We start from the raw sequence: 57671 nt of genomic DNA, 5'->3' as shown, positions 1-57671 counted from the left end.
TCTTAATATACTAGATTGCTTCGTAATTCTTCCTCGCAATGACAAAGTAATCTAAAAAAATGGCTATGAAAAAGATTTAATAACATTAAAAATAATAATTAAGGAAAATAAAAATGAAAAAAAAGATACTACTCTCACTGCTTGCTTCAAGCATATTAGTTGCCGAGGATATTGAGCTAGGACAAATTACGGTAACAAGTGCCGCAAAAACTTCACAATCAATAGAGGATGTAACAGCAAACTTAAATGTTATAACTGCAAAAGAGATAGAACAAAAACACTATACAACTGTAGCTGAGGCATTAAATAGCATACCGGGCATAAACTTTACCTCAAACGGCGGTATAGGAAAAACCATATCCGTATATCTAAGAGGTGCTGATTCTAAAAAAACATTAGTGCTTATTGACGGTATCAGATACAACGATGCAACAGGATTAACAGGTGCTTCTTTTGGTGACCTTATGATAAGCGATATAGAGCAGATAGAGGTTATCAAGGGTGCTCAGTCGGGTATATGGGGTGCAGACGCAAGTGCCGGAGTTATAAACATCATAACAAAAAGTGCAAAAAAAGGGACTCACTTCTTTGTAAACAGTGAATATGGTAGCTTTAACACTAAAAAATATGGTGCTTTGGCTTCATATAAAACGGATAGATACTATGTAAAAGCAGATGCCAAAAAGATAGATACAAACGGTTTTAGCTCAAAAGCCCCAAACGGTGATGATATTAACATGTATGAAGATGACGGTTATAAAAATACAACCGCCAACCTAAAGTTTGGTTTTAACTTTGATGAGAGTAACAAGATTGATATTTCCCATACTATTATAGATGCTAAAGATGAGTATGACAGCTTTAGTCCTGACGATATAAAGAGTTCTAGCACAAAAGAGAGCTTTAGCAAAATAGCGCTTAGCCATACAAACTCTTTTACGCAGATAGATATGTATGCTAACAGATCAGTTTTTGAGAGAGACTATCCTACCGACTGGACAAAAGAGTTTGACGGAGAAGTTATGGAGTATGGTATAAAAACGAACACTCCTTATAATGATGAGGACTTTGTGGTAGTAGGAGCAGACTATAAGAGCTTTGAGCATAAGAATGATTTAAAACAGAAGTATAACAACAAAGCTATCTTTATAACAAACTCGAATGAGCTTAATCTTTTAGCCGGAAGAACTATCATTACCGAATCAGCAAGGTTTGATGATTATGACCGGTTTGAAGATAAGAGTACTTTTAAACTTGGCGTAAAACAGTTTTTTAAAGACATAGACGGTTTAAGCGTTAGTGCAAATATAGGTACTTCATACAATGTACCCACACCATACAATCTTTTTGATCCGACATACGGAAGCCAAAATCTAAAACCGGAGAATACAACAAGTTATGATATTACTTTAGGTTATAAGGGTGCTAAAATTACATATTTTGAGACAAAAACAGAGGATATGATAGATTTTAACACTCTAACTTGGAAGTACTATAACGAAAGTGGCAATAGCAAAATAAAAGGGGTGGAGATAGAATATAGCTCAAAAGTAAGTGATGCTATCTTGCTAAATACGAGCTATACATACCTAGATACTAAAGACAGCAACGGTAAAAAACTTCAAAGAAGACCGCAAAATAACCTAAAAATAGGGGTAGATTACTACGGTATCAAAGATTTACATGTAGGCATTAACGGTGAATATATAGGTAAAAGAGTTGAATACAACTATGGAACTTACGATGTTAAAGCACAGAGCGGAAAATATAGTGTTGTAAATCTTGTAAGCAATTACACAATTGATAAAAACTTTTCTATATATGCTAAAATAGAGAATCTTTTTGATAAATATTACCAAACGGTAAACGGTTATGCAACTGCTCCGTTAAGTGCTTATGCAGGAATCAAGGTTCAGTTTTAATGAAAATCGTATTTTTAATGCTCTTTACACTTCTCAATCTTTTTGCAAATGAGAGGATTATTGCTCTCTCTCCATCGGTGAATGAGATAATCTTTGCTCTTGGAGAGGGGAGCAAAATAGTAGGCAATACTACTTTTTGCACCTACCCCAAAGAGTCCGAAAAAATTACAAAAGTCGGAGGCTATTTTAACCCCTCTCTTGAAAAGATTTTAGCATTAAATCCAACCCTAGTAATAATGCAGCAAAATAGTTACGACCTTGCAAAAAAACTCCGACAACTTGGTGTTAAGACCGAAATTGTGCAAATAGACACTCTCTCAAACATCAAAGCCTCTATTTTGGATATAGGTAAGATTTTAGATAAAAAAGAGCGCGCACTTGCTATCATCGGCAACATCGACACAGAGCTTGAAAAACTCAAAAACATAACACAGCGGAAGAAAATCTTAGTTGTTATGGGACACAACACATCTCTGGTTTCAAGGATTTTTGTTGCAGGGCAAAACCTGTACTTTGACGATATCATCAACGAAAGCGGCAACATAAATGCCATGCAAAGCACGAGAAAAGGGCAACCTATTCTAAATATGGAAAATATTATCGCATGTAACCCCGACATAGTTATACTTCTCGCCCATTCCATGCATGAGATGAATTTAAGCGAAAATGATTTGATAAATCCTTGGTTAAAACTTCCTATAATTGCGGCTAAAACAAACTCTATCTACATAATCGACAAGATGTATTCCGGCATACCGAGTGATAGACTTGTCTATTTTTTACAAGATTTTAGAGCAATTTTAAATGACTACAAAGAGAAAAACTAGATGCTACATGTAGATAACTTTAGCAATAACATACTAACTAACATTAGTTTTGATTTGCAAACAGATGAAAATCTTATTATCTTAGGTTCAAACGGTGCAGGAAAATCAACTCTGGCTAAAGTGTTGTGCGGCATCACACACTCGGAATCTGTCTCGCTCTTTGAAAAAAAGCTTCATTTATTGGACGCGAGCAAGAGAGCCGAAGTCGTAAATTATGTACCGCCGAAACTGGATATTTTTGACGAGTATATCTCTTTGAGAGAGTATCTTGAGCTTAGCAGACTTCACTCAAAACTGACAATTGACGAGGTTTTGGAACTTCTGGAATTGAAAGAGTTAAAAAACAAAGCGTGCATAACCCTAAGCAGCGGGGAGCAGCAGCTGACCCTGCTCGCCTCTTCTTTGCTTCACAATGCGAAACTGACAATCTTTGACGAACCTACTGCAAATCTGGATCCGAAAAAGATGCTAAAAGTCGCAAAAATACTCTCGGGCGAAAAAATTCAAAATAGAATCATCATTACTCACGATTTAAATCTTGCACATAAACTAGGCTATAAAATCCTCTACATGTTAGACGGGAAAATAGAGTTTTTTGATGAAAACAAAAAGTTTTTTCAAGATAGCAACATGAATAAATTTTTCGGAACAAGCATAAAGCGCTTAGATAATTATTTTGTGGCAAACCTATGAAATATCTATTTATACTTCTATCACTTTTGCTATTGCTTGTAGCACCGTTTTTCGGTCAGATTGATATTGACATGTCAAAAATAAATCTCCTTTCATCCATGGAGCAGAAACTCTTTTGGGATTTGAGAGTCCCGAGAGTTATTCTCGCTTTTTTTACAGGGGCTCTTCTGGCTCTTAGCGGTCTAATATTTCAATCTCTCTTTAGAAATCCTATGAGTACCCCTTTTACTTTAGGCGTGGCGAGCGGTGCGACCTTGGGAACTGCTTTTGCCATCGTATTTGGAGCCGTTTACTTCATGCCGTTGTTTGGCTTTGTAGGTGCATTAGCTACCATCGTCATACTTTTTGGCATCACTTCCAGACTCAAAGCTTTTGAGACATCGACGCTTCTTTTGGTCGGTATCGCCCTTTCGTTCTTTTACAGCGCCGCTTTGATGATTCTTTTTTACATTAGCAATGAGACACAAAGCTACGAGATAGTCCGTTTTACGATGGGAAGCCTAGATGTAGTCGGGATAGCGGGCACCATGCCTGTTGTTGCCGTAAGCATCCTTCTTCTTGGGCTTAGTCTAAGCTACAAAAGAGAGATAAAACTGCTCCTAACCTCTTACGATAATGCCTTTTTAAAGGGGATTGAGGTAAAAAGAACAAATATGGTTCTGCTTATCTTCGTATCAATAGCAATCGGTGTAGCAGTAAGCATCACCGGTCCCATCGGTTTTGTAGGGCTGATAGTGCCTCACATGTTAAAGATTATCTTTAAAAGAAGTGCCGATAAACTTCTGATACCTACATTTTTTTACGGTGGAGTATTTTTGGTATTTTGCGATTTAGTCTCAAGAAACCTTACTCTAACATCTGATGTACCCATAGGTGTTATAACATCTTTTATCGGCGCTCCCTTTTTCGTATATCTTCTCGTTAGAAGAAAGAGTGTATGATTAACAAAAAAATTATTATAAAAGGAAACAGATGGAATTTAAGAAAAATGATATTGAAACACTTATAAACATAATAACAAGCAGACGCGATGTAAGAGGAAATAACTTTTTAAACAAAGATATTGAGGCGGATAAAATAGAGCTTATATTAAAAGCCGCCATCTCCGCTCCATCTGTCGGTTACTCTCAACCTTGGGAGTTTATAGTTATTAAAGATGAGAAGATTAAAGATGAAATATCTAAAAATTTTGAGATAGAAAATGCAAAAGCAAAAGAGATTTTTAAAGATAGAGAGATTTACAAAAGCTTAAAACTAGAGGGTATAAAAGAGGCTCCTGTAAATATTGCTGTTTTATATAAACACCCAAATGAGCCGACTATAGGTATGACAAGTATAAAAGAGATGGGTGAGTACAGCGTTGTTTGTGCTATACAAAACATGTGGCTTATGGCAAGAGTATTAAATATAGGTGTCGGTTGGATAAGCATACTAAATGAGCAAAAAGCTTTAAAAACAATAGACGCTCCAAAAGAGAGCAAACTTATAGCCTACCTTGCACTTGGCTATGTAGATAAGTTTTATGATGAGCCTGAACTAAAAACCGTAAAATGGAAGAGTGAAAAAAGTTTTAGTGAATGCGTGAGCTTTAGATGAATATTTTATCAAAAACCGCCTCGCTTGAAGATTCAATTGTAAAGATGAAAGCCGTTTTGGCAGATGTCGGCTGCAAAACAACTTTTTCACAGGAGAAACACCCGCTACAAAACTGCTACTCTCTAAACCTTTGCTCGGTTGAAGCGCCCTCTCACATCTACTCAAACGGCAAGGGAGTTCTCTCGGACGCATCCATCGCAAGCGCACTCGGCGAGTATATAGAGAGGCTTCAGACAAACAACTTCTTTAGCGATTTTTATCTCCCAAAGCGCAAACAGTTCCCTGATGAAGCGGTTTTTGATTTTGGCGGAGATTATTTGGACGGCGAGCTATTTAGCATTTACGACCCGCACGGTGAACTTAGCGATGAAGATTTGGTGGACTATAACAGCGACAACATAGATAAAATAGTCTCACTTCCTTTTAAAAGATTTTCCGATGGTAAAAGCGTCTATTTTCCTCAAAACATCTTAAGCAACCTCTACGTAAGCAACGGTTTGGCGGCCGGCAATACGCCAAAAGAGGCGCAAGTTCAAGCTCTTAGCGAGATTTACGAACGTTATGCAAAAATCCAAATCATCAAAAATGGCTATGCACTGCCGCAGTTTCCCACCGAAATTCTTACCTCGTTTGAAAAAGTTTCTTCCGATGTCGTTGCATTAAGAGAGAGGGGCTACATCGTAGAGGTGCTTGATGCCTCACTGGGCGGGAGATTTCCCGTGACTGCTATCTCGCTTATAAATCCTAAAAATTCAACGCTCTTTGTCTCTTTCGGAGCGCATCCTATTTTGGAAGTCTCCTTAGAGAGAACCATGACGGAGCTTATGCAGGGACGTGATTTAGATAATCTTGATAGCTTTGAAGTTCCAACATTTGATATGAGTATAGTAGCCGATAGCTTCAACCTAGAGTCCCACTTTGTTGACTCCAACGGAAAACTGGGCTTTGGCTTTTTAAGCTCAAAAAAAAGCTTTGAGTTTGCTCCTTGGAGATATGGGGGAAGCGGCATTGATGATGAGTTTGATTTTTTGACAAATATTGCAAAAGAGATGGACAAAGAGATATACATGAGAGAGTATGACTATCTCGGTTTCTACTCATGTCAAATACTTATTCCGTCTGTTTCGGAAGTCTATCCGATAGAAGATTTGACGTATAACAACAAAAACAGCGGTAAGCTCATCCGTGAAATGGTCTTAAACTTTAGCGACTTTGATATGGAAGATATTTTAGACGAAGTTGCATCACTTGATAACTCTTTGAGCATGGATAAATATATAGGTGTTATATTTCAAAACAACTTTACGATGGCGGAGTTTAAAGCACAGCTCTATCTTCTTTTGGATGACACAGATGAGGCAGTCGAGCTTTTGGAGTTTGGCGAGAACAAGCTTGGACATGTAGTTGCAGAACTCATACACATGGATAAGGCGGAGCTTGATTTTGAGGAGTACAGAGACGCCCTTTACGCTATTTTTACTAAAGAGAGAGTTGATAAAGCCGTGCGAATCCTTAAAAAAGAAGAGTTTTTTGTAGATATAACTCTGCATAACAACTACTATAACATGTTAGCGATGTACGATAGACTTGAGAGCAAAAAAAGAGAGTACAAGAATCTGCAAGAGTGTTATTTGTAAATGGGCGTTAAAACTATCATCACTCTGAGCGAACTGAGCAGACTCTTTGCATCTTATGAGTTTACAGAGCTTACCCCGACAACTTCAGGGATTATCGATACGACCTACGTAGTATCTACATGTAAAAGCCAATATATCCTAAAAAGGTACGAGAGAGCGATTTTAAAAAAGATAGATGAGGAGATAAAAGTTTTAAGCGAATTGAAATCAATAGGCTTAAATGTTCCTCTATGCATCGCCAAAAGCTCTGAGTGGTACCTCTATGAAAAGATCCAAGGCACTCAGCCAAAGAGTATAAAAAGCTTCCATATTCAGGCTTTAGCCAGATTTTTGTCCAGATTTCACAGACATACTTACAAGAAGAGCTGTTCGTCAAACCTCATAGAGAAAAATGAGATAACTTCACTTCTAAACTACGTAAAGTCAAACTATTTCGGCTACTACAAAAAACTAGAGTTATTAAAAAATTATGCGCCTAAAAATGATGGGCTTATACACGGAGACATCTTTAAAGACAACACGGTATTTGATGGTCAAAAGATTGGTGTTTTTGATTTCATAGACTCTACATGCGGAAGCTTTGCTTTTGATGTTGCAGTGACTCTTGTTGGATTTGAGTCGCCAAAACACACGCCATATTTTTTAAATCTTTTTTTAAACACATACAACCGACATGCCCCTAAAAAATTAAACAAAAAAGATGTCGCATCAGAGCTTAAGATAGCCTCTTCATTTTATGCGCTCAAGAGAATAAACAACTATAAAAACACGAAAAAAGCAAAAGAGCTACTCAGATGAAACACGGTGCAAACATATACAAATACGCAAAAATGCTCTCATGTGCCGATAATGAGATTATAGACTTCTCATCAAACATAAACAGCTATCACCCTAAAATAGAGTTAAAACCCACTAACGATATGTTGGTGAAATATGCCGACAGCAGTTATGTGGATTTGAAGAGAACAATCGCCAAAAAATATCAGATAAAAAAGAGCCGCATTGCACTCTATAACGGTGCAACTTCTGCCATTTTTGAGCTATTTAAAACCCTAAAAGAGAAGAGAGTCTATCTCTATGCGCCTCTTTATGGCGAGTATGAAAAAGCGGTGCCCAAAGAGAAAAAAATCATTAAAATAAACCGTTTTAAAAACTTACATGTAAAACCGAAAAAAGACTCTATTGTTGTCTTTGTAAACCCCTCTACTCCGGACGCAAAATATTACGATTTGGATAAACTTTTTAAACTCTGGAAGAGTCAAAACTGCACAATTATCCTAGATGAATCATTCATAGAGTTTGAAAATCTTAAATCTTTTAGAAACCAGATAGAGAGTTACGATAAGCTCTACATAATACAATCTTTTTCCAAATTTTACAGTTGCGCCGGTGTCAGGATAGGCGCTGTTTTCTCCGATAAAAAGAACATAAAAAAGCTGCAAACCCCTATGTGGAACCTCTCCTCATTTGATGTAGAATTTTTAACCAAAAGGCTTAGAGAGAGTGATTTTGAGCAAACGAGCAAAAAGCTACATGTAGAGTACAAAAATGAACTTTTTGAGATACTAAAAGGGTTTAAACTTTTTACTAAAATATACAAGAGCAACTCTAATTTCTTTTTGGTAAAATCCAAAAAAGCAGATAAAGTTTTCAAGCACCTTTTAAAACATAAAATACTTCTAAGAACCTGCGGAAGTTTTGACTTTTTGGATGATAACTATCTTCGTTTCGCAGTAAAAGATTCACACTCACACGACATGCTAAGAGAGGCGCTAAATAGATATGAGTAATTTATCGGTTGCCCTTCTTGCCTACATCATAGACAAACTATTTGGTGAGTTCAGGTTTATAAAACATCCGATTATCTGCATCGGTGAACTTATAACTATCTTTGAGAGCAGATTTTACAAGGATAGTATTATGCGCGGTTTGTTACTTGTTATGTTTGTTTTACTAACCGTTACTGCAAGTTCACTTCTGATAAGCTCTTTTTTTGGATTGTTCAACACAGCTCTCAACATCATCCTAACCTCTTTTGTAGCTTCTATGTTTTTAGCGCATAAAATGCTTTTTGACTCAGTAAAAAACACTCTTACATGTAAAAATAAAAAAGAGGCGATTGCTATGCTTGTCAGTCGTGATACAGAGCATATGAACCAGAGCGACATCTATAAAGCTTCCATCGAAACTTATGCCGAAAACCTCAGTGACGGAGTCATTGCGCCTCTTTTTTATCTTGTTCTTTTCGGACTTCCGGGAATTATCATCTACAAAGCCATAAATACCATGGACTCAATGGTCGGATACAGAAATGAGAAGTACGAAAACTACGGAAAAGTTGCAGCATATTTGGATGATATTGTAAACTTCATTCCTTCAAGGATAACCGCTCTTTTGATTATGCTTCTTGGCGGAGTAAAAAATAGTTTTTCTTTCTACAAAGACGGTAAAAAACACGACTCTCCAAATGCCGGACACCCGATAACTGCGATGGCTCTGTTTTTACATGTAAAACTAGGCGGTCCTACGAGCTATTTTGGCAAAATAAAAGAAAAGCCATATTTCGGAGTCGGTGCAGTTGATATAAAAGCTGACGATTTACAAAAAGCTCTCTCTCTAAAACCAAAAATAGATTTTACGATTATTATCACTTTGGCTTTACTTTATTTTTTTATAGGGTAAAATTTGAGCTTGAAGAGTATGAAGAGGAATTAGCGTATGAGTTATATAGAGTGGTTTGAACAACACGGAGCAAAACATAAAGAAATCGTAGATAAACTTGTGGCAAAAGGCTTTAGTGAAGATGAGATAATAGATTATTTCGATTTTGATAACATGGTAAAAGAGGAAAATGACTTTTGTCCGCTTTATAAAGAGCCAAAAAAGTGTCATGACATGAAGAAACTAAACTGCTACCTTTGTGGATGTCCTCACTTTAGGTTTAACGATGATGGACTTGGGGAGTACAATGAGTTTAAGATTTTGAGCAAATGCGATATAAACAACGGCGAAAAATTTGCAGGTAAAAATGTCATACATCAAAACTGTTCAAAATGTAGCGTACCTCATCACAAAGCTTTTGTAAAAAAGAATTTTGACCTGAGTTGGAGCAAAATTATGAGCGGCTGTAAGGCGTAAATATTTAAAAAATATGGATTATTTGGAAAGCCAAATATATTTGGATATATATTGTTAAAATCAAATCATTATTTTAGATTTATAGCATTTTAACAGTTTTAATTTATAGCATATTTTCACGATATGGCAGTAAAAACAATATAAAGACACTATTTTAGTTAAAATATCTACTAGGAAGTTTTAGAGAAATAATTTTTTAGGAAATGATATGGAACTAGTTTATTTATGGGTAGAAAAATATAAGAATATAGAGAAGCAAGGGTTTAATTTTTTGCCTAGGTTTAAGTATAAATTACTCACATTAAGGTAAAATATGCTAAAAATAACAACAGTTTATTAATAAGAAGTGACATAATGCCAAATTTAAATCTAAAAAACTTTGCCAAGATAAAAGATAGTAATTTTGATATAAAAGATATAACTGTTTTTGCTGGTAAACCAGGTACTGGTAAAAGTTATATTATGAAAATGTTATATGCTATAAATGAGTCTGAGTATTTAAGTGTGAATACTTATACAGACAACTTAGAAAAAATAAGAAAAATTCAAGCTCAGAATACTATCGCTATAGCGGAACTAAAAGAACAACTAAATCAACAAAGCAATAAACATAATTTAGATTATATATTTGACAGCAAACTTGAAGAAATAAATAACAGTATTGATACTGCAAACAATCTCCTAAAGCAAGACATTAGTTTTAATTTTGATAATAATATAAAAAATTTACTGATTTCTATTTTCAGTAATTACAAACAAATCTCTAATAAATTCACTATAAATTATATGCAATATAATATTTCATTAAAAACCAATAATTTAAAAGTTAATTCGTTTAAAAATAAAGATTCCAATAATATTGGAGAAGTTATATTTGTAGAAACTCCTTTAATCTTAGAGTTTAAAAAATTTATGAATAGAGAAGAAGGCAAAACGCCTTATCATCTAGAATCTCTTTTAAAAATACTTGACAAAGACTACTCATTTACAAATGAAGAACAAGATGAATTTATAAAATCTTTCATAGAAAAATCAAAAAAGATTATAAAAGGAAGTATTGAAGATAGCGGTGATAGTTTTATCTTTAAGACAAATGATGAGAAAAATTATGAAATAGTTAATGCTTCATCAGGTATAAAAAGTATAGGGTTACTTCAGTATTTAGTTACAAATAAAGCTCTTAAAAAAGGTTCTGTTCTATTTTGGGAAGAGCCAGAGGTTCATCTTCACCCAACTTGGCAACTTAAAATGATTGATTTGTTTGTAGAACTTATGAATGCTGGTGTTAAGATAGTGTTTTCTACGCATAGCCCTTTTATGGCTGATTATCTTAATGCAAAAGCACAAAGAGAAAAATTCAGCGATAGAATCTCTTTTAATCTTCTAAGCGAAGAAAACAATATTGTTTCTAATACTATTTTAAATGATGATAACTGGAATTTATTACAAAGTGAGTTGCTAGACCCTTTAGAGGAAATAATGTGGGAATATCTTTAAACACATTAGCCGAAGGTTGCTGTGATAGTTTAAATAAATTGACAACAATCGATTTAGATGACTATAAGAGTAATAAAAGCAGTTCTTCTATTGATAAACTTTTAGAGTGTAATGATAAGTATATTTTAATAGAAGAGAAAAGTTTTTTGCTTGACTATTTTCGTCTTGCGGCACAAGAAGCAAGAGTTAAGTTTGAACCACAAAATGGAAACATAGAAGATATTTTTTTAGAAACTATTAAAGAATTACCAAAAAATATAAAAGAAAAAATTATGTATAAATCTTTTTCTGAAAAAACATTATCATCTGCCGACAAAATTAAAGACACAATTATCATGCTATGCCAAGATGAAAAATTTTGTAATGAAAAAATTCAAAAATCTGAAATAATTTATTTATACTGTAATAGTAATAATTTGCATGTTGATAAACTTCTAAATATTATGTTTAACTCAAAAAAAGCAAAACAAAAAATTGTTGAATGTTCTAAACTTAATAGGTATCTAGAACTTAAACAATGCTCATAAATTGAATTCACTTAGTATATTCGGTACAAGCTCTGACGCTGGAAAATCAACGCTAAGTTTTGCCATAACCTACCTTTTGCATCATCGCGGTATCAGCGTTGCACCTTTTAAAGCGCAAAATATCTCTAATCCTCACACCCAGCTATGAAGATGATAGTGTTTATGCTCTAGTTCTTCGTGATTGTGCTTATGTTTATGAACAAGCTGAGCTTTTATGAGTGTCGGCATATCTTCTAGTAATGCTTGAACTCCCCCGTCGTATATTATTTCGTGATTTGCTCCTATAACTATGGCTCTCTTTGCTAACTCTTTTCCAAGGCTGATGTTGTGGGTTGATATTATGGCTGTAACGTTTAGTGAGTCTAAAAACTCAACAAGCCATCCTGTAGTTGGCGGGTCAAGATGCGCTGTCGGTTCATCAAGCAGTAAGACTTCTGGCTCAACGCAAAGCAGAGATGCTAAAAGCACTTTTTGTTTTTGTCCGCCGCTAAGTGAGAGAGGACTTGATTTTAAAATGCTCTGTATCTCAAACTTTTTTGCGTAGTGATGCACTCTCTCATCTATGTCATCAAACCCAAAATGTTTAAGTCCAAAAGCTATCTCATCATAGACGCTTGGATTAAAAAGCATGGAAGATGGATCTTGCATCCCGAGTGAGACACTTTTTCTAAACTCTTTTGAGTTTGCTTTTAAATAGCTTTTATTTACAAGCTCATTTTTAAAGTAATACTCTCCATTTTTTGCAAATAAGAGACCGTTTAGAAGTTTAAGAAGCGTAGATTTACCAGAACCATTTATGCCAAGCAAAAGCACTTTTTCATCTTTGTCTATTTTAAAACTAATATCTTTTAAAACCTCAATCTCATTTAGTTGAAAGTCTTGATAGCTATAAGAGAGATGTTTACACTCAATCATCTATTAGTCCTCTTGAGCGTAATCCCATGCTTTGCTCATTTGATTTATGAAGCATTGTACCAAAAAGAGTTATTAAAAGTGGCTGTAGTTGTTTTTTTGTTATAGCTGAGCCAAGGGTTGCTCCACGACTTTTAAGCCCGTCATAGTAGCCATAAAGCATGCTCTTTAGTAAAATTATCTGTGCATAAGTAAATCCATACAAAATAGCCAATACTCTGCTAAATTCGAGTGCTTTATGCAGGTTTATTCGTCTGACTAGAGTAAAGGTAAGAAGAGTAATCGCTAAGGCTCTAAGGTTTATAAGAACAAGAGCAAAAATATCTACTGGCATAAAAAATCCGTAAATTACATAAGAGATGGAGATAGTAGCGTTAAATAGAGCGATAACAAGCACTGTTTTAAAGAAAATCTTCCATCTGGCTTTACCGCCAAGAGCAAGTGTTACGATGATACTAAGAAGCATAATCCACTCATTGTGAACTACCCCAAGAATCATCACTGCACTCAAGTAAAGCACAAACCAGATTCTATCATTCATGAAAAACACTCCTAAACTTAGTTCGTAAAAATTTAACACCGCTTAGTGTAACCAAACCTTCCGCTACTGCTAAAAATATATGTGGGATAATTACTGATGGGAGTGTTACACTAAGTCCAAACGGAAAATAGAGTGGTGTAGAATTAACTGATGCTATAATAGGTTGGATGCCAAGAACAAAAGCAACAACTACAGAAGGAAAAAATATACTTGCCCAACCAGCTACAAATATGGCACTATTTTTTGAAAAAGAGGAGAAAAATTTATATGAGTAATAAGCGCTAAAACTGCCGACAAAAGCGATAGCGATAATATTTATAGGATACGATGTAACTCCTCCTTCTCCAAATAAAAGTGCTTGAATAAGCAAAACCAAAGAGATAGAACTAAAAGCTATCCAAGGTCCAAAAAGCAAAGAGACAATAGCTACTCCGCCAAGATGCATAGTAGTCCCGCCTGGAAACGGTATGGTTATAAGCATCATCACAAAAGATATAGCACTTACTCCTGCGATAAGAGGAATTTTTTCTGCGTCAAGATCTATTTTTTTGTATGCCACAGCTAGAAGTACAGCACCTATAGCTATGGCTGGCATATATGTTTGCGGTGATATAAATCCGTCTGGTATGTGCACTCTTAAGCCTTAAAATAGTGTTGAAAAAGTAAAAAGAAGTCTATAGTTTTCTTTACCCTCAGAACCTTGTTGCAAATCTTCTTCATTTAGGTTTGTCCACGTAGGAAGTTTAACACCCACGGCTATAGAAGTAGTTTTGTAGTAAGCTCTTACTCCTGGAGTCAGATATACCATTTCGCCACCCGTTGCTTCTGCTGCAATCCCATTTTCTACATCACGCCCAAGGTATAGGTAGTTTGCTTCCATATTGAAATCAAGACGAAACTTACTTGATGGCTTTGAGTACAGCATATACGAAAGAGCACCGTTTGCACGGACTTCATCTCCAAAATGCATCTTAGAGCCATCTTTATAGGTATTTTCTAAAAATGTATTGTAAGAGAGTTCTCCCACTAGTGTCCACTCATTTCCAAACCACTTTGTAGCACTCACTCCCAACATAAAAGAGGGTTCTCCAAAACCTGTTTGCATACCTGGGTCTATAAGTGAACCATCAGGCATTTTCTTGTTAGAGTTTCCACTAGGCAGTGAAAAACTAAATGATGTTGTAAAATGCCAATCTTGCATATCATCCAAACTCTCACTTTTTGGTGTAAGCATCAAGCCATCATCATATTTCATACCTAAAACTACTTGAAACGACAAATCATGAAAATCAGATGTATTAAAAGCATCATCATTCGTTTTCGTGTAATAAGGAACAAACATATAAGCACTTAGATAAGGTCTGATACCATAACCCAAACCGTACATAAAATAATTACTGCTCTTGCTCTCTCCATCACGAGCTGAAGTATATGTTTTATAATCCGCATGATCAAGTTTCATGTATGCAAGAAAAGAACCCTCTGGAAGTGTTGCTGATGAGCTTGTCTCAAGTGGTGCTCCAGGACCCTCAACTCCTGCTATACTAATCGATGGAACTCCATGGTGTGCAAAAGCACTTGTACATAATGCTAAAAGCAAACTATATTTTTTTATACTAGATTTTTTCATTTTTCTTATCCTTTTTTATATAAAGTAAACCAAAAATTCCAAAAAGAGCCATAATTCCTATTAATATTTTTAGAAGTGTATTACTGCTGTTTGTCTCTATTTTAGTCTGCATATTTTCATTAATTTCTATATCGATAATCTTTCCGTGACCATCTTCAGAGAAAACCTTCACTTTCCACGTACCATTTGTATTTGGCAAAAAAGATACCCTAGAGAGTGCATCTGTTCTGCCAACTGCAAACGGTATCTCACTTTTTGGCGCATAAACTTCATAGCTTTGAAATGAAAAATCATCTTCTTTGGCAAAATAGAAAGATACAACTACACTCCCCTCTTTTGATACAGAGTGTTGCAGATTATGAGAAAACAAAAGTGTCGCATAAAATATTAATAAGAAAAAATATTTCATTTTAAAACCTTTATATTTAGTGTAGTTGTATAAATAACTTCATCGCATTTAACTCCATCGCCCTTTAGTGTGTAAGATGCTTTTATGTTTTGAAGCCCTGTTTTTCTTATGCGTACATTTATATGACCATTTTCATCACTAACACCTATAACATTTTCATCATAAGCTACAACTACACCAGCTTGCGCTTTAGCGTTAAAACTAACTAAGAGTCTTGCTTTATCGTCAACGCTTATCTCTGAGAGTTTGTTTGTGAGTGTCAATTCCAATCCACTTTTAAAAAGCTCTGTTGCATTGTCGTTATAAACCCTTTTGACTGACTCTATGCTTTGAAAACTTTTGATTGACATCTTTACTTCATCTTTTGCTTGTTTGAGAGTTCCATATGGCGTTTTAGTATAGTACGCCTTATTTAACTCAACAAAGAGTGCATCACATCCGCTTTTGTCGTTTTTATTTTTCATCTCAAAAATATTTGAGTCCCTTAAACAAAAAACTTCCAAAATATCCTCTTGTTTTATCTCTTTTTCTTCGCCATGTGAATTACTTTTATTTATATGTCCATAATGAACTATAAAAGAATCATCAATCCATATATCGTGAGCAAAAAGTGAGTAAGCAAGTGCTTGTATTATTATAATTTTTTTAATCATGGCGAGATTATGTAATGTTTATGTTAAAATCATTCTAAAAAAAGTGGTTTCTTATCTAAAAATGGAACAAAGAATTTGTATTTATTGTAATAAAAAAGTGTATAAGCTTACAAATGGAATGGTTAAATGCTCTTCTTGTGCGAAAAAATACAGTCCTTTAAAATTACAGCGAGATTTTGATGTACTAGATGCATTTATCGAGTCACTCACTGCAAGAGAGTGTGCAATAAAACTAAACTTGAGCTATCAGATAGTTTTTAACAGATATGAGCATTTACGAAAACTAATTGCTAGGCACTCACATGACTATTATGAGGATAAAAGAGATAACCTTGATGAGTTTGAAGAGTATGTGTATATATGCAAAAGTAAGAAAAAAGATTATAAAAACATTATTGATTCTCAAAACTTCATAACCTTTGCTTACAAAGATAAGGTTTATAATTTTTTGCTTCCATCTTTAAAAAAATATCAAACTAAGCCAGATGAAGGTAAATCAGAAATAGTACATGTAAATGAGTTTAAAAAATTTATGATAACCAACCATATCTCGAAACTCAAAAATATTGAAAATATAATTACAAAATTCTGGAGATTCTTTGAAGATTTTATAACTCCATATAAAGGCGTAAAAAGTGAATATTTTTTAGGTTACTTAAAAGAAGCAGAGTTTAAATTTAACTACACAAAACAAGAACAAAAAGAAATATTAATGAGGTTATGGAAAAATGAGTACAATATCAAATAAATTACCATTGCTAAAAGAAAACAAACTAAAATGAACTCACTAAGCATATTCGGCACAAGCTCTGACGCGGGAAAGTCAATTCTCTCTTTTGCCATAACCTACCTTTTGCATCATCGCGGCATAAGTGTCGCTCCGTTTAAAGCGCAGAACGTCTCAAACAATTCACATGTAACGGATGAGATGTGCGGAGAGATAGCCATCCCACAGCATTTTGCGGCAGAGGCTATAGGCTTAAAAACCACTCCTTACATGAATCCTGTTTTGCTCAAATCAGGCGGAGCGTCAAAAGCCCACATGATACTAAACGGCAAAAGCGTGGCAAACAAAGATGTTTGGGAGTATTACCGCGATATCGACACACTAAAACCAGTTGTAAAAGAGGCGTTTTTAAAACTAAAAGAGAAGTATGACGTCATAGTAGCCGAAGGTGCTGGAAGCCCTGTCGAGCTAAATCTTATGGATAAGGACCTCTCAAACATATACATTGCCGATGAGTTTAACACAAAGATAATTTTGGTTGCAGACATCCAGCGAGGCGGTGTTTTCGCCTCAATCTACGGCGTTTATAACCTGCTTCCAAAAAAACTGCAAAAGAATGTTATAGGCGTTATTGTAAACAAGTTTCAAGGCGACATGTCACTCTTTGATGAGGGCAGAGTTATCATAGAAAAAGAGTTCGGCATAAAAGTTTTGGGCGTTGTTCCATTTAAACCTTTTAACTTAGGATTTGAAGATAGCGAGTCTATTATGAATTACGTTCAAGACACCTCAAAAGCGATTATAAAAGTAGGAGTGATAAAACTTCCCCATATTAGCAACTTTACGGACTTTGAGCCTCTTGTGGCAGACAAAGAGATAGAACTCACATTTGTCTCAAATGCCAAAGATTTATCTACATGTGATGTTATAGTTTTGCCGGGAAGCAAAAGAGTCGTGGATGATTTGGCTTGGCTGAGAGAGCGCGGATTTGAGAAGATTCTAAAATCTAAAAAACAAAAAATCGTGGCAATCTGCGGCGGTTACGAGATGATGTTTGAGAGGATTTTAGACCCTGAAATGGTTGAGTCAGAGCTTCAAGAAGTTTTTGGTTTTGGGCGGATAAAAGGCGATGTAATTTTTGCAAAAGAAAAAATCGTAAAAAAAGGATGCTATCATCTTTTTGGCGAGATGATATGCGGCTATGAGATACACAACGGGGTCGCAAAGAAAAGGTGTAAAAGCAAAAAGAATCTTTATGCGACTTTTGTTCACGGGATTTTTGAGAGCGACGAATTTCGCCATAAACTCTTTAGCGAGATAAATCCAAACTACAAAGGATATAACTTTAAAGAGCACAAAGCAGAGGCTATAAAAGAGTTTGCGGGGCATATAGAGTTACATGTAGATATGGATTTTATAGAAAATGAGTTATCTTTTAGGTAGAATTAATAAAAATATTTTTAAAGGTTAAATATTGTCTCTACTTCAAGCCTCTATTCTCAAGACATATAAACAAGATGAAGCATTAATCGCCAAAAGATGGGCAAAGTTTCAAGAGTTTTTATCAAAAGTTGAGTATATCAAAACTCAAAAAGAAGAAAAATACCAAGATGGCTTTTTAAGAGATATTTTTGAAGCGTGTCTGGGTTACACTCTCGACATAACAAATCCAAATGACTTTAACCTTGAGCGGGAAAAGAAAAACGAAACAGACTCTAAAAAAGCCGACGGTGTCATCTATGTAAACGGCGATATTGTCGGGGTGGTGGAGCTAAAAGACCAAAAAACAAAAAATCTCGATACGGTAGAATCTCAAGCGTTTAACTACCATGCTTCACACTCCAACTCAAAATACATCATCATCTCAAATTTTGATGAACTTCGATTTTACATTGACAAAAAAACAGCCTATGAAAAATTCTCACTTTTTACTCTTAACTACGAGGAGTTTAAAAAGCTTCACTTGCTTTTGTCGTACGAGAGCATAAAGAGCGATATACCGCTAAAACTAAAAGAGAAGTCAGCTTCGTTTGAGCAAAACATATCAAAAGAACTCTACAAAGATTTTTCACTTTTTAGAACGCATCTTTTTGAAAATATTGTGAAAAACAATGATTTAGATAAATCTTTACTGCTTCGTCTCACCCAAAAACTCTGCGACCGCATCATCTTCATACTCTTTGCAGAAGATAGAGGGCTTTTAACGCCAAACACCATCAAAGAGATAAGAGAAAGACACAAAAATGACGGTTTTGGCGATAGAGGCATGTATGACTATTACAAGCTTTATTTTAATGCCATAAACACAGGAAATCAAAAATTAAACATTCCAAAGTACAACGGCGGACTTTTTGCAAAAGATGAAATGCTTGACAGCCTCATCATAGATGACATGTACCTTGATATGGAAGCTCAAAAACTAAGCGATTATGACTTTGAGAGCGACATCGGTGTGAACATTTTGGGGCATATATTTGAACAGAGTTTGACAGACCTCGAAGAGATAAATGCCAATATTGACAACATCGAGTTTGACAGCAAAAAATCCAAACGCAAAAAAGACGGAGTGTTTTACACGCCTGAGTACATCACAAAGTACATAGTGGACAACACGCTAGGAAAACTTTGCAGTGACAAAAGGCAAGAGTTAAAACTAACAGACATCACACCACCAAAGAGCCCTAAAAAACCGACAAAACAAGAACAAACCCAAAAAGAAAATCTTGAAGAGTACCGAAACTGGCTTTTAAATCTCAAAATCCTAGACCCTGCATGTGGAAGCGGAGCGTTTCTAAACCAAGCCCTTGATTTTCTCATAAAAGAGCATGAGAGCCTACAAAAAGATTTGGTAGTTATGGGCGACATCACCGCCTACTACGAGATAGAAAAATCTATCTTAGAGCATAATATCTATGGCGTAGATATAAATGAAGATGCGGTAGAGATAGCAAAACTCTCACTCTGGCTAAGAACGGCGAGCAAAGGAAGAGAGCTTACGAGTTTGGCTGGGAAAATCAAGTGCGGAAATTCACTCATAGACGATAATACTGTAGCTGAAAACGCTTTTGTCTGGGAAGATGAATTTCCAGAAGTATTTGCACAAGGTGGCTTTGATGTTGTGATTGGGAATCCACCATGGGGAGCAAGTTTACCAATCAATCAAATTAAACATCTTCAAATAAAATATCCAGATGTTACATCTAAAAGTAATGATAGTTATTTATTTTTTACTTTATTGTCTTTAGGTATTTTAAATAAAAATGGAATATTTGGATTTATTATTCCTAATACTTGGATGTTAATAAATACGGCAAAAGATATTCGTGAAAAACTTTTAGCATATGAGATATTAAATATAGTAGATTACGGTGATGGTGTTTTTGAAAATGTTACAGCTGAAAGTTCTACTATTATTATCAAAAATAATATTCAAAATGATAGTAATGTAAAAGTTGAAAAGTTTAAAAATAATAATCAAATTTTAGAAAATTTTATAAATAAAAAGAATTGGCGTGCTGATGCATATAAAAGAATCATTTTAGAAAAGAGCAATGAGATTTATAATTTTATTTTTAAAATTACAGATAAGACTACAGTATTTTCAAACTTAGCAGAAATTATCTGGGGAATTAAACCATATCAGGTTGGACATGGAACCCCAATACAAACAAGAGATATGCTAAATGATAGAATATATCATTCAGATATAAAAATTGATGATACCTATAAACCACTACTAATAGGTTCAAATATAAATAGATATAGCTTGTATTTCAATGATAATTTGTTTATAAAATATGGAAATAATTTGATGTATCCTTCAAATGAGCAAAAAATGATAAGTCCAAAATTACTTATGAGACAAACAAGTGATATTTTAAGAGTAGTTTACGATCAAAATTCTTTTTATTGTCAAAATTCAATTTTTATAGTTACGTCTGATAAAATAAATTTAAAATATTTGAATACTCTTCTAAACTCAAAATTATTGAACTTTTTATATTCGATGGAAAACCCTCAATCTGGAAAGACTTTTGCCGAAATAAAGCCTAGTGTTATTAAAGATTTACCTATTAAAGAAATCTCAGACTCACAACAAAAACCATTTATCCAAAAAGCGGACAAAATGCTCTCACTCAACAAAGAGCTTCATGAGACAAAACAAAACTTCTATGACATGTTAAACCAAGACAAGCTCACAAAAAAACTCCAAAACTTTGAAGAGCTGGAGTTTGAAGAGTTTGTAAAAGAGTACGCGAAAGCGAAAAAACTAAAATTTGCCGACAAACTGCAAGAACGCAACTTCAAACAAGAGTGGCAGAGCCTTTTTGAGAACGACAAAGCCCTTACATGTAAACTAAAAGAGGAAATCTCCACAACCGACAAAGAGATAGATAAAATGGTCTATGAACTTTATGAACTGAGCGATGATGAGATTAAGATTGTGGAGGGGAAAGCAAATGCAATGTAATCTTGAATTATTTCGGAATCTGATTAAAAATTGTTATCCTGATAGTGCAGAAAAAGTTATAAAAATATTAAATAGTTTGGATGAGAGGCTTCAATACGCTTGCTATTATCATGATGCTTATAAACAATCAAAAAAAGAAGATTGGTATATTGGTTCACGAGCAAATATTGTTGCTTTTATGCAAAATTTGCATTCAATGCACGATACATTGGGACATCTAATTTATTATATAATGGATTTTAAATTAAATGAAAGGGAAATTAATTTATATAATGTTTTAAATAAAATCGATAAAAACCAACATGAAACACTTAAAAATCTACTGACAACTTTAAGAGAACATAGTGACTTTAAGTATTTAAATGATTATGTCAATTATTCAAAACATCGACACATAGTCGTTCCTATTTTTAATTTTGGTATTCCCAATAAGCAGGAATTTGGATTTCATTTTGATGCATTTTGCAAAGACAACACGGATTATCCAAGAAAAAAAGTAGATGATTTTCTATCAGATGAATTTAATCGTGAATTTGAACTTGTCAAACAGATAGAAAATGAACTTATTGCTATATTAGAAAAAAGACTCTCGTCAATTCAAAAAAATAAATCAACTATTGGATATTGAATTATGAACATACAAAAATACGAAAACAGCACCATCGAATACAAAAGCCTCAAAAAAGCAGTTGGGAAAAGTGCAGATTTAAAAGATTTAGCGAAAACTTGTGTTTGTTTGGCAAATACTCAAGGTGGCTATCTTTTTATAGGAATCGAGGATAAGGACAAGTTACCGCCATCTGAGCAAAAAATAGATCCAGAAGAGATGAATGAGATAATCAAAAAATTGCGAAGTCTTACGGATAGTGTTGGACTTGTAAATCCTGAGATCAAAACTCATGAAAATGGTGGAGAGTTTTTTATTATCCAAATCTATCCATCCATGAAAACAATTGCAATCACAAGTGATGGAAGAGTTTTTATAAGGATAGGTGATGAGTGTGTGGCTATAAAAGGAGAAGAACTCACACGACTTGCTCATGAAAAAGGGGCTTTTCAATGGGAACTTGTGGTTACAAAAACTCATATATCACAAATAGAACCTGAAAATATCATGAAATTCATACACGAGATAAGAAGTTCAGATAGAGTAAGCGATTTTATAAAAAATCAGATTGATTCAGATATATTGGAATTTTACAAACTTACGGACGATAATTATCTTACAAATTTGGGTATCTTGTGGCTGGGTGATTTTAAACAACGCTCCAAACTTAATTATCCCATTACTGTGCAATACATCGTTTATGATAAAGATGAAAAGAAGATAAGAAAAGTGGATTGGAATCTCAATCAATTTAACCCAAAAGAACTTTTACTTGAAATAGAAAAAGAAGCTATCGAGTTAAATTATAGTTTTGAATTACCAGATGGAATGTTTAGAAAATACATAAGACACTATGCAAAAGATGTAGTTAGAGAATTACTTGTTAACGCTTTTGTTCATAAATCTTTTACAATTTCAGGAGATATTTTTATATCTCTTTATAAAGATAGATTAGAAATAAAAAATCCAGGTGGATTGCCTCTTGGAGTTACAAAAGACAATATTTTGCATCAAGTACAAAGAAGAAATCCACATTTAATAGATACTTTTAAAGCTTTAAAACTAATGGAAAGCGAGGGAAGCGGCTATGACTTAATTTATGAAAAATTAAGTCTTGATGGTAAATCATATCCTAGAATAGAGAATGACATTAATTTTGTAAAAATTACTATATATTCCAATATTTTAGATAATGATATTTTACAGATTATTGATTATTTAGCTAAACATTATCAATTAAATCAAAAAGAAATAATTACACTTGGTGCAGTCGTAAGAAGTAAAAAAATATCCGGATTTGATTTATCAAAACTTTTACAACTTGGCGATGATAGGCTTAGATATTGGGTTGATACTCTTGTGGATAAAAAAATACTCTTAACCGAAGGTAAAACAAAAGGATTGATGTATATGATAAATCCAAAGATTTTATCATCTGTTGAACATGATTTGAAACCTAGTTTAAAAACGATGGAAGAACCACATCTTAAAGCACTTATCAAAGAAGACTTAAAATTACATCCAAAAAGTAAAATATCCGAAATTCATCAAAGGATAGATGATTTGGATATTTCGTACTTAAGAAGAGTAGTTTATAAAATGGTAGTAAGCGGTGAAGTTGAAAAAGAAGGTGAAAAGAAAAATATGGTTTATTTTATTGGCAAATAAAAAATAAATTTTATGATAAATGAAAAACAAATTTTAAATAATCCCTATTTTAAGGGGTTTGCTTTATTTTTGTTTATTTATTTTGAAAATAAAACAAGAGCAATAACAACGCCCCTGTGAGTGAATCTCCACTTTCTCTCGTTCCCAGTAATCTAGCTTTGAAGCAAGAAAAGTACAACTAGTCATACTAGATGGTTCTTAAAAATAGGTGTCAGCCAATATTTATTGCAACCGAGTGTGGGGCATTGTTTCTCAAAAGTATGGTAAAATATGGCAAATATTTGAAGGTTGGTAAAATGACTAAAAAAATAACCATAACGCTTGAAGAGAGTTTAATCGAAGAACTAGCGGTTGTAGCAATGGATAGCGGGAAGAAAAAAGCTCAAATCATCAGAGAAGCATTACAGGACTATTTTGACATTCAAGCAGTTACAAAAACAGTTCAAGAGTATAAAATGGGTACTTTAAAAACGGTTTCTCATCAAGATGTAAGAGCAACTCTTGGCTTATAACATCGAGTATGACCCAAAAGCCATTAAGCAACTCCAAAAAATGGATAAGAGTGTGGCTTCAAAAATACTTGATGGCATAGAAGAGTTTGCATCAAACCCAGTACTTACAAAAATCAAAAAACTAAAAACCCCTTTTGACGGAGCATATAGGCTTAGAATCGGAGACTATAGAGTTCTATTTTATCAAGAAAATGAACTTATGCTAATATCTAAAATAGCCCATAGAAAAGAAGTTTATATATAGAGCAAATTAGATAAACTTTCAAGATGAAAACAAAAAAAACACTCTTTATCGGCGGTATTAAAAGCGGAAAGTCGTTTAATGCCGAGCTCTACATACTCAAAGGTTCAGTTTCAAAACCAACATATCTTGCTACAACCGAGTTTATAGACAAGGAGATGCAAGAGCGCATAGATGAACATAAACAAAACAGAAGCGACAAATTTAACACTATTGAAGAACCTCTAAAACTCTATAACGCCATAACAGAGTGTGACACTCCTGTTTTAGTTGAGTGTGTTAGCATGTGGATAAACAATATGCTATATCACGGCTTTAATTTTCTTGATATGAAAAAGGAGTTAGAGAAGATTTTGGAGCTTGATAAAAGCGTTGTTTTTGTACTAAACGATGTCGGCGGCGGAATCATTCCAGACAATGCTCTTGCACGCGAGTTTATAGACATAAGCGGAAAACTCTCACAGCTAATTGCCCGAGAATGCGATGAAGTTTATCACACTATTGCCGGCATATCAACGAGGATAAAATGAGAGAGATTTTTAAGGGTTTTGCACTTGCAGTATCGATGTTAACAACCGTTCCTTTTTTCAAAGTCCACGATTTTTACAAAGGCATAAACGGCTACGCAGTGATGTTTTACCCACTTGTCGGGTTTTTGCTTGGGCTTGTTCTTTGGGGTATTCACTCGGTTTTAACTCCTTATGCGCCCTCTTTACATGTAGGGATTATTATCTTTGTTTTGTGGGTTTTACTTACGGGTGCATTGCATCTTGACGGTTTTAGCGATACGGTTGACGGGCTTTATGTTCCAAAAGAGAGAGCTTTGGAGGTTATGAAAGATTCACATGTAGGCGGAATGGGGATGATAATAACCGCCTCGTTTTTGATAGCAAAAGCTTCTTCTTTGGCAAATTTTGAAGCTTTTTATCTTCTGCCCATAATTCTTATGCTCTCTCGCGCAGGTGCGGTAATTTTTATCTACTTTTACCCTTATGTCAGTCCAAACGGCATAAGCACTTTAGCAAAAGCGGAACTTACAAAAACGCAGATGTTTATAGCACTTTTTTACTCTGTTGTTTTGGTTGCTATATTTGACATGTGGTTACTGTTTGTTAGCTTTTTGTTAGTTTTATTTGTTATAAAAAACTTCTTTATGAAACGTTACGGCGGTTTTACTGGCGATATCTACGGTTTTAGTATTGAGGTAACGGAGCTTGTTTTGCTAAATATTTTGCTTTTTGGCTTAGGCTCATGAATATAACTTTGGTTCGCCACTGCGAGGTGGACGAGAGATACAAAAACTGCTATAACGGACACAACGACATTGGACTCTCAAAAAACGGTGAGCTTCAGGCAAAGGAACTTGCAAAAAAGCTTGACATGTCAGAGTTTGATGCAGTGTTTTGCTCAGACCTGCGGCGTGCAAAAGAGACTCTAAGACACTCCTTACACCCCAAGAGTACTTCCTCGCTATCGCTCACAGCGCATGTCAAAGATGCAACATATACTTACATGTTAAGAGAGAAGTCATGGGGCAGACATGAGGGTATGAGTTTTGATGAGATAGTCGCAAAAGAAAATATACAATACATAGACTTTTTGCAATGGATAAAAGCGCTTGACGGAGAGCCTTATGAGGAGTACATAAAAAGAGTAAAGGAGTTCTTTTTAGACTATTTACCCTCGCTTGATAAAGAGAATATCCTAGTTGTAACACATGCAGGAGTAATACGCGTTTTGATAAGCATTGTAAATAAAATAAGCCTAGAAGAGGCATTTTGCATAAAGATAGAAAACGGCTCACTCATACTCTATGACACACAAAACAAAAATTTTACAAAGGAAAAAAATGAAGACATATAACATATTTACAAACGAGGCAGATTCGCTTCCAAGCGGCAAGGCGGACTTTTTACTAGCAGCCTCGGTTACTTTAACATGTGAAATTGAAGGCATAACTCAAGCAGGGATTCCCGGCATGATACCACTGACTCCTACGCTTGATGCGGAGTTTATCATAAATGAGAGAGTTTACTCTTTGGGCGAACTTGCGGAGACGCCTACGGGCGTGCCCACACCTGCGATTATAACCAGAGCTGTGCATAACCTTACTCCCTTTAGCTCCATAGAGATTTTGGATTTGGGTCTTAGTAAAATACCGCAAAACTCTACATGTCAAAGTTTCGGCATCTTGCCTTCGGATTCCATAGCTTCGGGAGCGAATATTGATGCAAAAGCCGTATTTGAAAAAGGTATGAAAGCAGGAAGAACTTACGAGTTAAAAGGCAACTACCTTATTTTAGGAGAAAGCACTCCAAGCGGAACTACAACGGCAACGGCTACCGCTTTGGCACTCGGATATGAGTGCAGAGACGACTTCTCTTCAAGCTTTTTACATGTACCAAACAACATAAAAGATGAGACCATAAACAAAGCTCTCTCTTTAATCAATGACGAGATGAGTAACTTTCTTAAGCTCTCACATGTAAGCGACAACATGTTGATATTTTGTGCAGGATTTTTACTCGAAGCCTCAAGAAGATTTCATGTAGTTTTGGCGGGCGGAACACAGATGGCGGCATGTCTTCTTGTAGCGGATAAACTAAGAGAAGATGTTTTAATGCGTGTAAAGAGCGAAAATATAACGCTTGCAACCACGGCATGGGTGGCAAATGATGAACACTCAAATATTGCACATATCTTATCGTTTCTTAGTTATAAACCACATGCGGTATATACAACTTTTTCATTTGCTAATGCTTCTATACCCGTATTAAAAAAATATGATGAAGGCGAAGCAAAAGAGGGCGTAGGAGCCGGAGCGGCACTCGGTTATGCTTATGCAAACGGGGTTGAAAATAAAAAACTTTTAGAGACAATTGAATTTCTTTTATATTCAATTTAGTTATTTTTGTTACCAAAAACTGTTTTATTAAGCTTAATTCGGTAAAATTGTTATATTTAGATACATACGGAAAATTGCCAAAAAATGCTTTTAAAAATATTTTTAATTCTAATATTTATACAAGGTCTTGTCTATTCACAAGAAGATACGCTTCAAAAAGTAAAACTTCAACTGCAATGGAAGTACCAGTTTCAATTTGCCGGATTTATCATGGCAAAGGAACTTGGTTACTACAAAGATGTCGGCCTTGACGTTGAAATGATTGAGTACAAAGACATAGACCCTATAAACGAACTTGAAAACGACAAAGTTGACTATGCACTAATTAACTCCGTTATTGCTTATAAAGATAAAAAATTACATGACGTAACGCTACTTGCTACCTATTTTCAAAGATCCCCATTGGTTATTGCAGTTCAACCAAAAATCAAATCAATTTTAGATCTAAAAGGTAAAAAGTTTATGATTAGCGAAAGTGACAGAACCAATAGTTCACTCTCAATCTTACTAAACTATTTTAATATAAATAAAGAAAATACCTCTTTTATAGAACAAACTTATCATGTTAATGATTTTATAGAAAATAAGGCTGATGCCATTACAGCTTTTAGCTCAAACGAGTTATTTGAGCTTAATGCAAAAAAAGTACCTTACAATATTATAGACCCGGTAGAATATGGCTTCTCAACAAGTGCCAATAATCTTTTTACACAACATGACAGAGCAAAAAACAGTCCTAAACAGATAGAGAATTTTTTATCCGCAACCAAAAAAGGGTGGGAGTATGCATTTGAGCATATAGATGAAACTGTACAAATTATTCATAAAAAATACCAACCGAACAAGTCGATAGAACATTTTAAATATGAAGCAAAAGTAACGAAAGAGCTTATGCTTTTAGACCTTTATGATATCGGCGATGTAAACAAAGAGTTTGTATTAAAAACATATAAACAGTTAATCAAAAACGGTGAACTGGACAAAAACCAAAGTTCAGACAAGCTTATATTTGATGAAAAATCAATCAATGATTCCGAGAAATCTATTATAGAGTTGACGCAAGAAGAAAAAGAGTGGATAAAAAACAATAAACCGATTACTTTTACAGGCTCCCCGAATAAGCTCCCGTATGAAGCTTTTAATAAAAACGGCAACTACGTCGGAATAGTTTTTAAATATTTAAAATTTATTGAAAACATTAGCGGACTTAAATTTAAAACTATTCCTACATCTTCTTGGAGTGAGTCGCTTCAGAGTGCAATGAATGAAAAAGCTAAAGTCGTATCAAGCGATATGGCAGATGCTACACTAAGGAAAAAATTCAACCCCATTAATACCTACATTAAAAATCCGATTGTTATAGTAATGGATATGAAAAACAACTATGTAGAAGATTTAAACTCCATTGCAAACAAAAAAATAGCAGTTATTAAAAACTACGGTTACACATCCGAAATCTTTAACATGTACCCGCAAATCAAATTTATTGAAGTAGAAAATATTCAAGAAGGGTTGCAAGGTGTTTCAGAAGGAAAATATGATGTAATGCTCTCATCAATGGTTCTTGCTAATTATACAATTGCAGATATGGCTCTTTCTAATCTAAAAATAGTAGGCAAAACTCCAATCTCAATGGAATTGGCACTTTTTGTATCAAAAGATGAGCCTATACTTTTTAACATTATAAACAAGTCCATAAGCAGTATAAAAGATAAAGATAAAAATATTATCTTAGATAAATGGGTAAAACAACAAAAGTATGTGGAAAAGTCAGACTACATGTTAGCTATTTACATAGCACTTTTTATGCTTTTGATTATATTTTTCATACTTTTTTGGTCTTTGAAAATGAAACAAGAGATAAAAAAACGTATAATTATTCAAGACGAGCTGCAAAAAAGTGAACAACGCTATAAATCACTATTTAAATCAAACCTTGCAGTTTGGCTTATAATAGACCCTGTTACTCAGCAAATAGTTGACTGCAATGAAAGCGCCGAACTTTTTTACGGTTATTCACATGAGCAGATTACTAAAATGTATCTTTATGAGATAAATACCTTAACTCCAACAGAGATACAAGCGCAGATAAACAATGCTCAAACACTGAAAAAAAACAGTTTTTATTTTAAGCACCGTTTATCAAGCGGAGAAATTCGCGATATAGAAGTTTTTGCAGGTCCTTTGGAGATAGACGGCAAAACATACATGTATTCTGTTATATTTGATATCTCTGCCAGAATTAAAGCGGAAAAAGAACTGCAAAAACAGCATGACTTTTTGCAAACGGTTATAAACAGCGTTAATAGCGGGATTATGGTTATCTACAAAGATTTCAGCGTACCTCTTATGAACAATACCGCAAGAGAGATGATAGATGAGAAAATTATTCAAAATCCGCTATCGCCTAAATGCTATGAAATATCTCATCATCAGCAATTGCCGTGCAACGGAAATTCACATCCGTGTCCTCTACAAAATGTATTGCAAACAAAAGAGCGGACAAAAGTAATCCATAAACATTCAACCTTCTTTGGCGAAGAGATAATAGTTGAACTTACCGCTGTACCTCTTATAGACGAGAACGGCGAAATTTACGGTATCATCGAATCTGCGCACAATATAACCGAGCTAAAAGAGATTCAAAACAGACTAAAACATCAAGCAGAACATGATTCGCTTACAAATCTTCCCAACAGAGTTCTGTTTTTAGACCGTCTTAACCAATCTATGAAAAATGTAAAAAGAGTAAGCGGAAATATTGCAGTTTTATTTATAGACCTTGATCACTTTAAAGAGGTAAACGACTCTCTTGGTCACACTGTAGGCGACAAACTTCTTGAGAGCGTTGCAAAAAAACTTCAAAATATGATTCGCCAAAGCGACACGGTTGCACGTCTCGGCGGCGATGAGTTTGCGATTATTCTTGAACATTTCAGTAATCTTGATGTGATTATATCCATAGTGCACAATATCATGCACTCGCTTAAAGAGCCGATGATTATAGATAATCAACAATTATATGTGTCATTAAGCATAGGGATTTCAATCTATCCAAATGACGGTGTTGATGCAGATACTCTTATAAAAAATGCCGATGCCGCTATGTATAAGGCAAAACACGGCGGTCGCAACAACTATCAGTTCTACACGTCTGACATGACTGAAAAAGCTTTTGAGCGTATCGTGCTAGAGACACAGCTTCGCCAATCAATTGAGAAAAATCAAATACATGTATATTATCAACCGCAGATAGATGCTAAAAAGGAAACAATAATTGGAATGGAGGCACTTGTAAGATGGAATCATCCTGATATGGGTATGGTTTCTCCTGCTAAATTTATACCTTTAGCCGAAGATTGCGGTTATATTATCGAACTTGACGAATGGGTTATGAGAGAGGCTATCTCTCAGTTTAAAAAGTGGTACGACAAAGGGCTAAATCCAGGTGTGCTTTCACTAAATCTCTCAGCTCTTAGACTTGAACATGACGGTTTTATAGAACATACAAAAGATATTATAAAGAGTAGCAATATAGATACTTCTTGGCTCTCTTATGAAATAACGGAGAGTAAAATTATGAAAAACCCGGAAAAATCTATTAAAAAACTAAATGAGTTAAATGAACTCGGGATAAAACTTGCAATTGACGACTTCGGTACAGGATATTCATCACTCTCTTATCTAAAAAAACTTCCTATCGACAAACTAAAAATTGATCAATCTTTTATAATGGATATTCCTGATGATGCAGATGACGTTGAGATTACAAAAACTATTATATCAATGGCAAAAAATTTAAATCTTAATGTTATAGCCGAGGGAGTAGAGACAACTTTGCAGCGTGATTTTTTACTTGAAAACGGTTGTAGTGAAATTCAAGGTTATCTGTACTATAAACCTTCTCCTGCAAAGGAAATAGAAGAAATTCTAAAAGGAAAGTTATAAATGAAATTACCGCATCTTTTGATATTTTTAATTTTTACCAATACACTTAGCGCTTTTTCTACGACAAATGTTCAATATCTTTACGGTAACTTTAACGGCAACAGCGTTTTTGATACTCTTGGCAGAGGCAAACATACTATAACGGTAGAAAATTTCTCTACATATGCCTACGGTGATTTTTTTGGTTTTGTTGACTTTGCACTAACTGATGGAAAATTTAAATATGACGACAAATCATCTGATATATATTTTGAGCTGTCACCGCGTATAAGCCTAAGTAAGGTAAGTGGCAGTAACATGTCGTTTTTGTTTGTAAAAGATGTCTTTATGGCCGCTCAGTACAACAGACAACTACATAAGTTCAAAGACTATTATGCTACTTTATATGGTGTCGGAAGCGATTTAGAGATTAAAGGCTTTGATGTATTTGGACTTAATTTTTATAAAAAAAATCAAAACTTCGGTAAACACACATCTCAATTGTCTGCAAATTATATAAGCAGAAATATCTTTGATACAAACTTTACACTTGATGGTTTTACGGACTGGACTAAAGAGGATTTTTTATCGCAGAACAAGCTTCTGTATAAACTGGGTTACTTACCCCTAAGCGGCAAATTATATATCGGAACCGAATGGCACTACTACCGTGTTAAAAATACCGATACTAAATCAAATGTGCTTCAAGCAATGTTTATGCTCGTATGGTAATAAAAAGTATAAATTAATACTAAATTAATTGTGTTTGTTTATAATGATTATTCAGGTTTTTATAATTTTTTAAAAGAGGTAGTTGTTTAATGTTAAATTTAAAATCAAAATTACTTTTTCTTTTGTCTGTGCCTGTTTTATATATTTTTGTACTCTCATTTATCATTTTAAACACTTTTATAGAAGATAGAAACAGTCTTAAACTTACAAAATATCATATAGAAGAGACAGAAGCCGTCTCCAAAGTTGTTCACTTTATGCAAATAGAGCGAGGCGTTACGGCAGGAATTATTTCAAGCGGAGGCATACATGTAGAAGATGCGACCCTTCTATCTGCTAGAGAAGAGTTAGACAAAGCAAGCAGTAGGGCAAATCTAATATTTTCTAACGCAAATTTAAATGACTACATCGATATAGTCAATGTTTTAAATAAAACAAAAATAATCAGAAAAGATATAGATTCTCTAACTATGTCTGCGGCTGAGGCTAGAGACAAATATACAAAAAATATAGAAAAACTACTAAATTTTATAAAAACTATACCCTCTTCAATGAACGATATAGAAAACAGAAATTTTATCGAAGCTTACACTCGTCTGGCTATGATTAAAGAGAGCATGGGTCAAATCAGAGCAATTTTACTTGAAATTTTTACTAAAAACGAGATTTCGGACGAGACCTTTATCTCGCTAAGCGAACAACTCAAAATATGCAAACTAAATAGTATGGATTTTAAAAATATTGCGCCCGGAGAGCTGTTTGACTTCTATAAAGCAACCTACGGCGGCGAAGATCTTAATGAAACAAGAAGAATGATAGAGTTTGTTATAAAAAATAAAAACACTACGAACTTTAACGTAGAACCATCCTACTGGTTTAAAAAATCAACAAACTCTATAAATATGCTAAAAACAGTGGAAGACAAACTCTTTAGCATTGTAAATAAACAGATAAACGAAAAATTAGACTCTATTTTTTATAAAATAGCAGCAATTACGCTGTTTATAATATATACCTTTATATCACTTGTTTTTTTAATAACAATAGTTATTAGAAAAATTTTATCTTCTGCAGATATGTTAGAAGAGGAATATATAAACTCTATCTCACTCCTTGAGCAGTATAAATCAACAGTAGATAGGAGCTTTATAGTATCTAAGACAGATGCAAAAGGGATAATTACTTACGTAAACGACGAGTTTTGCAGTGTCAGCGGTTACTCAAAAGAGGAGCTTATAGGCAAACCTCATAGTATTGTCAGACATCCTGATACCCAAAAAGAGATTTTCAAATCTATATGGCATACTATTAAAGATTTAAAACAGCCTTGGTTTGGCGAAATTAAAAATCTCAAAAAAGACGGCTCTATTTATTGGGTACAAGCCGTTATAAATCCAATCCTTAGCCGCAACGGTGAACTAATAGAGTTTATTGCTATAAGAACGGATATAACGCAGCAAAAAGAGATATCGGAGTACTTTAAAGATCAGCTAAAGATATCCGTAGAAAATTTTAACTCTTCAATGCATCTGACAAAAGAGTATGAAAAAGCAATTGATATGAGTACTATATTATCAAGAACCGATATAAAAGGAAATATTACATACGTAAATGATAAATTTTTAGAAATCAGCGGATATACGCTAGATGAGCTCATAGGCAAAAATCATAGTTTTTTAAGTTCAAAAGATACTAATAAAAAGTTATATAGAAATCTTTGGAAAACTATATCAAGCGGAAATGTCTGGAAAGGTATTATGAAAAACAGAACAAAATCAGGAGCTGATTTTTGGACAAAAACAACAATAATACCTATAAAAAACCTAAACGCAGAGATTGCAGAGTTCATAGCAATTAGACATGACATAACTTCAATTGTAAAACAAAGAGAGAAGTTTGAAGAGATTGCAAGAACAGACTCTTTGACAGGGTGCGGAAACAGATTTAGACTAAATAACGACATGAGAGAGTTAAAAAATCTATCTCTTGCCATTTTCAACATAGACAACTTTAGACAGATTAACGACTTTTTCGGGCATCAATTCGGGGATTTGATTATCATATCGATTGCAAATAAGATATATAACCACATTGCAAAAAATAATAGTAATCTGAAATTTTACAGACTTCAAGGAGATGAGTTTGTTGTTTTGGCTATTGACTATCATAAAGATGCATTAGTTTCAAAAGTTAAAGATATTTTAGACCTTGTCAAAGAACGAATCACAGTACAAAAGGAGGAGATAGCTATCTCTTACAGTTGCGGAATCTCTTTTGAAGACAAAGCGCATCTTTTATCAAGTGCAAATATGGCGTTAAAAGTTGCGAAAAAAAATAATATCGACTACCTTGTATATGATGAGTCTATATCTCTAAATCATGAGTATGAAAACAATATATATTGGTCGAAAAAATTATCAGACGCTATAAACAACGACAACATAGTTACTTACTTTCAGCCCATTGTCAACAACTCAAACTTAGCTTATGAGAAGTACGAGTGTTTAGTTAGGATAATAGATAACGGCAAAGTTATATCTCCGTTTTTCTTTTTAGACATTGCTAAACAAACCAGACAATACTTTAGTATTACCAAAACCGTTATTCATCAAGCATTTGAGAAATTCAAAGATATGGATAATGAGTTTTCTATAAACTTATCTATAAAAGATATTTTAAATGAGCAGATTTCTGAATATATTTTAAATATGCTTCAAGAGTACAACATAGGTTCAAGAGTAGTTTTTGAGATAGTAGAATCAGAATCCATTGAAAATTTTGAAGGTGTCATGAACTTTATAAATCAGGTAAAAAAATATAATTGTAAAATAGCAATTGATGATTTTGGTACAGGATACAGCAACTTTGAGTATCTTATAAAATTAAAAGCAGATTATCTAAAAATAGACGGCTCACTGATAAAAAATTTAAACTCAGACAACAACACGCTCATAGTAGTCTCAACAATTGTCGAATTTTCAAAGAAACTCGGTATGAAAACTATTGCTGAGTTTGTTGAAAATGAAGAGATATTTAATACGGTAAAAGAGTTAGGAATAGATTACTCTCAAGGGTACCATTTTTCAGCCCCTAAAGCCGAACTCTAAACTCTATCAAGCAGTTTTTTAAGTATATAGAGCTTATCTTTTAAATCATTAAGCTCTTCATCTGAACACTCTTTGCTTTTTATCTTTTTTCTTGTCTGCTCAATCTTTTCAAAAAGCTTCTCTTTTAATTTTTCTCTTTTTTTCTCATCGTCTATCTCGCTGAAAAAAAGCTTCTCTATCCCCTTAAACACTTTGTCAATTTTCATTTTTTACTCCTAATATTCTTATCTCTTTATCTTTAATCCACAATATTGTAGCCGATTCTATAAGTTTTCGTGATACGTCATAGGCAAAAGCACTGTCGTTGATAAGAGAAGTTGCCATTTTTGAGTCAATCTTGTTTTCCCTTATAAGTATGTCTATCTTAGAGTTTTTTATACTGTCTAGGGATTTGATATTTTCTCTTAGCAGCTCAAGTGAAGAGATAATATCCAAATCATCGTCATGCTCTTTTAGCTTTTCTATAGCATCTATCGTCTTAGCTATATACACTCTTAGATTGTTATATTCCTCTTTGATGTATGCGTTTTTTGATTTTAGATAGTAAAAAATATTTTTTTGTAAATCTCTCATATTTTTAATAGCTTCTACAATATCCCGCGAAGCAAGTTTAAGGTCATAAACCCTGTTTTTATCATTTTCGTTCATATTTTCTTGCGAAAGCGTAGAATAGTGTATGATGTCACCGTAAAGAGACTTTATCTTATTTGTATAGAACTCGTTTATATCCGTGTTTATGCTTATCTCTGAATTTTTTACCGCACTCTCTATATCTGCACTTTTTATAAACTTATGTCTATGCAAAAACATAGAGTGAGAAATCGCTTCAACCGCACTGTCGTAAAGATGAATCGTCTCTTTTTTTATCGACTCTATTGCGGCATCGGGTACATGTATAACTACATTATCAAGATAAAGCGGTTTTAGAGCGTACATGTTAACCTCTATAAAAAGCGTTTGGAGATATTTTACCAACTGATGCGTAAAAGGCGAAACTACAATCACGCCGATGAGATTAAAGATAGTATGAAAAAGTGCTAGCTTCATCGCATAATCACTATCGTTAATACCTATCTTTGAGGCTAAAAAGATTGTAAAATCGCTTAGTTGATAAAGAAAAACTATTGCAATTAGCGCAGTAGTTATGTTAAAAATAAAGTGCGCTACAGCTACTCTTTTGCCGTTTGAATTTGAAGAGATAGAGCCGAGTATTGCAGTAATAGTGGTACCTACATTTGCACCGATAGCAAGTTCAAGAGCATTTATATAGATGATTTGATTGGTTGCCAAAGCGGTTATGATTAACGCCATTGTGGCACTGCTTGACTGCATTATAACAGTCGCGGCAAGTCCAAGCGATATGTAAACCAAAGCACCGAAATAACCATGAACTGCAAACTTTGAGAGATCAATTCCTTTTTGTAAAACTTCAAATCCGTCTTTCATGTATGCTATTCCAAGAAAAACAAACCCAAGTCCAAGAAGTATCTTTCCGACTCCCTGATAGCTTTTGCTCTCTGAAAACTTAAGGACTGCTCCAAAGATTACCATAGGCATTGCATAAGTAGCTATATCTATCTTTACGCCAAAAGATGAAACTATCCATGCAGTAGCAGTTGTTCCTATATTTGAGCCGAATATTACGCCGATTGCACCGCTTAGGGTTATGAGTTCAGCACTTAAAAATGAGATAACGATTATAGAAACTAAAGATGAACTTTGCATAATAGACGTAGCCAAAATACCCGTGCCTATCGCTTTTGGAAGAGTGTCGGTGCTTACATGTAGAATCTTCTCTAAAAGACCGCCGCTAAATAGTTTAAATCCATCTTCCATAAAAACCATACCTATTAAAAATATGGCAACACCTGCTATTATAATCTTGTAGTCGTTACTGTAAAAAACTATAAATGCTAGAACTATCAAAAAGAGTTGATAATAATATTTTTTTAACATCCGCAACCTTTTACTATATAGCTATTGTTTAGCATATTACTATCTTTTGATTTAATTTTACTTTTTTTAATTAACTTGACATTACGTTATATAAAATAATATACTTCGCTTCATATAATTGAGAGTTTTGATTCAATATAGATTACTTCGTCGCAGACAACTCAATATTAGAGATTTTATCTAAAAATTTCTATACCGTTATATATATATTTATACTACGAAAAGGAACGATATGAAAAGGAAAGTTTTGCACAACTGTATAATATCGGCAATGCTTCTTAGCACAACCCTAAGCGCTTTGGCAGATGAAGCTTTACCCAAACGAACGCTAAAGAGCAATTATGTAGAAGTTTATAACCAAAAACCTAAAGTTGCAAATAATTTTTACGAAATGTTCAAAGAGGGAGATTTTTACGGAAGGCTTCGCTCTAATACTTATTTCTTGAACTGGGAAAAAGAGAATGCGACTCAAAAAAATTACGTAGCCGGCGGTTTAGGAGGTTCACTTATTTACCAAAGTGCGATTTATAATGATTTTGATTTTAAAACGGGTCTTTATTATAGCCGCGGATTTGTAAGTCTTCCCGATAGCGATATATCAAAATTAAAATCAGCTAAAGACGTATTTAGCCGTTTTGACAAAACAAATACAGGCTCTGACGATATAGCCGTTTTGGGACAGGCATATCTTTGTTACAGCGGAATTAAAGATAGCCAAATAAAGGTCGGGCGACAGCTTGTTGAAACCTTTTTTACAAAGTCAAACGATATTGCAATGATTCCAAATACGTTTGACGCAGCGGTTTTTTCAACAAAAGCGCTCCCAAAAACATCTATGACACTTGCTTATATAACGGAACAAAAAACCCGCGGGCAGAGCGATGCAAATTCTGTTTTAATGTACGGAGATTCGGCCTATTCATCATCACTAAATCCTGCATGGAGTACAAATGACGACAATGCTATGCATAAAGGTTTAACCTACACAGCGCTAAAAACAGCAGGAAAACCAACAGACGCACCGCTAATTGTTCTTGATGCGCATAACAGTTCAATTAAAAAGTTAAAAATAGATGCCGCATATTACAGTGTTTTGAAACTTGTATCAGAAGCTATGCTTGAGGGTAATTATAAAGTTAATTTAACAAATGATTTTTCAATAACTTCAGGTGTTAGGTACATAAAACAGTTTGATAACGGCGCGGGAGAAGTAGGAGGTGCGGCGATTGACGCGACACCTAGCGGTTATAAAGACCCGACTTCTTTAAATTCTCAAATGGCTATGGCTCGTTTGGTAGCCGAATATAAAAACTATAAACTAAGATTTGCCTACTCGCAAGTAATGGACGAAGCGGATTTGATATCTCCGTGGAGAGGTTTTTTAACATCCGGATATACATTTTCCCTAACTCGTGTTAATTGGCTTGCAAATCAAAAAAGTGCGCAAGTGGAGCTGATGATTAATGCAAATACTACAGGCATGTATAAAGATTTATATATGCGTTTTTATGCGACACACACCGATGCAGATGAAAATAAGGGTCATTATGACGAAAACTACTACTATGCAGGTTTTGTACAAAATATACCTTCAATGCAGGATTTGCAGTGGCGTCTAAGAATAGGTTATCTTGATACTAAAAAACCTTATGCCGACACTCTTGATACACGTTTAGAACTAAACTATCTGTTTTAAAAGCATGAGCTAACGCTCATTGCTTTTGTTTTTTAGATGCTTACTTACTCTTGCGTGAAAACATATTGTACGCACCCGTTCCGACTATTAAAAGAGTTACGCCCACTATTAGATAAAAAGCATTGATAAGCTTGCTGTAATCATCCAAAACAATCTTAAATACAGCCATCAGCGACTCAATAGACAGTGCAATAATAATAGAGGTAAGAAACTTACTAAGTGTTTTACTTTGCGAATCGTTACCGTAATTAAATGTTTTAAATAAAACGTCATTCTCTAAAATATTTTTTGCCAAATCATAGATGGCGAGACCAATTGTAATCGAAATTACGGATGTAAATATCTCATGCATAACTGCTTCTGCAGTGTTTTGAGTAAAAAGCATGTGAAAAAATATAAATCCGCCGTATAAGATTAAAAACACGGAGACGATTGCCAATAAAATACCGCCGCCGCCCATAATGTATGTATTGATTTTCTCAAAAGCGCTGTTATGCTCAATCAAACGAAGCTCTTCTAAGAGCTTTAACATGTCAAAATCTACGACAATATAGCCATCGCCGTTACGTTTTACTGCCGTTAATGTAGGTAATCCTGTTGCGTGATTAAGGTACGGATTGCTAATATGTATAGACTCTTCTTGGAAACTGACCCATTTAAAATAAAAAGATTTATCTGCTCCATCTCTGCTATCGTCCGTATATTTTTTACCTATACTCGGTGTAGATTGAACAAACTCGGCATTAACACCATATATAATTTCGGCAGATTTTTCATAATCAAAAAAATGGGTCAAATCTTTGATACTAGTTGAAGTCGGATAAAAACTCTCCATAGTTGCACGAACATAATGCTGAACGCTGTTTTTATTTTCCGTATAAATATTGATAATTCGTTTCATGAAAACTCCTTTAAATGAATTTTCAATATACGTTATATCATCCCTCTGGTTAATAGCACTACACTATAAAAATCTACTTGACTTTTTTAAGTTAAATTTTGTCCTGCCGCGGCTTCTCTTGCTCTGTCCTTTTTGCTTTTGCCTTTACCTTTAACAGGCTCTTTGCCCTTCTCTTTTTTTGGTGCTTCTCCTAAAAGCTCAAAGCCCTCTATCTGCTCTCGCTGCAACTTTATATTTGAGCGCTTTTCTATTAGGCGAAAATGCGCCTCATCTTCATGGTCTATAAACGAGATAGCGATACCTTTTTTACCCGCTCTTGCAGTTCGTCCTATGCGGTGTATATAATCAGCAGCAGAGCGCGGAAGGTCAAAGTTGATTATACATGTAATATCGTTGATGTCCAATCCTCTTGAAACTAAGTCGGTTGCAAAAAGGATTTGAAGTTTTTTTGATTTGAACTCTTCTAACGTATAGTTTCTATCTTCTTGATACAAGTCGCCGTGAAACGACTCAGCCCTGAAACCATGTTTTCTGAATTTCGCGGCAATATTCTCAGCGGCTCTTTTGCTTGACATAAATACAAGTACAAGTTCATATTTTTGACTTTTTAGCAGATGTCTAAGAAGCGGTGCGCGGTTTTCGCGCTTTACCAAAATGGCACGTTGGGTTATGCTATCAACCGTCGGCTCTTCATGCTCTATACTAATTTTAATAGGATTTTGTGTAATTTTTGAAGCGATAGAGAGCATTTTAGGAGGATATGTAGCTGAAAAAAGCAGGTTTTGGCGCTTTTTCGGCAGGGCTTCAAGAATCAGCTCAAGCTCCTCGGCAAACCCAAAATCAAGCATTTTATCTGCTTCATCAAGAACAAAAAAATCTACATGTGAGAGATTCATCTGCTTTTTACTCAAAATATCAAGAAACCTTCCTGATGTTGCCACTAGAACGTCACACCCTTTTTGGATGGCAAAGAGTTGCTCACCTATGCCTTCTCCGCCGATTACACCTACTACTTTTGGTTTTTTACTCATAAGTGAACTAAAAGTATTAAAGGTTTCGACTATCTGCTGAGTCAGTTCTCTAGTAGGAGTCAAAACTAACACTTTTATCTTTGCTTTTCCCTCATAGCTGTTACGAGACAAAAGCTCTAAAATAGGCAAAACGAAACTAGCACTCTTCCCACTTCCCGTCTGAGCTTTTGCCATTATGTCATGACGCTCTAACACAAGCGGAATCACTTTTTCTTGAATGGGAGTCGGTTTACTAAAGCCGCTTTTTTCTACTACATGTAGTAAATTTTGTGAAAGTCCGAGTTTTGAAAACGGCATCTGATATCCTTCTCTTATTTAAGCGTATTTTAGGTAATTTTGCCTTTAGGAGATATTTTAGAGGTGTCATAAGTCAGTTCGTAGTAGTTGTTATTGTTGTAAGAAAACTCTTTTATCACTTAGGACCAAGCTTTCTGGTATGCGCTTCGTAGGAGCGTGGATTTATCTTGTTTATAAAAGTTACCAAGATTGGGTATTTTTTTGACATTCCTTCTCTTGCAAAGTCAAAAATCTCCTCCAAAACTCCGCTTCCTCTTACACTTTTGTCTATGCAAACAGAACCGTACTGGTAAGAGTTGTCAATGCTTAATTTTTGTCCTAAATATTCTAGATTTGGCAATAAATAAGCTGCCTTTATTTAAGCAATTATAACAATATTGGAATTATTATTGCTTGTTATATTTTAATAAAAAAGAAATGTAAAATCGTTTAAAGAACCTTTAAAATCAAAGGAGTAAATATGAGCATACAATCAATTCCCGTTAGCTCGTTAATAGCACTTGATATGCCTCAAAAAAAACTTTTTGATTCAAACATAAAAGAGATAAAAAATACCCTTGAAGACCCTAGCGAATCACAAAGGCAACAGGCGCTTGAACAACAGGCACAAACGAAAGCACATACCGTTTATCGCTCAGGAAACAATATCATAGGAGTACTTTGGAGTGACGGAAGTACTAGTTTTGGCAGTAATTCATCGACAGCAAGAGAAGCTATAAATAGTGCATATAATTCTAACGAACTACAAAACCTAAAGGGTGAAGCTTTAACAGAAAAACTTGCACAAATTATCGACAACGCTTTTTCAAGAAAATATGGCTCTGGAATTGATGTCCAAACTTATACGTCAAACGATGCACCAAATCGGGGATACATATCACATCAAGTCGATTGGATGCAAGACTATCCCTTATCAAAGAGACTTAGTAGTATTTATGCCTAATAGATAGGTCTTTCCCACCTGCTGTTTATGTTTAATTGTCATCTAAAATAGCTATTAAAGAACTTTTTTGTTGCATTTTAAACCTTTTTCATATTAAACAGCATAACGGCTAAAAAAGCAAGCAAACAGCCGATTATTGTGGACAAAGCTATGTTTTCATCATATACAACCCAGCTTGAAACAATAGCACCGATAGGAACTATAAACATAAAAACTCCCGTTCTATGCGCTCCTATCTTGCCTGCCGAAACAAAATAGAGTGCCGTACTGAATGTTCCGGGAAATACTCCTATAAAGATGATTGTGAACCAGAAAACACTATCATAAGCATCAAAATCAAACGGATGATGAGGCAGCGCAAATATCATATTTATAAAGCCTGTTATACCAAAAACAACAAGCGTATAAAACATAGGGTCTGCTTTTGTAGAAGCCTTGTGCGAAAGAATGGTAACAAGCGCCCAGACAATCGCACATCCTAAAAAGTATGAGCTTTGGATATTTAAAAATGCAAATCCCTCAAACGGAACTCGAAGCAATATAAGCGCTCCGAAGATGCCAATTGAGAGTGCCACGACTTGTCTTGTCGAGACTTTTGTACCCAAAATAGCGATGGACATCAAATATGTAAAAATAGGTGCTAGAGAAGTAACCATAGTTCCGCCGTAGCCAGCCGCTCCGTGCGAGAGTCCTGCGAAGAAGAGGTAGTTAAACAAAGATGTTAAAATCCCTGCTCCAAACATATAAACGAGTCCGATTCTATCGGTTTTTAACGGTGTTTTAAGATACCAAAGCAGAGGAATAAGAGCTATAAAAGATATGGCATATCGCCAAAAAGCGGCAACTTCGGCGTTTGAATGTTCTGCCGCCATCTTACCTGCAGTCCATGCAACACCCCATAGAAGCATCGCTACAATCATGCCGATAAAATAACGCTTAGTGTTTTTTGTGTCATTCATTATATATCAGATTTGCCTTTTTAATTTAAAGCGAATTATACATACTGTTTTAGTTACAATATTCCACAAAAATCGAAATAAATACTTTGGAAAATTTTGTAACCACTCATCTTTTCAAATACTCCAAAGCAATTTTTTTTGCCTCCGTTCCATTTGCACTTTCACCTTTTATATTAAAAGCAAAAACGGTAGTTTTGTCATGGTTTTGCATAAAACCCACAAACCAGCCTACCCCTGCGCAGCTTCCCGTTTTTCCGCCAAGCAGGTAAATATCGTTCTTTTCTAAAGTGATAATATCCTTAGCCTTATCCATTACATGTTGTGGAAATACTAATTCATTACGCATAAGTCGTGAGAGAAAATCAACTTGTTCATTTAGAGAGATTTTGATACTTCCACTGCCCAGCCAAAAGCCCTCAAGTGAGCTTAAAATATCCATATTTCCATAATTTACGGCTTCTACGCTTTTTTTCATCTGTTCTTTACCAACCCGCCGTGCCAACTCTTGATAAAACCAAACGGCAGATACCGCTATGGCAGAACGCATCGAGTGGTCTTTGTTCCACACATCATACTCACGCTTCACTCCGTCCCATTTAATGACCTCGTTTTCATCTTTTACTACTTTGCTATCAAGAGCTATCATCGAGTTTAGGATTTTAAAAGTTGAACACGGGCTAAGTCTCTCATCCGCTCTGCTTCCAAAAACTGTTTTTTCTGAGCTGTTTAAATCTAAAATAACAGCACTTCCGTCATACTTGCCGAAATTCGGCTCTTTGGCAAACAGAGGTAAAATCAGTATAAAAAAGATTACTATTTTAGACATTTTTTTATCTTGATGCAATCTTCATCGCAAGTTTGCGAGCAAAAGGAAATACAAGCAGTATTGTCGGAAATGCGATTACATACGCAACTAACCACGCATGTATCCAAATTGAGACAAAATTATCTACTAACCCTAAATTAATAAATGTAATTGCTCCCGACATGATAAAACTCATAAATCCTGAGAGCAACAGTGCCTGAACCTGATGAAGATATTTTACTGAAACCATTTTTTTTCCTTTACCGTTTTTTATGTTGTAGCTCTAAAAGTTGTTTGTCTATCTATTCCCCCAAGATATTTACTATCAGATTTATCACGGTTTCTTTTTGTTTTGGGTCGCTTTTGGCAGTCATGAGTGAAAGTGCCACAAGGGCGTTATCGTTGATTTTTAGCTCACCGCTATTTTTATAAAGCATATTGTTTTTAGACAAAAAGAGTATGAACATAAAAGCACCGATGCGTTTGTTGCCGTCATTAAACGGATGCCCTTTGATGATGTAGTAGAACAGATTTGCCGCTTTCTCTTCTACGCTAGGGAGCAGATCGACGCCGCCAAATGTTTGGTAAATATTTCGCACTATTCCGCTAAACTCTCCAGCCTTTTCTCGCCCAAAAAGTTCTGTGGCTTCGCTTTTTTTCATTAGCTCATGTTTGAGCTGTGCGATAGCCTCTTTTGCCTCATCAAAATCCAAAACAAACTTTGCCTCTTTTGTCTCGACATTTACATGTAAAGAGTCCTCATCATACCCTTGCAGAAGTGACCAAGTACGAGAGTAGTTTAGTATTACATCCAACAGCCCTTTGGCTTCATGAAGTTCAAGCTCACTTTGTGAGATAGTATTTTGCAGGAGCGATATAGTCTCGTTTAACTCTTTGAGCCCTTTTTGCTCCAGCCTTTTTTGGTTAATAGCATAGCCGTTTACTAGATACTCTTTTAAGACTTTTGTTGCCCATACTCTAAAGCTTGTAGCTCTTTTGGAGTTTACTCTGTAACCAAGCGAGATAATCATATCTAGGTTATAAAACTCTACTTCCCGTTTAACTTCTCTTTTCCCCTCTTTTTGAACTGTTTCCATTTTGGAAATAGTTGAACTATTTAGTTCTCCATCTGCAAGAATATTTTTTATATGCTTATTTATCGCAGGAACATTTACATCAAAAAGCAAAGACATCTGCTTCTGACTCAACCACACAGTATCGTTTTCAAGCGATACATCAAGCTTTATCTCTCCGTTTATATCTTTGTAGATGATTATGTCTGACTTGATTTGATTATTCATTGCCTTTTTCCTTATTTCAAACTGTCTTTGCTATCCAAAGTTTTTTTCTTTTCACTAGCAAGTTTTCTCTCAACTTTTTTTATATCCTCTTCGGGCTTTACATTTTCGGGAACAATACCACGAGAGATGAGGGTTTCTCGTACCGCTTTATTGTTAGTTACATGTTCATTTGAAATTTGATTTTCATTTTTCATATTCTTTTCTTTTGCATTGTAGATGGTGATTTCCGTTGCAAAATCTTTTGCTTTGAGTAAAATTGTCGGCATAAAATCGGCTAAAGGTTTGTTTTTAATATTCCATCTCTCTTTCATTTGTGCCATTGTGCGGTTAAAAAGTGCTTGATCGCCTTTGCTTCTAATGAGTGCAAAATTCTCATTGCCTCCCGTTTGTTCAAAAATAACTTTTGATAGTTCTTTTTCTGTTTGAGCTAATTTGGCTCTAGCTTCCACTCTCTCATTTTCCAACAGTCTTTGTTCAACAAGCTCAGCTTTTCTTGTTTGAAGGGCAAAGTATGTTTGTGCAAAAGCAATCTGCTCTTTTTTGCTCTCACCGTTTTGGGCTATAAGATAACACGCATAACGTGTAAGCATGATGTCATCGACCTCTTTTATCGCACCAGAGCCTATTTCAACCATTTTGTTGACGTCAACAAAATGGTCTGCAATATTTTGACCAGACACTTCACAAGCTGTTTTTGCTTTTGAGATAGCATTTTGAAAATTACGCCATTCGGTATAGCCTAAAAGATGCTGCAAATCTCTCGCCAACCAAAACTCGACACCGTCATCTGTTTTATTTACAAAATCTTCAAAGTTTTGAGTTAAGCTGTGAATAAGCTCTTTTTCTATCATCTATATGCTCCTAAAAAATCAAATAATTACAAACATACTAGCAAGAAAAATGAAGAGTTATAAAATGTATGGCTATTTGTCATGTAAGTTATCGGTGTTATATTAACTAGGGCAATAAATCTAGTTTAAGTAGTTTTAAAAACTCATTGTGCTCTTTTATATATTTCGCTATATCTTTTTCCAAATCTACAAGTTTATTATGCTCTTCTTTCAAGTCTATTTTTCTCTCATCTTTTGCCGTACTGATGTATCGTGAAATATTAAGGTTATAGCCCTCTTCTTCGATGCGTTCTAGTGATATTCGCTTAGAGTATCTCTCCTCTTCTTTTCTATATTGATAAGTAGAGACTATCTTTTCAACATGTTCTGGGAGTAGTTTATTTTGTCTTTTACCTTTTTCAAAATGCTCACTTGCATTTATAAACAGAACATCATCAGATTTCTTACATCTTTTAAGCACTAAGATACATACGGGAATACCAGTTGAGAAAAACAGATTTGAAGGCAGTCCGATAACCGTATCGATATACCCTTTTTCTAATAGTTTTCGTCTAATCTTTTCCTCTGCACCGCCACGAAACAGTACACCGTGAGGCAAGATGATTGCCATCGTTCCATCATCTGCCAAAAAGTTAAATCCATGAAGCAAAAATGCAAAATCAGCCGCAGATTTTGGTGCAAGTCCATAAGAAGCAAAACGAAAATCTTTAGCCATCTCCTCTTTTGGATCCCATCTATAACTAAAAGGTGGATTTGCCACAATAGCGTTAAATTTCATCTGTTTGTTTGGATTTCGTTCTTGCAATATATCCCAGTCGTTTGTTAAGGAATCACCGTGAAAAATCTCAAACTCATTATCTTTAACACCGTGAAGCAGCATATTCATCCGTGCGAGGTTATAAGTAGTTATATTTGACTCTTGACCGTAAATCTTTCCGATGGTTCCATCTTTACCCAGATGCTTTTTGACATTTAAAAGAAGTGATCCAGAACCACAAGCAAAGTCAAAAACTTTGTCAAGTCTGCTTTTTTTGCCCGTGCGGGGGTCTTGAGCATCAAGGGTAACAATTTCAGATAAAATAGTAGAAATCGCCTGAGGCGTATAGAACTCTCCTGCTTTTTTGCCGCTTCCTGCGGCAAACTGTCCTATGAGGTACTCGTAAGCATCGCCTAATTTATCGCTATCAGTTGAGAACTCTTTAATCCCATTGGCGATTTTGCTGATGATGTCGCAAAGCTTTTTGTTGCGGTCGGGAGGAGTTTTACCCAGTTTTTCCGAACTTAGGTTTATCTCTGAAAAGAGACCTTGAAAACTACTCTCAAATGACTCCTCTTCAATATGTTTAAACCCTTTCTCTAGTGTTATAAACATTTCTGCATCATGTGTGCGTGCCATCTCGGCGATACTATCCCATGTGAACTCCGGAGGTATGACATAGTGCACTTTTTTGCGCATCATCTTTTCAAACATATTTACGTCGTCGGGATTTTCGTCATACCAAATTTGCAAAGGAATCGCTTTTGAATCTTCTTCTACTTTTGGGTAGTCAGACCCAAGCTCTTTTTTTACAGCGTTTTCATAGTTGCTCGATAGATAACGCAAAAATAAAAACGAAAGCATATAGTCACGGAAATCATCCGCATTCATAGACCCTCGTAAATCATTAGCTATATCCCAAAGGATTTGACCCAGTCTGTTTTTTTCTTCTTCGCTCATCTATTTTTCCATTTATATTTTAAATTCGTATTTATTAATTAATTTTTCTAAAACCTCATTAAAAGTTGTCACATTATCAGGAACCATTTGAACTGTTTGATTATTGTATATTTTTTTATGAGATTCTGCATTTATTAAATCAGCAATTCTTGAGGCATCTTCCAATTCAATTTTTCCCAATACCGCACTAAAATTGCCATAACCTAAAAATGAAGAGATATTTTCAAGAACTTGTCTTAATAATACAAAGTGATATGTTAATAGTTTTTTTTCATCTTTTGCTTTTTTTAACTCTCTTAATAAAAAAAGATGATAAAGATACACACCACTTTGAGGTTTTTCTAACAATAAACCATTTTCTTTTTTATTTAAAAAGAATATCTCAAAAAGTGGAATACGATTTTTATAAAATTTATCCTTATTACTTCCCTTTTCAAACCAATCTGCCAAAATTGAAAATAACCCTAAATGATGTGTAGTTACAATAATTTTTCTTTTTTCAAAATGTTTTAAGATTAAATCAAAAAGCGTTATTGCCGTTACAAAAATATTATGATCATCCAAGCTTGAAACAGGGTCGTCAATAAAAAAATGTTTAGACTGTTCATCTGCCCACCCTTCAACTTCAAAGAGTGCTAAAAAGAAACACCAAACAAATATACGCTCTTCACCTCTTGAAATTTTTATATTTGTATCTTCATCTTCTGGCATAAAAAAAGTAATTGATTCAATTCCTCTTTCTGCATCATTTATCTCAAATCTAAAATCATATTTTGGATTATATGGTTTTAATTTTTCTCTAATTTCTTCTTCTGTAAATAAACTATGAAATTTACTTAAACTACTATGCAGTACTTTTAAACGAATATTTTCTTCATTATTTTCATTATCATTATCCCAGACAAATAAATCTTCACTAAAAGCATTGTAATAAACACCTGAATGTTTATCACCATTTACTTTTTTTGTTTCATCTTTATATGAGACGGATAGTCTAGTTTTACCTGTGGCATTAAACGCATAAATAAGTACGATATTTTCTTGTAATGAAACTAATTGATTTGCTACATCTGATAAATTCATCGTTTCTTCACCTTCACTTCAATCTGTTGTAACTCTTCTAAGTCTTGGTTGTCCGCTTCTATAGCTTCTTGTTTTTTTCGTTTTTCATCAAAAGTTTCATAAACAGATTCAACCATTTTTTTCATCTGCTCATTGCTAACACTTCCATGCCCTTTGAGCACCTCTTTGTCATTGAACTCGATAATACGGTCGATATTCTTTTTCCAAAAATCCATCGTAATATCTTGACGGTTTTTTGCTCTAAACTCTGCCGTTTCTAAAAATATGACAACAAGACGGTTGAGACTATCAAGCTCATCTTCACTTAAATAATTTTTAGAGATATAAATATCCTGCTTTCTAACAATTGACCCTTTAAAACTTGTAAGTGCCATGTTTAACTCTGATGCATCGGCACGGCTTACGATAATTTCCGCCGCTGTTTGTCCCGTAATAGCAAAGAGCAGTTTGTTTTGAGCTTCGGCATAGAACAGTTGCGTAGCTTTATCACTGGCATCATAGTCGCTACTTAGTTTAAAAAGGTCTCGTACTTTTTGGTAAAATCTTTTTTCGGATGAGCGGATGTCTCGGATACGAGCCAAAAGTTCATCGAAATAATCAGGTTTGCCATCTGGATTTTTAAGCCGTTCATCATCCATAACAAACCCTTTTATCATGTACTCTTTGAGGTTGTTATTTGCCCATATACGAAACTGTGTGCCGCGTTTACTTCGTACTCTAAACCCGATGGCTAAAATCATCTCAAGCGAATAGTAAGCGACAGAGTAGTTTTTGCCATCACGGGCAGTTGTCAAGTAATCCTTGACAACTGAATTTTGCTCTAATTCTCCCTCTTCAAAAATATTTTGAATATGCAGACTGATATTTTGTTTTGTCGTCGCAAAAAGCTCGGCTATCTGAGCTTGACTCATCCACGCCGTGCCGTCTTTTGCAAGAAGTGAAACGGAAGCTTTACCGTCTGCGGTGTTGTAGATGATTATGTTGTTTTCATTCATTTTCTTACACTCCCTAAAGTTCCAATCTCAAACTTTGAAAACGCAAACCACTTTTTGCCCAAATCTTTAATGTTTTGATTGGATATTTTTTTCATAAATTGCTTGTAAATCAAACAATCATCAAGCAAATTTATCACGTCAAAAGACTTGATATAGGCTTTTCTATATCTGTGTTCAGTAAAATTTAAGTTTTTAATGAAACAACGGTGAAGCAAATTTAAAATCATTTTGCCCACCATGGTATATACTTTCTTGCTTTGCTTCCAACACTCTCATCATAGATAAATATTTTTTTCTCTTTAAGCGTTTCATTAATGATTTTTGAAACCATAGAAATATTTTTTTTATCTATGTCAAATCTTTCTCTTAAAGAAGTGTTGGTCATATAGTCTCGTTGAATATATCTTAAACTCGCATGTTGATAACAAGCTCGCGTCTTATCTGATTTATCCATATCTTTAAGTTCTTTGTGAGCAAATAATATTGCTACCGTATGCTCATTGGTCGTTTCAAATATAGGAGCGGGAAGTTGATAGATTTCACTTTGCATTACTATTTTATCAATACCGCTGCCTCTCTCTTCACAAACACCGATTCGTCTCATAAAAGAAGCCAAAGCCTCATTTCGTGATTTTGGAGGAGAGTCTAAAAATCTATCGGTATCAACAAGTGGTGTTCCAGGATTAGTCACTTCAAAACGATTTGAAAAGATTTCAATCATTACAGAACTGCCTGTTTGAAAAAAATCTTGATGAATAATGGCATTGGCTACAATCTCTCTAATTGAGAGTTCAGGATACATTCTTATATTTTCTCTAAATGCCTGTTTGATAACTTCATTTGAAGGCAATATATTATTTATATAATCGATTAAGCCTTCAAATCCAACCGCATATCCTTTAGCACCCTCTCTCTCTTTGATGGTTTCAAATTTTGTATTATCTTTGTATTGTATAACTCTAATCGCTTTGCGTTTTAGATTGCTAAAGCTATTTAAATTTTTTGCAAAAAGAATAGCACCTAAGTTTGTTATGGAGTATTTTCCATTTTCAGTTCTCTTTATGAGGTCATCATTTGTTAAGCTTTCTAAAATAGCTTGCCTATTCTCTGGCAATGGCAAGTTTAACAGTTCAAAATATTTTGTATATTCTAAATAATTTAAAACTTCACTATCATCGATATTATCCACTGCTATCTGCTTTTCAAAAGGAATTCTGTCAAATACTCTCCAAAGTTCCCTCTCTTTTTCTGGCAACTCTTTTAACTTCTTTTTGTGAGAGTTTAGCCGTATATATTCCACCCCGCTGAAAGTAACAGGGTTGATATTGGCAGGTGCTATTTCTAGCAATACCACCTCCCTCTCATCTATCGTTACTTCATAAAATCTAAAATCTATTTTTGGAGTTAGAAGCTTTAATAGCCAATTTTCTAAGGCTTCATTGCCCTTGGTTGTAACTGATGGCTTAAAAGTAGTTCCAAGTATTTTGTGTGTTGCATCATCAATGCCCCATATCATATAGGCATTTGTTTTACTATTGAGTGCTGCTGAGTTTGATAAGGCACTTATATATTCGCCTATCATCTCTTTATCATCATTGTTGTGTTTAAACTCTAACCATTCCGTTTCATTTGGCTGTTTAATCAACTCTTTAATGAGAGATATAACATAGTCGTTACTTCTAGTTATGCTCATTTTGGCTCATTCCTTTTTTTTGCTATCTGGGCTTGACTCATCCATACCATGCCGTCTTTTGCAAGAAGTGAAACAGAGACTTTACCGTCTGCGGTGTTGTAGATGATGATATTTGTTTTGATTTGATTAGTCATTATTTTAAGTTACCTATTTCCATTATTCATCTCCAAACTTTTGCAGTTTTATAATCATAAAAATAAACTTTTTTAGCTTTTTTTAACTTTGAAGACTGCTCTATAAAATCATCAAATTCTTTAGCTTCATCCTCATTTGATACACCAATATAAATACTTGTTACTTTACTTTTTAATATTGCTTTTCTTATGTGTATATCGTTTCTTTTAAGCAATGTTCCAAAAATCACTAAACTACTATTTTGTGTTCCAATACTTGCTAAGCTTTTATAGCAATGGTTCAAATAAGCATTATGAATAATCTTCGCTTTTTTTTGTTCACTTGTGCCTTCTGATACAAAAATCGGATAAATATCTTTATTTAAATTTTCAAGAGTTTGTTCTTTTAATGACTTGTCAGTTCTTGAATATGTATTTTTTATAATTTCACTTTTTTTATCAAAAATATGTAATCCTCCATGTAAAAAATAAATATTTTGAGATGCTCCATCATTACCAAATACTACATAATCAGTAGTTTGTTCATGCGGGTCATAAAATCCATCACTAATATCTAAAGCAGAATCTTTTATTCGTTTTTCCTCTATGAAGCTTTGAAGCTTGATGCAACTCCAATAAAGTAATAAATCATAATTTAAAGTATAAACTTTCTCAAAATTTTTAATAAAATTAGCACTATTAAAAAATTTATCATCAGAAATCTCTGTTATTTTGTCAGGGTGATTATTTGTAATAACATCAACAAGATATTTTTTCAAAGACTTAGAATCATCTAAAATCTTTTTTTCATCAATTTTTGATAAAACTCCATAGGTTTTTAAAACTTTAGTAGATGTTTCTAATAGTTTAACAACCTCTTCAAAATCTTTTGTATCAAATTGAGTAAAAATTTTATAAATTGGACTTTCTTTAGTTATCAAGCCTCTATCAATAGCATTATCAAGTAAGCTTGTAAACGAAAACCTAGCAGAATTAAATGCCATACTAAAACCATTGCCAATCAATAAATACTTTTTTTGCTCTCTAATAGCTTTTAAAACATCGTTATAATCTATCATTTTAAAACTCATAATTAACCTTCACTCCTTGGAAAAAGCTGTTGCATCAGTCCTTTTTTATGCTCTTTTAGGGTTTCTACTTTTTTACTTTGTGCGGTGATAAGTTCATCGATGGAGCTTAAGCAATCGGCGATTTTTTGTTGTTCGTTTAGTTTTGGAATATTTATTTTTAATTTCATCATTATATTTGCATTTAGTTTTGCACGACCACCACCAACCAAAAAAGGCTCTATATTAATTTTAGAAATAGCAAATTTCAAAAACCTATTATATGCAATATCTTTTTTTGCTTGAAGAACATGAGCATGATTATTTACCCAAATTTTGCCATTCACATATTGTATTGGATAATCTTTTAGGTCATTTGCACCATCCTCTGCAACAAGAATAAATTCACCATCATGAGTATATCCCGATACATAACCCTGTATTCCATTTGCACCGTAATAAGGAGTTTTACCTGCAATTCTATTTATGGCTGATACTGGAACTCTTAAATTATCATATCTATTTACTACCTCATCTAGTATTTTCTCTTCCCACTTCCCACTATTTTCAAACTCAGGAAATCGTAATTTTGGTATTTCTTCGCCGTCGGTGGGGAAGAGTTGTTGCATGAGGGCTTTTTTGTGTTGTTTTAGTGTTTCGCACTTTTTAGTCGATGCCGTGATAAGGTTATCGATAGAAGAGAGACAATCAGCGATTTTTTGTTGTTCTTTTTCTTCCTTTGGAGTTTCAACTTTTACTCTTTCAAGATTTTCGACCGATAATCCTGGCTGTGCTTGACCTGTTGCATATTGATTCAAATCTAAGTGAATTAACTTGTAGTAAAGCCAATTTGTATCTATATGCTTTTTTGGTGTTACAACTACAGCATGTTCCGTTGCATGAAACTTATTTGATGCAAATGTAACATTTCCACATAAAGCACCTTGCCTACCAATAAGAGAATATTCGCCATTATGCGTATGTGATTTTGTGTATCCACGTAAGCCATTACCGCCATAGCAAGGATATAAGCTATCATTTATTTTTTTTTCATTTATTTCAGAAGCACTAACAAATTTTCCTGCTTGCATTTGGCAAATATCTTTTAGTTTATTCTCTTCCCACTCCCCATCATTTAAAAACTCAGGAAATCGTAACTCAGGTATATTTTTCACTTGTTTACTCTTCATAAGCACTCAACCCCGATATCTCATATTCACCTGCTTGTTTTTTAAGTAGCGGTATCAGCTTACTCATCATCTGAGCCTCTTTTTTGGCGCGCTCTTTCCACCCAAGCTCTAGCGGAGCAAAGAGGTCACTGAGTATCTGGGCATCAAAGATGAAGCGTGTGAGGGTCAGATTGACGAACGCTCCCAGTGCTTTTTTGTCCAGTCCATAGTTTGCGGCTATCTCATCAATCTTGTTAGATGACTTTTTGGCTTTGAAGAGTTCATAGCCTATCTTAATCTCCTCTTCGTTTAGGACCTCTCCCATTTTGAGCGTTTCGATATACGCTTTGATGTCTTCTACTTCACCCATGAACTTCGCATCGGATTCTATGAGTCCTATGAGTTGGCTTTTATTCATCTTCTGTTTTTCGCTTGATGTGCCTGTATATTTGGCAATGAGGCTCATGATATAGTCATAGTCGATGACCGCACTCGCAAAAAGAACAAACTCAAAATCAAGCTCTTCGACTACACTAGAGACATCATCTCTGTTTTTGCCTTGAAGTGCTTTGAGCTTTGCGGCGGTTTCGAGATAGGCACCTTTAAAAGCTCTCAGCGTATCTTTTGGGATGACCTCTTCGATGATTTGCTTGTTTTCTTCACTAAGGTCGGTGTATTGATCAAGTGAAGTTTTGAGTCGTTGCACCGCTTTAAAAAGGTTGATAAATCGTGCTTTATCCTCATCGCCTTGGAGGTTATGAACCTGTTCAGGGGTGTTTTTAAGCCCTTTTGAAATCATAAAACTTTCCATTGCACTTACAGCATTGTCAAGTTTTTCTATCACCACGGGGGCAGACTCTACAAGCCATATTTTTTTGGCTTCTTCTTTGAGGTTTTTGCCTGAAAATCGCACCATCGCTTTATCTACTTCATCCTCTTGTGCTCTAAAATCCAAAATATTTCCATACGGTTTGGTATCGTTGAGGATTCTGTTTGTTCTGCTAAATGCTTGGATAAGTCCGTGGTATTTTAGGTTTTTATCGACATAGATGGTATTGAGATATTTAGAATCAAATCCCGTGAGAAGCATATCTACGACAATGGTAATGTCTATCTTGTTTTTGTGAGGGTAATCCGCGTTTGAGTATTGTTGGTCTTTGATGCGTTGCTGTACATCTTGGTAGTAGGTGTCAAAGTTGTTGATGTCGTGGTTTGTGCCATACTGAGCGTTATAATCGTTTATGATCTCTATGAGCGCTTTTTTCTTTTCGTTTGGTTTTACGGAGTTGTCTGCTTTTTCTTGGGGCAAATCCTCTTCGAGTTGTTCGATGTCTTTTTTGTTTGTTGCATTTGAGTCTAACACTTGAACAGGCGGAGAGAAAACACAAGCGATGTTAAGAGAGTGTTCCATACTTTTAAAAAGTCTATGGTACTCGATGGCATGGTTGATGGAAGATGTGGCAAGTATGGCGTTGAACTTTCGCTCTTGCGTTGCTGCGTCGTGCTTGGCTATGATGGCTTCTACAACTGCTTTTTGGCTGATAGTATTTGTCTGTGTTTGGTTGTCTGCTTGGTAATAATCTACATGAAAACGCAAAACATTGTCATCTTCTATGGCGTTGGTAATCGTATAAGTATGCAGTTCGTTTTCAAATAAATCTTTAGTTGTTTTGATGGTTTTTTCTTCACCGCTTATCTCGGTGTAGGTGGAGTTTTCTATAAATATAGGCGTACCCGTGAACCCAAAAAGCTGAGAACGAGGGAAAAACTCTTTTATGGCTTTGTGGTTCTCTCCAAACTGGCTTCTATGGCACTCATCAAAGATAAATACCACGCGTTTATCGCTTAAGAGTTCTAAGCTTTTTTTGTAACCGTTTTTGCTATCGAGTGCGATGCCCAGTTTTTGTATGGTCGTGACAATGACTTTGTCGTTGTAGTTATCTGAAAGGAGTCTTTTCACGAGTGTGTCGGTGTTGGTGTTCTCTTCCACGCATCCATCTTGAAACCTGTTAAACTCTTCTCTTGTTTGACGGTCTAAATCTTTTCTATCTACGACAAAGAGACATTTTTCAATGTCTGGGTTGTCTTTGAGAAGTGTGGAAGCCTTAAAAGATGTCAGTGTTTTACCGCTTCCCGTGGTGTGCCAAATATAGCCGTTGCCACTGTTTCGCTCTATGGATTTTACGATGGCTTTAACCGCATAGATTTGATACGGTCGCATCATCATAAGTTTTTGCTCACTGGCTACAAGCACCATATAGCGGCTTATCATTTCGCCTAAAATACATTTGGAAAGAAAAGTGTTTGTAAAATCGTTTAGAAGGTGTATTTTTTTATTTTTTTCGTCTGCATACTCATAAAGAGGCAAGAAACGCTCATCTGCATTGAAGTTGAAATGTTTCGTGTTGTTGTTTGCAAAATAGTAAGTATTGTGCTGATTGCTCACTACAAAAAGCTGCATAAAACAGAGCAGTGTTTTGGTGTATCCGTTACCTGCATCATTTTTATACTCGATAATCTGTTGCATCGCGCGGCGTGTAGAAATATCCAAAGTCTTAAGCTCCACTTGGACAAGAGGAATGCCGTTTATGAGCAGTATGACATCATAACGATGATAACTGTTGTCTGTGTTTATGCGGAGTTGATTGATAACTTCAAAACTGTTTTTGCACCAATCTTTTATATTTACCAGAGTGTAGTGTAGCGGTGTACCGTCGTCTCGCTCAAAAGTGTTGTATTCTCTCAATCGTTTAGAAGCCGTAAACACATCTGAGGTGATGATTTGGTCTAATACTCTTGAGAACTCTGCATCACTTAAATTGACAAAGTTGAGTTCTTGAAACTTTTCGCGGAAATTTTGGTTGAGTGCATCACGAGTACGGATATCAGGACGATAGGTGTATTTTTGTTCAATGAGTTTATTGATAAAATTTTGCTCTATGTTATTTTCTTTTGTCATGCTTTTTTCCATGTGACACTTTTACTTGTTTTAAATATTTTTTTATGAATTTATATTAAGTCTTAACAGTGTAAAGGATAGCATACGCATACTTGTAAAGGTATAAAACTGCGTATGGAATCCTTAGATATTTCATTATTTTTATTTATTTGAGCAACTCTTTTTGCCTCTTTGTAAGCTTTTCATACACAAGCTCATAAGAGTGGTCTATAAGCTCTTTTAAGAGTGTATCATCCACATCACCGCCAAGCGTTACAGTATTCCAGTGTTTTTTGTTCATGTGGTAGCCGCCTTTGATGGACTCATACAAAGAGCGGAGTTCTAGGGCGTAAATGGGGTCGCATTTTAGATTAACGGATATCGGCTCTTCATCCGCAGTAAGCGCAAACATTTTGTCGGCAACGCGATATACTCGCACTGTTTTATCAAACGGATAATCAAAACTTGCCCCTTTTTTCAAAAGCAGATAATTATCTAATTCTTTAAAGTTCATCTCTTTATCCTCTCAAATTTCAGATTTACAGTTATATATTACTCGCTAAAAAAGCATAAGCTAAAGCCAAATATAAACACAAAGGTGAGTAAAACAGCGTATCATATTTTGCAAAAGAAGTATTTTTTATCCTCTTAAAAAACCCAACCGTATTAAATTCTCCTATGCTCCTTAGTAAAAAAACTATACCGATAAACCATCCCAAATAGCTGTATAAATCATTGCTGTAATCATAATAAAGCTTATAGGCAACAAAAGCAAAACTTAATATAACGATGCCTACTAGGAAGGTTAAAGGTTTTGCTGGATTTAAAAGCCGTTTTCCATCAGGAGTTGTCGGAAGTGATTTATCTAAGCCAACCTTTCCGCCAAACACCCAGTAAAAGTGAAAAAAAGATATGACTATCAAAATAGTAATTGTACTTACGGCAATTAGATGCATATTGCTTTTCCTTAGCCTAAATATTTCAAATTTTATTATAACTTTATTTCACTAAATCAATAAAAAACTCTCTTCCACTCCTCAAGCTTTTTCTCACTATAAAACCGTGAAGGAGTAGGCAAAAAACCGAACTTTATATCGTTAGAGTCGCAAAACTCTTTTATCTTGTATATCTCTTTTTTTATACATGTAACGCTTTTGTCAAACGATTTTCTGGTAAAGTAAACCTCTTTTGTTGCGCCTTTCGAGAGACTCTTTATGATGTTATGGGTGTTATACTCTATAACGTTTGTTAGTTTGTCATCGCCATAGCTACATGTA

56 protein-coding genes (1 of these 56 cut by a window edge) are annotated in these 57671 nt (G+C 34.7%); 29 read left to right on the top strand and 27 right to left on the bottom strand.

The window, feature by feature from the left end; genetic code table 11:
* Positions 1 to 113 precede the first annotated feature (113 nt).
* The 13 genes from A2530_RS08730 (at position 114) to A2530_RS08670 (ending at position 11985) form a co-directional block, all read left to right on the top strand.
* On the top strand, positions 114 to 1922 hold the full coding sequence (locus tag A2530_RS08730) for a TonB-dependent siderophore receptor (RefSeq protein ID WP_294883044.1): 1809 nt from the start codon (positions 114 to 116) through the stop codon (positions 1920 to 1922).
* Entirely contained in the window at positions 1922 to 2749 is an 828-nt protein-coding gene (locus A2530_RS08725) for a hemin ABC transporter substrate-binding protein (RefSeq protein WP_294883047.1), read from the top strand. Before A2530_RS08730 ends, A2530_RS08725 begins: the two co-directional genes overlap by 1 nt.
* Complete coding sequence (locus A2530_RS08720) at positions 2750 to 3442, top strand: ATP-binding cassette domain-containing protein (RefSeq protein WP_294883050.1); 693 nt, start codon at positions 2750 to 2752, stop codon at positions 3440 to 3442.
* A complete protein-coding gene (locus A2530_RS08715) occupies positions 3439 to 4383 on the top strand; it encodes an iron ABC transporter permease (protein ID WP_294883053.1) in 945 nt (314 codons plus the stop codon). The genes A2530_RS08720 and A2530_RS08715 overlap by 4 nt, the downstream gene beginning before the upstream one ends.
* Before the next feature lie 31 nt (positions 4384 to 4414).
* The gene (gene bluB / locus A2530_RS08710; protein ID WP_294883056.1) at positions 4415 to 5038 is read left to right on the top strand and encodes a 5,6-dimethylbenzimidazole synthase; all 624 of its coding nucleotides are present in this window, start codon (positions 4415 to 4417) and stop codon (positions 5036 to 5038) included.
* Positions 5035 to 6675 (top strand): YcaO-like family protein, encoded by a 1641-nt coding sequence (locus A2530_RS08705; RefSeq protein ID WP_294883058.1) that lies wholly within the window; start codon positions 5035 to 5037, stop codon positions 6673 to 6675. The genes bluB and A2530_RS08705 overlap by 4 nt, the downstream gene beginning before the upstream one ends.
* A complete protein-coding gene (locus A2530_RS08700; protein ID WP_294883060.1) occupies positions 6676 to 7473 on the top strand; it encodes a phosphotransferase in 798 nt (265 codons plus the stop codon).
* Positions 7470 to 8465 carry an aminotransferase class I/II-fold pyridoxal phosphate-dependent enzyme gene (locus tag A2530_RS08695; RefSeq protein ID WP_294883063.1) on the top strand — a complete coding sequence of 332 codons (996 nt, stop codon included), beginning with the start codon at positions 7470 to 7472 and terminating at the stop codon, positions 8463 to 8465. The genes A2530_RS08700 and A2530_RS08695 overlap by 4 nt, the downstream gene beginning before the upstream one ends.
* A complete protein-coding gene (gene cbiB / locus A2530_RS08690; protein WP_294883065.1) occupies positions 8458 to 9357 on the top strand; it encodes an adenosylcobinamide-phosphate synthase CbiB in 900 nt (299 codons plus the stop codon). The genes A2530_RS08695 and cbiB overlap by 8 nt, the downstream gene beginning before the upstream one ends.
* A 36-nt stretch (positions 9358 to 9393) precedes the next feature.
* The gene (locus tag A2530_RS08685; RefSeq protein ID WP_294883068.1) at positions 9394 to 9813 is read left to right on the top strand and encodes a hypothetical protein; all 420 of its coding nucleotides are present in this window, start codon (positions 9394 to 9396) and stop codon (positions 9811 to 9813) included.
* A gap of 354 nt (positions 9814 to 10167) precedes the next feature.
* A complete protein-coding gene (locus tag A2530_RS08680; RefSeq protein WP_294883070.1) occupies positions 10168 to 11310 on the top strand; it encodes an ATP-binding protein in 1143 nt (380 codons plus the stop codon).
* Positions 11295 to 11837 (top strand): hypothetical protein, encoded by a 543-nt coding sequence (locus tag A2530_RS08675; RefSeq protein WP_294883073.1) that lies wholly within the window; start codon positions 11295 to 11297, stop codon positions 11835 to 11837. Before A2530_RS08680 ends, A2530_RS08675 begins: the two co-directional genes overlap by 16 nt.
* A 1-nt stretch (position 11838) precedes the next feature.
* On the top strand, positions 11839 to 11985 hold the full coding sequence (locus tag A2530_RS08670) for a hypothetical protein (protein ID WP_294883074.1): 147 nt from the start codon (positions 11839 to 11841) through the stop codon (positions 11983 to 11985).
* Here A2530_RS08670 and A2530_RS08665 read toward each other — a convergent pair.
* From A2530_RS08665 to A2530_RS08640, 6 genes are read right to left on the bottom strand one after another with little or no spacing between them, the layout of a single operon-like run.
* The gene (locus A2530_RS08665) at positions 11970 to 12752 is read right to left on the bottom strand and encodes an energy-coupling factor ABC transporter ATP-binding protein (protein ID WP_294883076.1); all 783 of its coding nucleotides are present in this window, start codon (positions 12750 to 12752) and stop codon (positions 11970 to 11972) included. The genes A2530_RS08670 and A2530_RS08665 overlap by 16 nt on opposite strands.
* Complete coding sequence (locus tag A2530_RS08660; protein WP_294883078.1) at positions 12745 to 13290, bottom strand: hypothetical protein; 546 nt, start codon at positions 13288 to 13290, stop codon at positions 12745 to 12747. Before A2530_RS08660 ends, A2530_RS08665 begins: the two co-directional genes overlap by 8 nt.
* The gene (locus A2530_RS08655) at positions 13283 to 13924 is read right to left on the bottom strand and encodes an energy-coupling factor ABC transporter permease (RefSeq protein ID WP_294883079.1); all 642 of its coding nucleotides are present in this window, start codon (positions 13922 to 13924) and stop codon (positions 13283 to 13285) included. Before A2530_RS08655 ends, A2530_RS08660 begins: the two co-directional genes overlap by 8 nt.
* Positions 13925 to 13933: 9 nt before the next feature.
* Positions 13934 to 14920 carry a transporter gene (locus tag A2530_RS08650; RefSeq protein WP_294883082.1) on the bottom strand — a complete coding sequence of 329 codons (987 nt, stop codon included), beginning with the start codon at positions 14918 to 14920 and terminating at the stop codon, positions 13934 to 13936.
* Complete coding sequence (locus A2530_RS08645; RefSeq protein WP_294883085.1) at positions 14907 to 15329, bottom strand: hypothetical protein; 423 nt, start codon at positions 15327 to 15329, stop codon at positions 14907 to 14909. The genes A2530_RS08650 and A2530_RS08645 overlap by 14 nt, the downstream gene beginning before the upstream one ends.
* On the bottom strand, positions 15326 to 15982 hold the full coding sequence (locus A2530_RS08640; protein WP_294883088.1) for a hypothetical protein: 657 nt from the start codon (positions 15980 to 15982) through the stop codon (positions 15326 to 15328). The genes A2530_RS08645 and A2530_RS08640 overlap by 4 nt, the downstream gene beginning before the upstream one ends.
* Positions 15983 to 16100: 118 nt before the next feature.
* Between A2530_RS08640 and A2530_RS08635 the strand changes: the two genes are divergently transcribed.
* The 14 genes from A2530_RS08635 (at position 16101) to A2530_RS08570 (ending at position 34879) form a co-directional block, all read left to right on the top strand.
* Positions 16101 to 16730, top strand: a complete 630-nt coding sequence (locus A2530_RS08635) for a transposase (protein ID WP_294883090.1) — start codon at positions 16101 to 16103, stop codon at positions 16728 to 16730.
* Positions 16731 to 16760: 30 nt separating this feature from the next.
* Complete coding sequence (locus A2530_RS08630) at positions 16761 to 18152, top strand: cobyric acid synthase (RefSeq protein ID WP_294883092.1); 1392 nt, start codon at positions 16761 to 16763, stop codon at positions 18150 to 18152.
* A gap of 31 nt (positions 18153 to 18183) precedes the next feature.
* Positions 18184 to 21180, top strand: coding sequence for an N-6 DNA methylase (locus A2530_RS08625; protein WP_294883095.1), 2997 nt, complete (start codon positions 18184 to 18186; stop codon positions 21178 to 21180).
* Positions 21170 to 21808: a hypothetical protein gene (locus A2530_RS08620; RefSeq protein WP_294883098.1), complete on the top strand. Its 639-nt coding sequence runs from the start codon at positions 21170 to 21172 to the stop codon at positions 21806 to 21808. Before A2530_RS08625 ends, A2530_RS08620 begins: the two co-directional genes overlap by 11 nt.
* A gap of 3 nt (positions 21809 to 21811) precedes the next feature.
* A complete protein-coding gene (locus A2530_RS08615; protein ID WP_294883101.1) occupies positions 21812 to 23455 on the top strand; it encodes an ATP-binding protein in 1644 nt (547 codons plus the stop codon).
* Positions 23456 to 23751: 296 nt separating this feature from the next.
* The gene (locus tag A2530_RS08610; protein ID WP_294883103.1) at positions 23752 to 23967 is read left to right on the top strand and encodes a CopG family transcriptional regulator; all 216 of its coding nucleotides are present in this window, start codon (positions 23752 to 23754) and stop codon (positions 23965 to 23967) included.
* Complete coding sequence (locus A2530_RS08605; RefSeq protein WP_294883106.1) at positions 23957 to 24211, top strand: type II toxin-antitoxin system RelE/ParE family toxin; 255 nt, start codon at positions 23957 to 23959, stop codon at positions 24209 to 24211. The genes A2530_RS08610 and A2530_RS08605 overlap by 11 nt, the downstream gene beginning before the upstream one ends.
* 23 nt (positions 24212 to 24234) lie before the next feature.
* On the top strand, positions 24235 to 24738 hold the full coding sequence (locus A2530_RS08600) for a bifunctional adenosylcobinamide kinase/adenosylcobinamide-phosphate guanylyltransferase (RefSeq protein WP_294883108.1): 504 nt from the start codon (positions 24235 to 24237) through the stop codon (positions 24736 to 24738).
* Positions 24735 to 25463, top strand: coding sequence for an adenosylcobinamide-GDP ribazoletransferase (locus tag A2530_RS08595; protein ID WP_294883109.1), 729 nt, complete (start codon positions 24735 to 24737; stop codon positions 25461 to 25463). Before A2530_RS08600 ends, A2530_RS08595 begins: the two co-directional genes overlap by 4 nt.
* Positions 25460 to 26071, top strand: a complete 612-nt coding sequence (gene cobC, locus A2530_RS08590) for an alpha-ribazole phosphatase family protein (RefSeq protein ID WP_294883111.1) — start codon at positions 25460 to 25462, stop codon at positions 26069 to 26071. Before A2530_RS08595 ends, cobC begins: the two co-directional genes overlap by 4 nt.
* Complete coding sequence (locus A2530_RS08585; protein WP_294883113.1) at positions 26058 to 27113, top strand: nicotinate-nucleotide--dimethylbenzimidazole phosphoribosyltransferase; 1056 nt, start codon at positions 26058 to 26060, stop codon at positions 27111 to 27113. The genes cobC and A2530_RS08585 overlap by 14 nt, the downstream gene beginning before the upstream one ends.
* Positions 27114 to 27197: 84 nt before the next feature.
* Positions 27198 to 31061, top strand: a complete 3864-nt coding sequence (locus tag A2530_RS08580; protein WP_294883116.1) for an EAL domain-containing protein — start codon at positions 27198 to 27200, stop codon at positions 31059 to 31061.
* On the top strand, positions 31062 to 31772 hold the full coding sequence (locus A2530_RS08575; RefSeq protein ID WP_294883118.1) for an outer membrane protein OmpK: 711 nt from the start codon (positions 31062 to 31064) through the stop codon (positions 31770 to 31772). It abuts the gene before it with no gap.
* Between the two features lie 89 nt (positions 31773 to 31861).
* On the top strand, positions 31862 to 34879 hold the full coding sequence (locus A2530_RS08570) for an EAL domain-containing protein (RefSeq protein WP_294883121.1): 3018 nt from the start codon (positions 31862 to 31864) through the stop codon (positions 34877 to 34879).
* Here the strand turns inward: A2530_RS08570 and A2530_RS08565 are convergent.
* Together A2530_RS08565 and A2530_RS08560 are read right to left on the bottom strand one after the other, a co-directional pair.
* Positions 34876 to 35085 carry a hypothetical protein gene (locus tag A2530_RS08565; RefSeq protein ID WP_294883124.1) on the bottom strand — a complete coding sequence of 70 codons (210 nt, stop codon included), beginning with the start codon at positions 35083 to 35085 and terminating at the stop codon, positions 34876 to 34878. The genes A2530_RS08570 and A2530_RS08565 overlap by 4 nt on opposite strands.
* On the bottom strand, positions 35075 to 36835 hold the full coding sequence (locus A2530_RS08560) for a Na/Pi symporter (RefSeq protein ID WP_294883127.1): 1761 nt from the start codon (positions 36833 to 36835) through the stop codon (positions 35075 to 35077). Before A2530_RS08560 ends, A2530_RS08565 begins: the two co-directional genes overlap by 11 nt.
* Positions 36836 to 37067: 232 nt before the next feature.
* On the opposite strand from A2530_RS08560, the gene A2530_RS08555 reads away from it, so the two are divergent.
* Positions 37068 to 38531 carry a hypothetical protein gene (locus A2530_RS08555; protein ID WP_294883129.1) on the top strand — a complete coding sequence of 488 codons (1464 nt, stop codon included), beginning with the start codon at positions 37068 to 37070 and terminating at the stop codon, positions 38529 to 38531.
* 40 nt (positions 38532 to 38571) lie between these two features.
* On the opposite strand, the gene A2530_RS08550 is transcribed toward A2530_RS08555, so the two are convergent.
* The 3 genes from A2530_RS08550 to A2530_RS08540 all read right to left on the bottom strand — a co-directional run bounded on the left by A2530_RS08550 (position 38572) and on the right by A2530_RS08540 (position 41100).
* Complete coding sequence (locus A2530_RS08550) at positions 38572 to 39432, bottom strand: hypothetical protein (RefSeq protein ID WP_294883131.1); 861 nt, start codon at positions 39430 to 39432, stop codon at positions 38572 to 38574.
* 86 nt (positions 39433 to 39518) lie between these two features.
* Positions 39519 to 40760, bottom strand: a complete 1242-nt coding sequence (locus A2530_RS08545; RefSeq protein ID WP_294883133.1) for a DEAD/DEAH box helicase — start codon at positions 40758 to 40760, stop codon at positions 39519 to 39521.
* 115 nt (positions 40761 to 40875) lie between these two features.
* Positions 40876 to 41100 (bottom strand): hypothetical protein, encoded by a 225-nt coding sequence (locus tag A2530_RS08540; protein ID WP_294883135.1) that lies wholly within the window; start codon positions 41098 to 41100, stop codon positions 40876 to 40878.
* 120 nt (positions 41101 to 41220) lie between these two features.
* Between A2530_RS08540 and A2530_RS08535 the strand changes: the two genes are divergently transcribed.
* Positions 41221 to 41703, top strand: coding sequence for a hypothetical protein (locus A2530_RS08535; RefSeq protein ID WP_294883137.1), 483 nt, complete (start codon positions 41221 to 41223; stop codon positions 41701 to 41703).
* Between the two features lie 77 nt (positions 41704 to 41780).
* On the opposite strand, the gene A2530_RS08530 is transcribed toward A2530_RS08535, so the two are convergent.
* The 16 genes from A2530_RS08530 to A2530_RS08455 form a co-directional block, all read right to left on the bottom strand.
* Positions 41781 to 42662 carry a DMT family transporter gene (locus tag A2530_RS08530; RefSeq protein WP_294883139.1) on the bottom strand — a complete coding sequence of 294 codons (882 nt, stop codon included), beginning with the start codon at positions 42660 to 42662 and terminating at the stop codon, positions 41781 to 41783.
* Between the two features lie 106 nt (positions 42663 to 42768).
* The gene (locus A2530_RS08525) at positions 42769 to 43488 is read right to left on the bottom strand and encodes a penicillin-binding transpeptidase domain-containing protein (protein WP_294883141.1); all 720 of its coding nucleotides are present in this window, start codon (positions 43486 to 43488) and stop codon (positions 42769 to 42771) included.
* 4 nt (positions 43489 to 43492) lie between these two features.
* Entirely contained in the window at positions 43493 to 43717 is a 225-nt protein-coding gene (locus tag A2530_RS08520; protein ID WP_294883142.1) for a DUF2798 domain-containing protein, read from the bottom strand.
* 52 nt (positions 43718 to 43769) lie between these two features.
* The gene (gene rhuM / locus A2530_RS08515) at positions 43770 to 44768 is read right to left on the bottom strand and encodes a RhuM family protein (RefSeq protein WP_294883145.1); all 999 of its coding nucleotides are present in this window, start codon (positions 44766 to 44768) and stop codon (positions 43770 to 43772) included.
* A gap of 11 nt (positions 44769 to 44779) precedes the next feature.
* Positions 44780 to 45619, bottom strand: a complete 840-nt coding sequence (gene dinD, locus A2530_RS08510; RefSeq protein WP_294883148.1) for a DNA damage-inducible protein D — start codon at positions 45617 to 45619, stop codon at positions 44780 to 44782.
* Between the two features lie 106 nt (positions 45620 to 45725).
* On the bottom strand, positions 45726 to 47336 hold the full coding sequence (locus A2530_RS08505) for a type I restriction-modification system subunit M (protein WP_294883150.1): 1611 nt from the start codon (positions 47334 to 47336) through the stop codon (positions 45726 to 45728).
* 12 nt (positions 47337 to 47348) lie between these two features.
* Positions 47349 to 48419 (bottom strand): AAA family ATPase, encoded by a 1071-nt coding sequence (locus tag A2530_RS08500; RefSeq protein ID WP_294883152.1) that lies wholly within the window; start codon positions 48417 to 48419, stop codon positions 47349 to 47351.
* Positions 48416 to 49414, bottom strand: a complete 999-nt coding sequence (locus A2530_RS08495) for a virulence RhuM family protein (RefSeq protein ID WP_294883154.1) — start codon at positions 49412 to 49414, stop codon at positions 48416 to 48418. Before A2530_RS08495 ends, A2530_RS08500 begins: the two co-directional genes overlap by 4 nt.
* 223 nt (positions 49415 to 49637) lie before the next feature.
* A complete protein-coding gene (locus tag A2530_RS08490; protein WP_294883158.1) occupies positions 49638 to 51107 on the bottom strand; it encodes an ATP-binding protein in 1470 nt (489 codons plus the stop codon).
* Positions 51104 to 51241: a hypothetical protein gene (locus A2530_RS08485; RefSeq protein WP_294883160.1), complete on the bottom strand. Its 138-nt coding sequence runs from the start codon at positions 51239 to 51241 to the stop codon at positions 51104 to 51106. Before A2530_RS08485 ends, A2530_RS08490 begins: the two co-directional genes overlap by 4 nt.
* Before the next feature lie 26 nt (positions 51242 to 51267).
* On the bottom strand, positions 51268 to 52311 hold the full coding sequence (locus A2530_RS08480; RefSeq protein ID WP_294883162.1) for a DUF4917 family protein: 1044 nt from the start codon (positions 52309 to 52311) through the stop codon (positions 51268 to 51270).
* Between the two features lie 2 nt (positions 52312 to 52313).
* Positions 52314 to 53477: a restriction endonuclease subunit S gene (locus tag A2530_RS08475; protein ID WP_294883163.1), complete on the bottom strand. Its 1164-nt coding sequence runs from the start codon at positions 53475 to 53477 to the stop codon at positions 52314 to 52316.
* Positions 53467 to 56415, bottom strand: coding sequence for a type I restriction endonuclease subunit R (locus tag A2530_RS08470; protein WP_294883165.1), 2949 nt, complete (start codon positions 56413 to 56415; stop codon positions 53467 to 53469). Before A2530_RS08470 ends, A2530_RS08475 begins: the two co-directional genes overlap by 11 nt.
* A 145-nt stretch (positions 56416 to 56560) precedes the next feature.
* Positions 56561 to 56908 (bottom strand): MmcQ/YjbR family DNA-binding protein, encoded by a 348-nt coding sequence (locus A2530_RS08465; RefSeq protein WP_294883167.1) that lies wholly within the window; start codon positions 56906 to 56908, stop codon positions 56561 to 56563.
* Between the two features lie 31 nt (positions 56909 to 56939).
* Complete coding sequence (locus A2530_RS08460; RefSeq protein WP_294883169.1) at positions 56940 to 57350, bottom strand: DUF3995 domain-containing protein; 411 nt, start codon at positions 57348 to 57350, stop codon at positions 56940 to 56942.
* A gap of 56 nt (positions 57351 to 57406) precedes the next feature.
* Positions 57407 to 57671, bottom strand: the 3' portion of a protein-coding gene (locus A2530_RS08455; protein ID WP_294883171.1) for a hypothetical protein. Its footprint extends 263 nt past the window's final position; the window shows 265 of its 528 coding nt (coding positions 264-528); its start codon lies off the right edge, out of view; the stop codon is at positions 57407 to 57409.

The sequence above is a fragment of the Sulfurimonas sp. RIFOXYD2_FULL_34_21 genome (assembly GCF_001830805.1).
Lineage (GTDB): Bacteria > Campylobacterota > Campylobacteria > Campylobacterales > Sulfurimonadaceae > Sulfurimonas.
Note: the sequence above shows the minus strand (reverse complement) of the source record. Positions and strands in the feature narration are given on the sequence as shown.

Coding starts and splice junctions, on each gene's coding strand:
- A2530_RS08730 (WP_294883044.1), top strand. CDS start 114: ATGAAAAAAAAGATACTACTCTCACTGCTTGCTTCAAGCATATTAGTT.
- A2530_RS08725 (WP_294883047.1), top strand. CDS start 1,922: ATGAAAATCGTATTTTTAATGCTCTTTACACTTCTCAATCTTTTTGCA.
- A2530_RS08720 (WP_294883050.1), top strand. CDS start 2,750: ATGCTACATGTAGATAACTTTAGCAATAACATACTAACTAACATTAGT.
- A2530_RS08715 (WP_294883053.1), top strand. CDS start 3,439: ATGAAATATCTATTTATACTTCTATCACTTTTGCTATTGCTTGTAGCA.
- bluB (WP_294883056.1), top strand. CDS start 4,415: ATGGAATTTAAGAAAAATGATATTGAAACACTTATAAACATAATAACA.
- A2530_RS08705 (WP_294883058.1), top strand. CDS start 5,035: ATGAATATTTTATCAAAAACCGCCTCGCTTGAAGATTCAATTGTAAAG.
- A2530_RS08700 (WP_294883060.1), top strand. CDS start 6,676: ATGGGCGTTAAAACTATCATCACTCTGAGCGAACTGAGCAGACTCTTT.
- A2530_RS08695 (WP_294883063.1), top strand. CDS start 7,470: ATGAAACACGGTGCAAACATATACAAATACGCAAAAATGCTCTCATGT.
- cbiB (WP_294883065.1), top strand. CDS start 8,458: ATGAGTAATTTATCGGTTGCCCTTCTTGCCTACATCATAGACAAACTA.
- A2530_RS08685 (WP_294883068.1), top strand. CDS start 9,394: ATGAGTTATATAGAGTGGTTTGAACAACACGGAGCAAAACATAAAGAA.
- A2530_RS08680 (WP_294883070.1), top strand. CDS start 10,168: ATGCCAAATTTAAATCTAAAAAACTTTGCCAAGATAAAAGATAGTAAT.
- A2530_RS08665 (WP_294883076.1), bottom strand. CDS start 12,752: ATGATTGAGTGTAAACATCTCTCTTATAGCTATCAAGACTTTCAACTA.
- A2530_RS08660 (WP_294883078.1), bottom strand. CDS start 13,290: ATGAATGATAGAATCTGGTTTGTGCTTTACTTGAGTGCAGTGATGATT.
- A2530_RS08650 (WP_294883082.1), bottom strand. CDS start 14,920: ATGAAAAAATCTAGTATAAAAAAATATAGTTTGCTTTTAGCATTATGT.
- A2530_RS08645 (WP_294883085.1), bottom strand. CDS start 15,329: ATGAAATATTTTTTCTTATTAATATTTTATGCGACACTTTTGTTTTCT.
- A2530_RS08640 (WP_294883088.1), bottom strand. CDS start 15,982: ATGATTAAAAAAATTATAATAATACAAGCACTTGCTTACTCACTTTTT.
- A2530_RS08635 (WP_294883090.1), top strand. CDS start 16,101: ATGGTTAAATGCTCTTCTTGTGCGAAAAAATACAGTCCTTTAAAATTA.
- A2530_RS08630 (WP_294883092.1), top strand. CDS start 16,761: ATGAACTCACTAAGCATATTCGGCACAAGCTCTGACGCGGGAAAGTCA.
- A2530_RS08620 (WP_294883098.1), top strand. CDS start 21,170: ATGCAATGTAATCTTGAATTATTTCGGAATCTGATTAAAAATTGTTAT.
- A2530_RS08615 (WP_294883101.1), top strand. CDS start 21,812: ATGAACATACAAAAATACGAAAACAGCACCATCGAATACAAAAGCCTC.
- A2530_RS08610 (WP_294883103.1), top strand. CDS start 23,752: ATGACTAAAAAAATAACCATAACGCTTGAAGAGAGTTTAATCGAAGAA.
- A2530_RS08600 (WP_294883108.1), top strand. CDS start 24,235: ATGAAAACAAAAAAAACACTCTTTATCGGCGGTATTAAAAGCGGAAAG.
- A2530_RS08595 (WP_294883109.1), top strand. CDS start 24,735: ATGAGAGAGATTTTTAAGGGTTTTGCACTTGCAGTATCGATGTTAACA.
- cobC (WP_294883111.1), top strand. CDS start 25,460: ATGAATATAACTTTGGTTCGCCACTGCGAGGTGGACGAGAGATACAAA.
- A2530_RS08585 (WP_294883113.1), top strand. CDS start 26,058: ATGAAGACATATAACATATTTACAAACGAGGCAGATTCGCTTCCAAGC.
- A2530_RS08580 (WP_294883116.1), top strand. CDS start 27,198: ATGCTTTTAAAAATATTTTTAATTCTAATATTTATACAAGGTCTTGTC.
- A2530_RS08575 (WP_294883118.1), top strand. CDS start 31,062: ATGAAATTACCGCATCTTTTGATATTTTTAATTTTTACCAATACACTT.
- A2530_RS08570 (WP_294883121.1), top strand. CDS start 31,862: ATGTTAAATTTAAAATCAAAATTACTTTTTCTTTTGTCTGTGCCTGTT.
- A2530_RS08565 (WP_294883124.1), bottom strand. CDS start 35,085: ATGAAAATTGACAAAGTGTTTAAGGGGATAGAGAAGCTTTTTTTCAGC.
- A2530_RS08560 (WP_294883127.1), bottom strand. CDS start 36,835: ATGTTAAAAAAATATTATTATCAACTCTTTTTGATAGTTCTAGCATTT.
- A2530_RS08555 (WP_294883129.1), top strand. CDS start 37,068: ATGAAAAGGAAAGTTTTGCACAACTGTATAATATCGGCAATGCTTCTT.
- A2530_RS08550 (WP_294883131.1), bottom strand. CDS start 39,432: ATGAAACGAATTATCAATATTTATACGGAAAATAAAAACAGCGTTCAG.
- A2530_RS08545 (WP_294883133.1), bottom strand. CDS start 40,760: ATGCCGTTTTCAAAACTCGGACTTTCACAAAATTTACTACATGTAGTA.
- A2530_RS08535 (WP_294883137.1), top strand. CDS start 41,221: ATGAGCATACAATCAATTCCCGTTAGCTCGTTAATAGCACTTGATATG.
- A2530_RS08530 (WP_294883139.1), bottom strand. CDS start 42,662: ATGAATGACACAAAAAACACTAAGCGTTATTTTATCGGCATGATTGTA.
- A2530_RS08525 (WP_294883141.1), bottom strand. CDS start 43,488: ATGTCTAAAATAGTAATCTTTTTTATACTGATTTTACCTCTGTTTGCC.
- A2530_RS08520 (WP_294883142.1), bottom strand. CDS start 43,717: ATGGTTTCAGTAAAATATCTTCATCAGGTTCAGGCACTGTTGCTCTCA.
- rhuM (WP_294883145.1), bottom strand. CDS start 44,768: ATGAATAATCAAATCAAGTCAGACATAATCATCTACAAAGATATAAAC.
- dinD (WP_294883148.1), bottom strand. CDS start 45,619: ATGATAGAAAAAGAGCTTATTCACAGCTTAACTCAAAACTTTGAAGAT.
- A2530_RS08505 (WP_294883150.1), bottom strand. CDS start 47,336: ATGAGCGAAGAAGAAAAAAACAGACTGGGTCAAATCCTTTGGGATATA.
- A2530_RS08500 (WP_294883152.1), bottom strand. CDS start 48,419: ATGAATTTATCAGATGTAGCAAATCAATTAGTTTCATTACAAGAAAAT.
- A2530_RS08495 (WP_294883154.1), bottom strand. CDS start 49,414: ATGAATGAAAACAACATAATCATCTACAACACCGCAGACGGTAAAGCT.
- A2530_RS08490 (WP_294883158.1), bottom strand. CDS start 51,107: ATGAGCATAACTAGAAGTAACGACTATGTTATATCTCTCATTAAAGAG.
- A2530_RS08485 (WP_294883160.1), bottom strand. CDS start 51,241: ATGACTAATCAAATCAAAACAAATATCATCATCTACAACACCGCAGAC.
- A2530_RS08480 (WP_294883162.1), bottom strand. CDS start 52,311: ATGAGTTTTAAAATGATAGATTATAACGATGTTTTAAAAGCTATTAGA.
- A2530_RS08475 (WP_294883163.1), bottom strand. CDS start 53,477: ATGAAGAGTAAACAAGTGAAAAATATACCTGAGTTACGATTTCCTGAG.
- A2530_RS08470 (WP_294883165.1), bottom strand. CDS start 56,415: ATGACAAAAGAAAATAACATAGAGCAAAATTTTATCAATAAACTCATT.
- A2530_RS08465 (WP_294883167.1), bottom strand. CDS start 56,908: ATGAACTTTAAAGAATTAGATAATTATCTGCTTTTGAAAAAAGGGGCA.
- A2530_RS08460 (WP_294883169.1), bottom strand. CDS start 57,350: ATGCATCTAATTGCCGTAAGTACAATTACTATTTTGATAGTCATATCT.